Source organism: Microbacterium halotolerans (assembly GCF_003569805.1).
GTDB classification, from domain to species: Bacteria; Actinomycetota; Actinomycetes; order Actinomycetales; family Microbacteriaceae; genus Microbacterium; species Microbacterium halotolerans.
Window position 1 is genome coordinate 1 of the sequence record NZ_KZ984052.1, and the last position, 57,671, is coordinate 57,671.

Below are 57,671 nucleotides of genomic sequence, written 5' to 3' on the forward strand. Positions count from 1 at the left end.
TCGCGGCGTTGTCGTCGGTCAGGGCACATTCGGTGCCCTTTCCTCCTCCGCCTTGCGATAGGCGCACTCAGGCACGGGCGACCGGGTGGGCACGCCTCTCGCGGCGTCGTCATCGGTCAGGGCGCTCTCGGTGCCCGTCTCTCCTCCGCGTCGCGGTAATCGCTCAGGCGCCGACGACCGGGTGGTGCGCCTCGTGGGGCGTGTCAGTCGTCTCCGCCGGAGGTGGTGGGGGCGTCCTCCGGGATCTTCGTCGCTTCGTCGGCCGTGGTGCACTCGCCGGTGCTGGGGAGCTGCTGTGCCGAGGTGGTGACGGCTTGGAGTGCTTCGTTGCTGGAGATCTTGGTGGTGTCGACGTATATCTCGGCGGCAGGCGAACGGCCGTAGGTCGTCATCAGCAGGTTCGGCTGCTCGGATTCGTCGACGATCCAGTCGACGCCGCCGATCGTCACGCACTGCAGCGTCGACGGAGCCGGCGGCTCCTTGCCGCACGCGAAGATGATCGACGTGCCCGAATCATCGCCCCATGCGGCCGTGGCCTGTGCATCCGTCCATCGCCGTGCCTGGTCGCCGATCGTGTCAGGAAGCCGCACAGAGACCTCAGCGCACAGCGGATCGTTCGCCTGAGGCTGGGGCTCGAGAGCCACGGTGTGTGCGCAACCGGCGAGTGCCGTCGCCGCAGCGACGGCGACGAGAACGGCAGCGAAGGCTCGGTGGATCACCGCTCCAGCGTATGCCGCTGTCGGTCGGAGTTGTCTGAGACAGCGCGCCCGTGCCGATGCACGTCCGGCGCCGCCGCAGAATCCAGAAGAACCCGCAGTTCCGCGGGAGCCGGGGCGAGAACCCTCCGAGCCTCTGCGCTTCATCCGAGGTTCCGCCGGCCCGGCCGGGTGGAGCCGAGTGATGCCAGGCTAGGCTCGTGGAGTGAGCGTGACTGTGGGCGAACTCAGCGAGGGCGAGATCCTGGCGCGGATCGTTCGGCGAACGGGACGGGCGACGTCCGCTGTTGTCGGGCCCGGCGACGACGCAGCGGTGCTGCGGACGTCCGGCGACACTGTGGCGACCACCGACACTCTCGTTCACGGCCCCGACTTCCGCCTTGCGTGGTCGAGCGGGTACGACCTCGGCTGGAAGGCCGCGGCTGTGAACCTCGCCGACATCGCGGCGATGGGCGCCCGTCCGACCGCGCTGCTGGCGGCGCTGGCGATGCCGAACGACACCGTCATCGAGTTCGTCGAGCAGCTCGCGGACGGCTTCCGCGACGCATGCGATGCGCTGGCACCCGGCTGCGCCGTCGTCGGCGGCGATCTGACGGTGTCGAACACACTCACGATCGCGGTGACCGCCATCGGCGATCTCGAAGGTCGCGAGCCCGTGCTCCGCTCCGGCGCGAGGCCGGGAGACATCGTGGCGGTGGCGGGCGAGCTCGGACGCAGTGGGCTGGGGCTCGCCATCCTGTTCGACCGATTCAGAGACAAGGCGGGCGAGCCGATCTCCGTCGATCCGGCTCGGCTCGGCGCCGGTGATCGCGCGCTGCTCGACGCCCAGCTGCGCCCGGCACCGCCGCTCGGCCTCGGGACCGTCGCCGCCCGCTCGGGCGCGACCGCGATGATGGACGTATCGGACGGTCTCGCGCTCGATGCCTCCCGGATGGCACACGCATCCGGCGTCGCGATCTCCTTCGACTCCGCGGTTCTCGGTCCCGACGTGCATGCCGCGATGGCCGGAGGAGAGGATCACGCCCTGCTGGCGACGTTCCCCGACGACGCGCTGCCTCCCGGGTTCCGTGCCATCGGTCGTGTGGTGACGGGCGCGGGTGAGGTGACGCTCGACGGCGCGACGTTCCGCGGTCGCCGTGGCTGGGACCCGTACGCGGACTGGGACGCGCAATCGGGGTAGGCGTCTGATGCGACCCCCCTGTTCTTCCGGCTGCACCAGACGTACGCTCGGAAGAAGGAGGCGCGATCATGGCCACCGTCAGACCCACATCGACACCGATTCACCGCACGAGCAGGAGAACCGGCACCAGCGAGTTCTCGGAGCTGGCGAAGCGGATCCGAGACGGCGGGTTCCTGCGCCGCCGCTACGGCTACTACTGGACCAAGCTGATAGGACTGCCGCTCGCCCTGCTCGTCGGGATCGCGGGCTTCGTCTGGATCGGCGACACCTGGTGGCAGCTGTTCACCGCCGCGGTCCTCGCCGTGATCTTCACGCAGATCGCGTTCCTCGGCCATGATGCGGCACACAGGCAGATCTTCGTCTCCGGCAAGTGGAACGACTGGATCAGCCTGATCCTCGGCGACCTGCTGGTCGGCATGAGCTACGGCTGGTGGCAGCACAAGCACACCAGGCACCATGCGAACCCGAATAGGATCGGCTCCGACCCGGACATCGAACTGCCGGTCATCGCCGTCACCGACGAGGAGGCGACAGCGACACGGGGTCCGGTTCGTCGATGGCTGCGAGCGCATCAGGGGCTGTTCTTCTTCCCTATCCTGCTGTTCGAAGGGGTCTCGCTGCACGCATCCGGTGTGCGCCGAATCGCGACGCGCACTCATCTCGATCGCCGTTGGGTGGAGATCGCGTTTCTGAGCGTGCGACTGATCGGATTCGCGACCCTCGTGTTCTTCGTGCTCTCTCCGGGGATCGCGTTCACGTTCCTGGCCGTCCAGCTCGGTGTCTTCGGCTTCTACATGGGCGTGGCATTCGCACCGAACCACAAGGGAATGCCGGTCGTGCCGCGCGATGCGTCGGTGGACTTCCTCACCCGTCAGGCGATGATGAGCCGCAACATCCGCGGCAGCCGACTGCTCGACACCGCAATGGGCGGATTGAACTACCAGATCGAGCACCACCTGTTCCCCTCGATGCCGCGCCCGCACCTGCGCAAGGCAGCGCCGGTGATCGCGGCGTACTGTCGCGAGCACCGTGTGCCGTACGTGCAGACGGGCCTGCTCTCGTCGTACGCGATCGTGGTCAAGTACATCAACCGGGTCGGTCTCAGCGAGCGCGATGTGTTCACCTGTCCTCTTGTGGAGCAGCGCAGCCATCTCGTCGGCACCTGACCACAGCACTGCTGCCGAGATGCGCACATGTCGTCGAGATGCGCAAAAAGTGTGCGCATCTCGGGCAAAGTGTGCGCATCTCGACGGCGGCGCTACTGCGGAAGCTCGCCCCAATACAGCGACGTGTCGCCGAATGACTTCTCGCGCAGCGCGCTCAGACCGGCAGACTCCCAGTCAGGGGGCCCGGATCGCGTGGCGCGCTCGACGATGACCAGCGCATCGTCTACGAGGAGCGGTGCGACCAGCCTCAGATCTTCGGCGAGAGCGGTATCGGCGAGGTCGTAGGGCGGGTCGAGGAACACGAGGTCGAAACGTGAGGTGCACCGGCGCAGAAAGGCATGCGTCGCTGACGGGTGCACGAGAGCTGTGCGCCCCGTGGCTTTGGCGACGCGCTCCGCGTTGCGGCGCGCCACGGCCGCGGCCTTGGGCGCGCGCTCCACGAGATCGGCGCTTGCGACCCCGCGGCTGAGCGCCTCCAGACCGAGGGCGCCGGAGCCGGTGTACAGATCCAGCACTGCGGTGCCGTCGAGCATGCCGGTCGGCTCAAGCGCACCGAACAGCGACTCGCGCACGCGATCGCTCGTCGGCCGCGTCCCGGCATCCGGCACGTCGAGCCGGATGCCGCCGGCGAGTCCCGCGATGATCCTCGTCACGTCGTACAGTCTTCCATCCCGCCCTCGTGCTTCATGCGCGTCCGCGGCTGATCCGGTGCTGGAGCTTCGCTCTGCGACCGTGAATCGCTCGTCCTGAGAACGCAGGCGCTCTCCGTCCTCGCTCGATCCGGTGCTCGAGCTCGGCACTGCGCCCAGAGTGCGTGTCGAGGCGATGTCCGTGCCGGGAAATAGACTCGGTGCATGCCGTACACGCTGGACACTCCGCTGGCGGAGGCGCTGCCGGAGAAACGGGCGGCGTCTCTGAAGCGCGCGTTCGACATGCTCACGGTCGGCGACCTCATCACCCACTACCCGCGGCGCTACCAGATGCGAGGCGAGCTCACCCCGATCACGGGTCTGGTAGAGGGGGAGACGGTCACGATCGTCGCCGAGGTGCGCGCGGCGTCGGTTCGTCCGATGCGCAATCGTCGCGGCAGCATCCTCGAGGTGTCGATCAGCGACGGCCGCGGCGAGGCGAAGCTCACGTTCTTCAACCAGGCGTGGCGACAGCGGGACCTCACCCCGGGTCGCCGCGGCATGTTCTCCGGAAAAGTCGGGTACTTCCAGCGTGCGATGCAGCTCTCGCACCCCGAGTACGAGCTGTTCGACGACGAAGACTCCGGCTCCGATGCCGAGCAGTGGGCGCGCACGCCGATGGCGATCTACCCGGCGACGTCGAAGGAACCGTCGTGGGACATCGCACGCGCGATCGGCCCCGTGCTCGACGGGCTCGGAGACGTCGCCGACCCGTTCTCCGACGAACTGCGCGAACGCGAGAAGCTGCTGCCGTACCGGACAGCCCTCGACCTGATCCACCGCCCCAGCGCCATCGAGGAGGCAGACCAGGCAAAGCACACGCTCCGGATGCACGAGGCGCTGGTGCTGCAGATCGCGCTCGCGCAGCAGAGGCAGTCCGTACACGAGATGGACGGCACATCCCGGCCGGCGGTGCCGGGAGGGCTCCTCGAACGCTTCGACCAGACGCTGCCGTTCGAACGAACTGCCGACCAGCTGACGGTCGGCGACGAGATCGCGGCAGAGCTCGTCGAGGAGCACCCAATGAACCGACTCGTGCAGGGCGAAGTCGGCTCGGGGAAGACGCTGGTGGCTCTGCGCGCCATGCTGCAGGTCGCCGAATCGGGAGGGCAGGCCGCGCTGATCGCCCCCACTGAGGTCCTCGCCGCCCAGCACCTGCGCTCGATAACGAGGATGCTCGGGCCGGAGCTTCAGACGGAGCTGATGCCGACGCTGCTCACCGGGCAGATGGGCGCGGCCGAGCGTCGCAGGGCGGCGCTGCGCGTCGCGAGCGGTCAGGCACGCGTCGTGGTGGGCACGCACGCACTGCTGAGCGACAAGACGACGTTCGCCGATCTCGGCCTCGTCGTGGTCGACGAACAGCATCGCTTCGGCGTGGAGCAGCGGGAGGCGCTGCGTGCGAAGGGGCGCACACCGCACATGCTGGTGCTCACCGCGACGCCCATTCCGCGCACGGTCGCGATGACAGTCTTCGGCGACCTCGACGTGTCGACGATCCGCACGATGCCTGCGGGTCGGGCGGGCATCCAGACGTTCGCCGCGCCGGTCGCCGAACACCCGGGCTGGTGGCCGCGCGTGTGGGAGCGGGCTGCAGAAGAAGTGCGCAAGGGTCACCAGGTGTTCGCGGTGTGCTCGGCGATCGACGTCGACGACAGCGGGAAGGCCGTCGAAGAGGATCCGGATGGCTTCGCCGATGACGCCCCGGAGCCGGAGGAGGGCGAGCGAAAGGGGCCGAAATGGGGCGTCGTGCAGCTGGCGCAGACGATCGCGACCCATCCGGACATCCGGGGGCTGCGCATCGCGATCCTGCACGGCAAGATGTCGTCGGAGGAGAAGGACGCCACCATGCAGGCGTTCTCCCGCGGTGACATCGACATCCTCGTCGCCACGACGGTCATCGAAGTGGGCGTCGACGTACCGAACGCCTCGACGATGATCATCGTGGAGGCTGACCGCTTCGGAGTGTCGCAGCTGCACCAGCTGCGCGGTCGGGTCGGGCGCGGTGCAGTGCCTGGCCTGTGTCTGCTCGTCACCGAGGCGGAGGAGAACACTGATGCGAGAAGGCGCGTCGAGGCGGTCGCGGGAACACTCGACGGATTCGAGCTGGCCGAGAAAGACGTCGAACTGCGCGGCGAGGGCGATGTGCTCGGATCGAACCAGTCCGGTGTGCGCAGCTCGTTGAAACTGCTCCGCGTCGTCAAAGACGTGCGTCTCATCATGAGAGCGCGTCAGCTTGCGGAGGCGATCATCGCAGACGACCCGGTGCTGCAGCGGCACTCCGGGCTTGCCGACGCGCTGCGCCGTCGTGTCACGGACCGCGAGCGCGCCGCGTTGGCGAAGTCGTGACCGCCTGCTGCGCGGAGAGCACTCTGGTCGGCACGTCAGGCCACCCTTCGCGGTCGCACCACCGGTGTCGACTCCGAGCGATCATCGGATTCGGCCCGGAATCACCGCGCGACATGGGGCACGGTTGCCATAGGGTGAATGTATGAGCAGCCGCGTAGCCGTCGTTCCCGGCTCCTTCGACCCGCCGACGCTGGGCCACCTCGACGTGATCCGTCGCGCAGCAGGGCTCTTCGATGAGCTGCATGTGCTGGTGGTCCATAACCCGGACAAGGAGGCCATGCTTCCGATCGCGCAGCGCCTCGAGCTGCTGCAGGAGTCCCTCCGGGAGGAAGGCGTCGAGGGAAATGTCATCGTCGGTTCCTGGAGCGTCGGTCTGCTCGTCGACTACGCCCAGGAGGTCGGCGCTGGCGTGCTCGTGAAGGGCATCAGAGCGCAGGGCGACGTGACGTACGAGACGCCGATGGCGGTCGTCAACAACCACCTCTCGGGCATCGAGACGGTGTTCCTGTTGGCCGATCCCGCCAACTCGGTGGTGTCGAGTTCGCTCGTGCGTCAGGTCGCCGGTCTCGGCGGCGACGTGACGCCCTACGTGCCCGGTCCTGTGGCCAGGTACCTTGCCGAAGCGGGACCCAGCGACTTCTGAACGCAAGAACGGCGTGCGCGTCAACTGCCTGTTCAGCGGGGCACGCGTAGAATCGAGAGTGTGAAACCCAGTCTCTCCGGGCCGTTCGTGCTGCCCGTCCGTGACATCGTCCGCAAGCCGGGCGAGATGCGCGAGCACACCCTGTCGATCCCGGCACCCGATCGCTGGGGCGAGGGCATCGTGTCCGTTTCGAAGGGCCGCGAGCTCGAGCTCGAGGTCCGTCTCGAGTCGGTGCATGAGGGCATTCTCGTCTCGGGAACCGTCGACACCGTGTTCGAGGGGGAGTGCGGAAGATGTCTGCGCGACATCTCCGAGCCCCTCGAAGTCGAGTTCCAGGAGCTTTTCGAGTACTCTGGGGAGGAAGCGGCTGATTTCGAAGTTCAAGACGACCACGTGGATCTTGAAACTCTGATCAGGGACGCCACCGTCCTGTCGCTTCCCTTTCAACCGGTGTGTCAGCCGGATTGTCCTGGCCTCGATGTGGTCACGGGCGAGCCGCTGGCGGAGAACGCCGGGGAGAAGCCCGATCCCATCGATCCTCGTTGGGCAGGGCTCCAGGAGTTCGCCGAGCAGTTCGGGTCAGCACCGGCAGGTGCCGACCCCCGGAAAGAAGAGAGTTAGTCATGGCAGGTAACCCCCCGAAGCGCCGCGTATCCCGTTCGAACACGCGCTCGCGTCGTGCGCAGTGGAAGGCCGAGGCGCCCGCACTGGTCAAGACCGTCGAGAACGGCAAGACCGTGTACAGCCGTCCGCACCAGGCCAAGGTCGTCACCGACTCGCAGGGCACTGAGCTGTTCCTCGAGTACAAGGGCCGCAAGGTCGCCGACGCCTGATCGCCTGTGGCGACGAACGTCGTTTTCGAGACCGACGACATCCGGTCTCTCACCGAGAAGCTCGGCGTCGACATCGACGCCGAGCTTCTCGGTTTGGCACTGACGCATCGCTCGTACGCGTATGAGCACGGCGGCATCCCACACAACGAGCGGCTGGAGTTTCTGGGCGACTCGATTCTGGGCCAGGCCGTCACAGTGATGCTCTACACGACGCTGCCGGATGTCGATGAGGGCGCGCTCGCCAAGCGGCGTGCCAGCGTGGTGTCGACTGTTGCACTCGCAGAGGTCGCGCGCACCATCGGTCTCGGAGCGTACCTGAAGCTCGGGCGCGGTGAGGAGAACACCGGGGGGCGCGACAAGGATTCGCTGCTCGCCGATGCGACAGAGGCGATCATCGGCGCCGCCTACCTCTCGGCCGGCGCCGAGGCGACCACGGCTTTCGTGCTGCGATTGGTCGAGCCGCTGCTGGCGGATCCGGATCGCTACGGGGCCGCGATGGATCCGAAGACCAGCCTGCAGGAACTCGCCTCGCGAATGGGGGCGGAGCCGCCGGAGTACGAGATCGCATCCAGCGGGCCCGACCATCAGCGACGCTTCACAGCGACGGTGACCGTGGCGGACGTCTCGGGGCAGGGCGAGGGCACGAGCAAGAAGAACGCTGAGATGGCGGCCGCGCTCACGCTGTGGCAGAGGCTCAGCGAGCGCGAGGGCGGCGCGGTCACGCGCAGCAAGAAGTAGAGTGGGCGCTCCGACGCCGCTTATGGCTCCGAGTCGTCTCGGGAGGGCGCGACGTTCCCAGATGGATGAGCGTGCCTGAGCTGCCGGAGGTCGAGGTCGTTCGCCACGGCCTGCAGCCCGCGATCGTGGGCGCCCGGATCGAGAGCGTCGAGGTCTTCGACTCCCGTGCGCTCACGCGTCATACCGGGTCGGCGGCCGACTTCGAGGCCCGACTCGTCGGCCGCGGCATGCGTGCTGCGGTGAGGCGGGGCAAGTTCCTGTGGCTGTCGCTCGATGCTCCGGACGGGGCGGTTCCTGCTGGGGGCGCTGCACCCGCGCATGAGGCGATCATGGTGCATCTCGGCATGAGCGGCCAGATGCTGCTGCGTGAGCCCGGTGCACCCGCCGAGCGCCACGAGCGGGTGCGATTCGCCATCCGGAATCCGGAGCACGGCGAGCTGGCGATCGTGTTCGCCGATCAGCGCACATTCGGCTCTCTCGCGGTCGACCCGCTGGTTCCCACGTCGGACAACGCGGCGGGTGGTTTCGGAGACGAGGCACCACTCGTACCGGCGCAGGCGGCGCACATCGGCCGCGACCCGCTTGACACGGCATTCGATGAGCTGGCGTTCCGTTCGAGGCTGGCGCGTTCGTCATCCGGGATCAAACGCGTGATGCTCGACCAGACGGTCGCCAGCGGCATCGGCAACATCTACGCCGACGAGGCGCTCTGGGCGGCGCGTGTGCATCCGGAGACGGCGGCGCGCGATCTCTCCATCCGTGCGGCGAACCGTCTGCTCGCGGAGGTGCGCGCCGTGCTGCAGAAAGCACTCGCGGAGGGCGGCACGAGCTTCGACGCGCAGTATGTGAATGTGAACGGGCAGGCGGGCTACTTCGCGCACTCGCTCAACGCGTACGGGCGTGGGGGAGCGCCGTGCCCGCGCTGCGGCGGCCCGATCCGGCGCGAGGCGTTCGCGAACCGCTCGAGCCACTTCTGTCCGAGGTGCCAGCGGAGGCGCTAGGCAATGCCTGGTGCTTGACGTCGCGCCTCGGTCACGCTTCTGCTCCCGAAGCCTTGAGTACGCTCTTCAGACGAGGCTGGATCGATTCGGCCATCATCGTGATCTCCTGCGTGCGGACGCCGTTCTTCAGCGCAGCGTCGCGCCAGCCGATCAGCGCTGCGGTGACGTTGCGCATCCTCTCCCGGGCCTGCGTTGCGTCGAGGCTGCACTCCTCCGCGAGGGCCAGCAGAGCCTCGGCCTCGTCGGGTTGCGTGTCTGCTCCCATGACCGATGTCGACCTCGCCCGCCACAGATCCGGGCTCGGGTTCACGTCGAAGGTGGGGCTGAGGGTCCAGAAGCCACGGTCGGCGAGGAAGCCGTGGTTGCGCAGATGGTCGTCGGTGTTGCCCAATGCGACGCTCGCGACCACGCGGTCGAAGAGCTCGTGGTGGTCCGCCCGAGGGGAGAGCGAGAGGTCGCGGATCGCCTCGGCGATGTCGGCGTAGTCGCGGTGCTCGCCGTCGGCCCCGCCCAGCGCCGTCATGGCGCTGATGTACCCGATCCTCTGCCCCAGCTCGGTGCGGTCGAACCGGCGCAGGATCAGCACGCTGCGCCCGCCGACGCGGGTGAGCCTTCTGCGGGGCGTCCTGATCCCGGCGGCCTCCATCAGGTCGAGCGCCGTGGCCTCCCAGGCCATGACGTCCCACTGGTCGCTGCCGTGCGGGAACTTCGCGATCGCCAGCGATCCGTCTTCGAGGCGCACCGACGCCTTGGGGCGCGCACCGCCCAGTCCCGTCGTGCCTGTGTCCAGGAGCTGCTTGATCGCCAGGGCGGGATCGTCGTCGGAGGCGACCTCATCGGCCGCGCGCAGCAGCTCGGGCAGCGACACCAGCTGAGGGACGCTCGACGGCTTCCCCAGGAAGGCATCCTCCCCGGGGAGCCTGAAGCGCAGTGCTCCCTGGCGGGTGTCGTCGCTGACCCCGAGCAGGAAGTCGAGGTCGTCCAGCCGGCGCGGTGCCCGGCCCGCCTCGCGGGCGCGTCCGCGCTCGGCCTTCTCGATGAGGTTCCGGCCCCAGCGGTCCGGGGCGCTGTCGGCGAACGCGCGCACGAGCCCTGCCTGATGCTGGGATCCGGACACGAGCGGCAGAGCGGGGTCGATGCTCATGCCGCCGTCGGCGAGATAGCCGGCGTCGTACAGGAACGTCGTGGAGATCTGGCCCCGAGCCCGGGTGAAGTGCGCCCGGCCGACCAGCCTGGCATCGTCGCCCTCGAAGACCTCGACGGTGTTCATCGGGCCCTCTTCTTCGCGAGGCTCCCGGCCCGCAGCCGTCCGATGTCGCTGCTGAGCGGATCGATCGCGTCGACGGCCTGGTCGAGCGCGCCGAGAGCGCGCAGGACCTGCATGACGCTGCCGAAGCGCACGCCAGGATCTCCTGTCTCGATCTTGCGCAGGGTGTCGCGCGTGATGTCGGCGCGCTCTGCGACCTGCTGTGCGGTCAGGCCCAGCACCATGCGCCAGCCGTGCACGTGCTCGCCGAACGTGCTGAGTTGACCGTCGATCTTGTACCCGGCCATCGCGACTCCTTTCACATATGACGACGATACACAACTTTACGCATTTATACGGCGAGTAACATCGTCATTTGAACTGCCATTCAATCGCGAGGCGAGTGGCGAATCGACTGGCGGTACGTGAATGGAGTTCGTACGGCGAGGCGGGTTGCTTCGCGCACTCGCTCAATAATGCCTACGGCCGCGACGGGGCGCCGTGCCCGCGGTGCGGGACGATGCAGAGGCGGCGGAGGCTCTTGGCATCGGAAAGATGCGGGCGGACAGCACCCGATGGAGCCGCCGGGTGCCACGGGTGCTCCGCGTAGGTGAGTTCCCTAAAGGCTGAACGCCACCGCGACGGCGATCACGACGAACACGACCAGTGCGCCGCCACCGCAGCCGATGGCCGCGATCGCGCCGTAGCCGAGACGTGAGACCCGTGCGCCCGAGGCTCGCATCGCTGAGAGGAACTCGCCGCCGCCTCGCGCGCTGAAGGCGTTCGCGGCGGCGACCTGGTTCACACCGCGCCCGACGTCGCTGGCAACGCCGTAGCCGGGGTGGTGATGGGTGATGCCGCCGACGATGCCCATGCTCGTGAAACCGAGGGCGCGGCCCACCGCAGCCGGGTCGGCGAGGATCGGGTAGCTTCGACCACCGACGGCCAGCGTGATGCGCTGCGCGGCGGACTTCACCGTGACCTCTTGTGCAGGCACGCTGAAATGCTGCGTCCAGCCGCCCGCTGCCGATGCGACCCAGAGTGTCACGATCCCTGCGCTCACGACCGCCTGCACGGGATACCAGGCCCCCGTCGTGGTGTCGCCCCAGGCCCCGGAGAACACTGCGTGCGGGTGCTGAAGCGGCATGGTCACCGTACGAGTCTATGACTTCGGCGGATCGGCGATCCGGCCGGAAGCCCGTGCCGTGTCGCCTCAGGCCCGCGGCGCTGCAGCCACCTCCGTATCACCTGCTGAGTGAAGCAGCCAGCTCCAGCGCATCGTTCGCGAGCTGTGCCGACGTGTCGGGGTCGCGCATCCACAGCGGCACGGCGCGAGTCGTGATCCCGGATGCCGTGAGCGGTTGAACAGCGTCGGCGTCGGCGTCGTCGACGAGCCAGCCGTCGAGCAGCGCACCCCGCGAGCGCACGCCGTAGTGCTCGGCGACGGCACGCGCTGAGGTCTCGATGCCCTCGATCGCGAGGCAGGTGTCGGCCATGCCGCGCACCACGGCGCCGCCGATGATGCCCGATACGCCCACGATGGGAGCGGCGGCATCGCCGAGGGCCTCGCGCATGCCTGGCACGGCGAGCACGGGATCGACGGAGACGATCGGGTTCGACGGCGCGATGAGGACGACGTCGGCCAGAGCTATGGAACCGAGCGCGCCCTCCGACGGTGCGGCGCTGTCGATGCCGTGCTGGGAGAAGCCGGTGGCGTCGCCGCCGGCGCGGAGGCGCACCCACCATTCCTGGAAGTGGATGTCGCTGCCGTCGGCGAGGCGCACGTGCGTGTCGATCTCGTCGTCGGTGGCCGGATGCAGTGTGACGCCGAGCTCCCAGCGCGAACCGAGCCGACGGTACACCTCGGACACGGATGCGCCCTCACGCAGCCACGCTGTGCGGGCGATGTGCGTGCCGAGGTCGAGGTCACCCAGCGTGAACCAGTCCGGAGCCGTGCCCCATGCGGCGAGCTCTGCCGCAACACGCTCGGTCTCGCCGGCCCTGCCCCAGCCCCGAGAGGTGTCGTTCACACCGGCGAGCGCATACAGCAGGCTGTCGTGATCGGGCGCGATCCGCAGGCCTGAGACCCACCAGTCGTCCGCCGTGTTGACGACCACGTCGATCCGGTGCTCCTCGTCGGAGCGCGCAGCCCATTCCCGCACCCCCGCGACGAACCGCGCACACCCGACACCGCCACCGACGACAACAATCCTCATCCCTTCACGCTATCCCGCGAAAGCCTGCGCATCTCGCGAGTGCCTATGGAACTTCGAAGATCCGCTTGCACTCAGCTGCCTAAGACACGGTCACGCAACCGAGCTGGCTGCGTGCAGGGTCGGTTCAGCGCGAGCCGACTGGAAGGCCGACCGCGGAGGACGGTTCAGTGTCGTCACCGGAGTGTGGGGTGTAACCGCGTCGTTTCGCTCGCCACCAGATGAGCACGGTGGCTGCGCCCATCGCGACCATCGGCAGGAGCAGCAGCGGCCCAGACGTGGCGGTCAACTCGTCCAACTCGCCGCTGAAGAGGATCGGCAGCGTGAGCGTTACGTTTCCGGTGGCGTGGGCCAGAACGCTCGCCTCCAGGCCGCCTGTCAGATGAGTCAGAAGCGAGAAGCACACGGCCACGAAGAGGTAGTAGGTCAGCGCCCACCCTGTGCTGGGGGCATGAAAGACGGTGAATCCAACGGAGGTGACGGCGATCGCGACGATGACGGCGACACCCTGACGTGAGAACAGGGCACCCACTGCCCGCATCAAGAGCCCGCGGAAAAGATACTCCTCACCAGCGGCCTGGAGGGGAATGGTAACGAGAGCGACCGCTGCGAGAACGAAGCTCGAAGGTGAGAAGACCGGAGACCCCACGGGAGAGAGACTCAGGGAGATCCCACTGAAGATGAGCCAAAGCGGGACGAAGATGAGCGCTACTTCGGCAAGCCATCGCCAACGGAATCGCCCGACCACTGAGGAGAGTCGACCCGGTCGCACACCGAAGGTCACCCACTGCAGGAGCCCGGCCACCGGAATCATCGATGCGATGAGGAGGTTCCCGCCGACCCACAGGCCGAGGGTGATCCGTGGATTCGCGGCGTCAAACGGCTCTTGCCCCAGCGCGGTGTCCGCGAAGGTCGCGACAGGCCCCATGGCGATGTAGGTGATGAAGGCGAAGACAAGAAAGGCGGCTGCAATGGCGACGAGACTGCGCCAGGGCGTCTTTCCTGTCCGAAGTGCTCGAACGTAGGAAGGATCTTTCTTCCGGGGCGGGAGATGTGAATTTCTTTGCATGGGTTCATTGCAGACCATGACGCCGCGTCATGGTCAAGCCCCGGCATCCGGCTGCCCGCGAGTGCCTAGGAAGCTCGCGAGTGCCTACGGAAAAGCGTAGGCACTCGCGAAGAACGCAGGCGCTCGCGGGCATCAGCGGCCCGCGGGCTGCAGGAACACGCCGTGGACCAGCGCGCCCCGTGCGAGGGATTCGTCGGCGGCGTGCCTGGCGTAGAGCGGGGCGCGGGGGTCGTCAGCGAGCACCGAGATGTGCGGTGTGTGTGCGGCATCCGGTCGCGTGCTCCAGATGAGCATGGCGACGCCGATGCGCATGACGAGCCGGTCCACCAGGGTGGTCCGGGGTACACGATGGATGAGCTCGACGGCGCCGACAGCGGTGCTCGATTGTGCGCTGTCGACTGAGCGGGGGCGGACGGGGGCAGAAACGTTCACGATGAACTCCAGGATGGAAGAGATGAGAAAGGGGGAGAGGAGTGGCGGGGCGCGACGCGGTGATGGCGCGCAGATCCGGGGCGCACGGGCGTTCGCCCAGGGGGCTGAACCGGACGGCGGCCGCGCGTGGCACGAGGTGCAGAGCGGCGGGCCGGATGCGGTCAGCGGCGAAAAGGGCGAAGCCCGAGCGGCGCTGGCACGAAGCTCAGCGAGAGCTCAGAAGATGACCCGGTAGAAGGGTCGGAAACGAGACTCTGACTAGCCCAGACGTCGTGAAGAGGTGCCAAAGGCCTGACGTCGGGCGAGACGCGCCGCGGGCAGAGCTGGGGCGGAAACCATGGCTGGATTATTCATCATGGTGTTCTCCTCTCAATACTCTGCGGGCGTGATGCCTGGAACAGACCTGACAGATGGAACACTATGGGGGTTCCTGGTGTGTCGTCAAGCGACGCGCTGGAGGACATCGGAACGCTGGGCGGCGCAATGCTGCGACGATGCTCGCGCTGGAACGGGCCGAGTCGAACTGCCGCGCCACTGCGGGGCTCTCCTCGCGCGAGCAATAGGCTGGAGCGAGATTTCGCGCGCGACCTGCGACGAAGGAGAGGAGGCCGGATGCACCTGAAGTCAGTCACGATCAAGGGATTCAAGTCATTCGCGCAGCCGACCACCTTCGTGCTGGAGCCCGGTGTCACCGCGATCGTCGGGCCGAACGGGTCGGGCAAGTCGAACGTCGTCGATGCGCTCTCGTGGGTGATGGGCGAGCAGGGCGTCAAGAGCCTGCGCGGCGGCAAGATGGAGGACGTCATCTTCGCCGGCACGGCAACGCGCGGTCCGCTCGGCCGCGCGGAAGTGCAGCTGACGATCGACAACTCCGACGGGGCGCTGCCGATCGAGTACAGCGAGGTGACGATCAGCCGCACACTGTTCCGCAGCGGACAGAGCGAGTACTCGATCAACGGCGAGACCTGTCGACTGCTCGATGTGCAGGAGCTGCTCAGCGATTCGGGCCTCGGCCGCGAGATGCACGTGATCGTCGGACAGGGGCGCCTCGACACCGTGCTGCAGGCGACACCGGAGGATCGTCGCGGCTTCATCGAAGAGGCGGCCGGCATCCTCAAGCACCGTCGCCGCAAGGAGAAGACGCTCCGCAAGCTCACGGCGATGGAACAGAATCTCACTCGCCTCAGCGACCTGGCAGGCGAGATCCGGCGCCAGCTGAAGCCCCTCGGCAAGCAGGCGGAGATCGCGCGGGAGGCGCAGACGATCGCTGCCGTGGTGCGTGACGCGAAGGCGCGTCTGTTCGCTGACGAGGTGGTGCAGCTGCGCAAGGCCCTGGCCGACCACGCTCGCAACGAGCACGAGCGTCACACCGAACGCCTCGTGCTGCAGGAGCGCGCAGACGACGTGAAGGCACGCGTCGCGGCGCTGGAGGCGAAGCAGAACTCCGCGGAGGTCGACGAGGCGCGCAGCGTGGCGTTCGAGCTCGAGCAGGTGCAGGAGCGACTGCGAGGGCTGTTCACTCTCGCGAACCAGCGTCTCGCACTGCTCGGCACCGAGGAGGAGGATGCGCCGTCGTCCGTCACGGTCACGCAGGCTGCGGTCGACGAGGCCAAGGCCGAGATCACCGAGATCGGCGACGGACTGGGCGACGCGCAGGACGCGGTCGAACTGGCGGGCCGCGGCGTCGCAGCGGCGAAAGCGGATCTGGACGCCCTCGATGTCGAGATCGCCGCGCAGAGCGCGCTCGTCTCGGAGCACGACATGCGCATCACGACGCTGCGCGGCCAGGGGGAGGCCGCCGAGTCGGCGCTCGAGGCGGTGCGGCAGGCCGTGGTGCGCCAGCAGACACAGCTCGACTCGGCCAGGCAGCGCCGTGAGGAGGCGACCGAGGCGTACGAGGCGCTCGACGACGCCGAGGTCTCAGAGGGAACCGCCGCCCAACTGCAGGCGGCCTATGAGGAGGCTCAGCAGCAGGCGAGCGAGGCGGAGAGCGACGTCGAACAGCTGCGCGAACAGCACCGTTCCGCCGAGCGGGAGACCGATGCGCTCACCGCGAAGGCCGCGGCGCTCGGCAGCGCGCTCGACGTGCGCAATGGTGCAGCCGACATCATCGCGGCAGGCGGCCACGGCATCGTAGGGCTCGTCGGCGACTCCGTTCAGGTCGACAGCGGGTTCGAAGCGGCGATCGCGGCCGCGCTCGGGCCCCTCGCCGAGGGCGTGCTGGTGCGTACGCGTGCCGATGCCCGCGCTGTCGCATCCGGTGCGGACGCTGTCGTCGACATCGTGATCGCCGACGGTCGCCCTGCCGTCGTGCCGATGCCCGACGAGCTCACGCCTGCGCTCGCTGTCGTCGAGGCGCCGGACGGCGTGCGCGCGATCCTGGCGCACGTGGCTATCGCCGACGACCTCGAAGCCGCGCTCGCCGCGGCGCCCGCTCTTCCCGACCGCGGACGGATCATCGTGGTCACGCGCGCGGGCGAGGTCGTCACCGAGCACACACTGCGCGCCGGGTCGGGCGAGGGGCTGTCCCGCCTCGAGCTGCAGGCAGAGCGCGACGATGCGCTGGCGACGCTGGAACGGATGAGGGCGGAGGTCGACGACCTCGCCGTGCGGCGCAAGGAGGCCTCGGAACGGCTGCAGACTGCGCGGGCGCGTTCGAAGGAGACCCTGACCGAGCTGCGTCAGCACGATGCCCAGCTCGCCCAGCATGCGGAGCACCTCAATCGCGTCACCGTTCGCTACGAGTCGGCGGTCGCCGAGTGCGAGCGCCTCGAGGCGGGGCTCTCACAGTCGCAGACAGCGGTGGCGGATGCCGAAGCCAAGGTCGGGGAACAGGCAGCGGCACTCGAAACGGCGCTCGCGGAACCGCGGCCCATTCTCGACGCGTCGGCCAGGGACGGCCTCGTGGCGGCGCTCGATGCGGCGCGCGAGGAGGAGATGGCGCGACGGCTCGAGGTCGAGACCCTGCGCGAGCGGGTGCGGGCGGCGGAGAACAGGGCGGCCAGCCTCGAGAAGCAGCGTGAGCGCGAGAAGGTCGCGGCCGAGCAGGCCGCACGCCGTGCGGTGATCCGCCGTCGTCAGCGCGAGGTGGCGCACGGCGTGGCCGGCGATCTTCCCGTGGTGATGGAGTCGGTGGACGGCTCGGTGTCGGAGGCTCGCCTCGCGCTCGTCGAGGCGGAGAAGCGACGCAGCGAGCAGAACGAGGAACTCAGAGACCTGCGCCGTCAGGAGACGCAGCTGCGCGAGCGCCTGGCAGGTCTCACCGAGAGCGTGCACGGGCTGGAACTGCAGATCCACGAGAAGAAGCTGCACGTGTCGAGCCTGCTCGAACGGGTCGACAGCGAACTCGCCCTCGGCGAAGCCGTTCTCGTCGCGGAGTACGGCCCCGAGCAGCCCGTGCCGAAGGACATCGCCGACATCGCCCCGGCACGCGCGCCGCAGGAGGTCCTTCGTGACGCGGACGAGCACACCGCTCTCGCCGACGAGGACGAACAGAGCGAGCACAGCGCGGCCGAGGCAGTCGAAGCGGAAGCACGCGCGAGCGCAGTGACCGTTCGGGCCGATACGGACAACGCTGATGATCCGGTGCTTTCCGATGCGCCGGTCGCGGACGACGCATCCGGAGCGGTGCCTGTCGACCCGGACGAAGAGATCGAGACGATCCCGTACGACCGGCGCATGCAGGAGCGCCGGCTCCGCGATGCCCAGCGCAAACTCGCCCAGCTCGGCAAAGTCAACCCGTTGGCGCTGGAGGAGTTCGCGGCGCTCGAGCAGCGGCACGCGTTCCTGAAGGAGCAGCTCGACGACCTGGCGCAGACCCGCAAGGATCTGCTCACGATCATCGACGACCTCGACGAGCGCATGCAGACCATCTTCGCCGCGGCGTTCGAAGACACGAAGGCGGCTTTCGGCGAGGTGTTTCCGATCCTCTTCCCCGGTGGCACCGGCAGCATCTCGCTGACGAACCCGGATGACATGCTCACGACCGGCATCGAGGTCGCGGTGCGGCCGGCGGGCAAGAAGATCGAACGGCTGTCGCTGCTGTCGGGCGGCGAGCGCTCACTCGCGGCGGTGGCTCTGCTGACCGCGATCTTCAAAGCGAGGCCGAGCCCGTTCTACATCCTCGACGAGGTCGAGGCAGCGCTCGACGACGCCAACCTGGGTCGGCTCCTCGGCGTGTTCGAGACGCTGCGCGAGAGCAGTCAGCTCATCATCATCACGCACCAGAAGCGCACGATGGAGATCGCCGACGCGCTCTACGGCGTCTCGATGCGGCAGGACGGAGTCTCGGCAGTGGTCGGTCAGCGCATCAGCGAGCGCGCCACCGCATGAGCGCTGCAGACGAGTTCGCGCGGATCGCACCGACGCTGCGTCGACGCCCGGATGTCGAGGCGCACGATCTGGTGGCGGCCGACGCGAGCGATCGGCTGATCCTGGCGTCGGCTGGTCTCGATCATCTGGAATCGGCTCACGAGATGCGCACTTCTGGTACGAAAGGGCGACCAGATCGGCGCATCTCGGCGAAAAGCGCGCAGTTCGCGGGCGTGGTCGTGGTGGGGGACCGGTACGGGGCACTGGCACTGCCGCTGGCTGCGGCGGGATTCCGCGTGCGGGTGCATCAGGACGCGCTGTCGGGAGAGCGAGCGGCGCGGCTGAACGCCGTGGAGATCGGGCTTGCGGGGCCGCCGGGAGATCAGGATGAGCGCGGCTTCTCGAAGGCAGCAGACGCCGATCGGATCGATGTGCCGGGAGTGAGCTGGCACGCGCTCGATGCCGACCTGCTCACCGGTGCGACGCTCGTGCTGGTGCAGCTGCCGCGCTCGTTGGACGCGCTCGATGAGATGGCAGGCCTCATCGCCCGCCACGCCGATCCTGCGGTGCGCGTCGTCGCGGGCGGGCGCGTGAAGCATATGTCGCCCGCGATGAACGAGGTGCTCGCGCGGCACTTCGAGACGGTTGCCGCTGACAGAGGCGTCGGCAAGTCGAGGGTGCTGCGCGCCTCGGTTCCGCGCGCCCGCCTGCAGGGCAGGACCGAGCGACCAGCGGCCGTCGACGAGAGCGGAACGGAGCCCAGCGCCTCTGACTGGCCGCGCGCTGAGCGCGACGACGCAACGGGGCTGACGATCTGCGCGCACGGCGCCGCCTTCGCCGGCACGGGCGTCGACATCGGCACGCGTCTGCTGCTGAGCGTGCTCGACCGGGCGCCTGCTGCGTCGCGGGTGATCGACCTCGGCTGCGGCACCGGTGTCATCGCGGTGTCGTACGCGCTGGCGCACCCCGATGCTCGCGTCATCGCGACCGATCAGTCGGCAGCGGCGGTCGCATCTGCGAGGGCGACAGTCGCAGCCAACTGGATCGCCTCCGAAGAGAGCGCCGCTGTCGATCCGGAGGTGACCGCAGCGACCGGGGACGCGGCCGATGCTGGCGACACCGACTCTCGGCACGACCGTGGTCCGTCCTTTCGTGTCGGCACGACATCCGGTGTCACGGTCATCCGGGACGACGCGCTGGGTGCGCAGCCTGACGCGTCGGCCGACCTGGTCCTGCTGAACCCGCCGTTCCACTCGGGTGCCGCTGTGACGACCGAGGTCGCGCCCCGTCTGTTCGCCCACGCCGCCCGCGTGCTGAGGCCGGGCGGCGAACTGTGGTGCGTGTGGAACTCGCATCTGCGCTATCGGCCGCAGCTCGAGAAGCTCGTCGGGACGACTCGCCAGGTTGCACGCAACTCGAAGTTCACCGTGACCGCCTCGACGCGGTAGCGACTCGGTTTCCGCGACCGGGCGGACGGCCGCGGGCGGGGACGCTCATGAGCGTGACACGCGCGAGATCGCGCACAACGCGAAGTCCACGGTGACGGACTCCCTGCGACAGCTGTCCTGCAGCGGCGGGGAGCTCCGGTCGCCTGCCCGCAGTCTCGGGATTCGCCGTGAAGCAGGCCTGGGCCGATGCGCGGTCGCGCCTGCGCGGAATAGGCTCGCATCATCACCGGAAGGAGCACGTCATGATCCAGCAGGTCGCGATCGTCTGGAACCCGAGCAAGACAACGCGGGACGAGCTCGACGAAGCGCTCGCCGCGGCGCTCTCCTCGTCGAAGAACGAGATTTCGACGGAGTGGATCGAGACCAGCAAGGACGACCCCGGCCGCGGCGCAGCTGAGCAGGCGCTCGCCGCCGGCGCGGAGCTCGTGATCGCGGCCGGCGGGGACGGCACGGTGCGGGCGGTCGCCGAGGTTCTCGCCGAGCAGGGCGGTGCCGAGCTGGGGATCGCGCCGCTCGGTACGGGCAATCTGCTCGCCCGCAACCTCGATGTGCCGATCGACGACCTGGCGGCCGCGATGACCCGCGCCATCACGCGCGAAGCGTCCGTCGTCGACGTCGGCTGGCTCGCGCTCGACGGCGGCGCCGAGAAGCAGGCGTTCGCAGTGATGGCGGGCTTCGGCATCGACGCGCACATGATCACCGAGACCGACGACGAACTCAAGGACAGGGTGGGCTGGCTCGCCTACGTCGAGTCGCTCGGGCGCGCGGTCTCCTCGAGCGAAGTGATCGATGTCACGATCTCGGAGGACGGCGAGGAGCCGGCGAGAACGCAGGCGCATACCCTGATGATCGGCAACTGCGGCACGGTGCAGGGCGGTATCACCCTGCTGCCCGACGCCGACCCGTCCGATGGGGAGCTCGACCTGCTGCTGATCGATGCCGAGGGCGTCGGAGGCTGGCTCGACACCATGCGCAACATGCTGTGGGACAACGGCCTCAAGAAGCTGATCTCCGGAGCATCCGACGACGCGGAGAGCAGCGAGTCGATCGGGCACCGCAGCGCCAGGCGGATCCGGATCGAGCTGGCCGAGCCCCGTGAGATCGAGCTCGACGGCGACGTGATCGGCAAGGCGCGGGTTCTCGATGTCGAGGTGCAGCCCAGCGCGCTGCGCGTGCGCTGAACTCCGCGAGTGCCTACGAATCACGCGGATGCCTGCGCAGTTTCGCAGGCGCTCGTATGGAACGCAGGCGCTCGCGGTCGGCGGCGGCCGATAGGCTGGGGGTATGGCGGAAAAGTGGTCTCTCGGGCGCGCGCTGCGCGGCATGTTCACCCGGCCGCAGATCGACGACACGACGTGGGATGACCTCGAGACAGCGCTGATCACCGCCGATTTCGGCCCGGATGTCACCGAGGCGACCGTCGACGACCTGCGCGAGAAGGTCGCCCGGTTCGGCACGACGGACCCTGCCGACCTCAAGCGCATGCTGCGCGAGTCGCTCGAGGAGCGCTTCGCCGCGTTCGACACGACCCTGAAGCTCACCGAACGGCCGGCCGTTGTGCTGGTCGTCGGCGTCAACGGCGTCGGCAAGACCACCACGATCGGCAAGTTCGCGAACTTCCTCGGCCGCTACGGGCGTTCGATCGTGGTCGGCGCCGCCGACACATTCCGTGCCGCGGCTGTGGAGCAGCTCGCCACCTGGGCGGAGCGCGGGGGAGCGGCGATCGTCCGGCCGGAGAAGGAGGGACAGGACCCTGCGTCCGTCGCCTTCCAGACGATCGACTATGCCAAGCGCAACGGAACCGAGATCGTGCTCGTCGATACAGCCGGCCGCCTGCACACCAAAGCGGGTCTGATGGACGAGCTCACCAAGGTGCGCCGCGTCATCGAGAAGCAGGCACCGATCAGCGAGGTGCTGCTCGTGCTCGACGCGACGACCGGACAGAACGGCGTGATGCAGGCAGAGGCGTTCCTCGAGCACGCGGGTGTGACAGGGCTGGTGATCACCAAGCTCGACGGCTCCGCCAAGGGCGGTTTCGTCCTCGCGGTGCAGGAGCGCACGGGCCTTCCCGTCAAGCTCCTCGGGCAGGGCGAGAGCATCGGCGACCTCACCGGTTTCACCCCCCACGTATTCGTCGAGCAGCTCGTTGACTGAGCCAGCGGCGAATTCACCGGAATCGATCCGGTAAACCTACTGACATCCGGCAACCTGAGGTGGTTTGATAGCGCCATGGCACTCGAACACGACTTCTTCGGACTTCTGGAGTCCGGGCCGGACGGCTCGGTCTTCTGGTCCGAGACGGTGGATCTGGGCGATCAGAGCGTCGCCGTCGATCTGACTGCGCCCGACCAGGAGGACGTCTCGCAGGACGCTCTCGACGCGGCTGCGGCGATCGTGGCGAGCATCGAGGAGATCGACCGCCGCGCACGGATCGCCATGCTCGGAGAGGTCGACAACCGCGCCAGCGAGGTCACCGAGTACATCCTGATGCAGCAGGACCAGCTCGGCGACGAGCTCGAGGACCTCCTCGTCGACGTGTCTGGCGATGTGGCGGTCGACATCATCCGATCGATGCAGCTCACGAGCGTGACGATCCTGGCTGACGAGCACGGCGGAGCCGACCCGTTCGCGGTGTTCGAGTACGCCCTCGACCCCGACTCCACCGACGACGTGCTGCTGGTGAATCTGCTCGGCGACGGCGAGATCCAGTCGGTCACGAGCGCTGACTGACGGCTGTCACTGCGCGGGCGGCTCATACGACAGGATGTCGCCCGGTGCGCACTCGAGCACGCGGCAGATGGCATCGAGCGTGGTGAAGCGCACGGCTTTGGCCCGCCCGCTCTTGAGCACCGACACGTTCGCGGGCGTGATGCCGATCGCCTCCGCGAGCTGAGCGACGGTCATCTTCTTCTTGGCGAGTTCGACGTCGAGGTTGATCACGATCGGCATCACACCACCTCCGACATCTCATCGTTGAGCCGCGTCGCGGTGGCGAGCAGCTCGCGCATCACCACGATTACGAGAGCGGCTGCGATCCCGCCGATGAAGCCTCCGATGAGAACAAAGCCGACCACCCCTGGAAGCATCTGCGCAGCGCTGAGCACAGCGAAGCACGGGATGGTGAGAGCGGCGAACACCAGTGCGCACCAGACCATGACGGTTACGAGCCGCAGCGAGCGGCGGTCGAAGATGCGCCGGCGGGCGACCGTTGACAGCAGCACCCACACGATGACGAGGAAGACCTGCACGCACGCTGCTTCGACGATGAGCCAGACCATGCCGAAGGCCGCGACCACGGAGACGAGCGGGTCGCCGGCGAACTCGCAGCACACCGCCTCGCGCGCGATGAGGGGAGCGAACAGAGCTTGTATCACGAGCAGTGCGAGCAGCATCACGGCGAGCAGTGCCTGAGCGGTTCGGATGATCCAGGGGCGCATTTCGTTTCCTATCGATTAACGATGTCTATACATCGAAAAACGATATACGTCCCTGTGATTCTCGGCAAGCGTGCTCAGGCGATTCCCGGCAGATCGACCGGCGTCAGCTCCCGGTCGCGACCGCCGCTATCAGCTCGGCGGTGATGGGGTGCTCGGGCGACGAGTAGACGCTCTCGGTCGGCCCCTGTTCGACGATGCGACCGTCGCGCATCACGGCAACCCTGTCGCTGACCAGGCGCACCACGGCGAGGTCGTGCGAGATGAACACCATGCCGAGGCGCTGCTCGCGCTGCAGCCGCATGAGCAGATCGAGAATGCCGGCCTGCGTGGTCGTATCGAGTGCTGACACGGGCTCGTCGCAGACCAGGATGTCGGGGCGACCGGCGAGCGCGCGGGCGATCGCCACGCGCTGGCGCTGTCCGCCCGAGAGCGTGGCGGGGCGCCGGGTGAGCAGCGAGGCATCGAGGCCCACGAGTGCGAGCAGCTCGGCCTCATCCGGAGACCCGTCGCGTCGTGACTGTCGCAGGATCTTGTCGACGGTGTGCCGCGGATCGAATGAGCCGAGCGGATCCTGCGGCACGAGCCGGATGCGCGGTGCCGGGTCGCTCATCCCGATCTCACCCTCGTCCGGCCGCTCCGCCCCGATCAGCAGTCGCGCCAGTGTCGATTTGCCCGACCCCGACTCGCCCACGACCCCGAGCACCTCCCCACCGGTCACCTCGACGTCAGCCCCGTGCACGGCCCACAACCGCCCGTACCGGCGCGACGCCCCCGCGGCCGAGATGCGCACTTGTCGCCCAGATGCGCCGCTTTTGACGCTGTTCTGTCGAAACTGTGCGCATCTCGCGGGCTGCGGGGAGGACACGGATGGGGTGGCTGCGTTGGACGGGGCCGGCTTGGGACCGGATGGGACGGCGGCGAGCAGGGCGCGCGTCGTGGGGTGCTCCGGCGCGTCCAACAGGCGGCGCAGCGGAGCGTGCTCGACGATGCGCCCCGACTCGATCACGGCGACGCGGTCGGCGATGCGGGACACGGCATGCAGGTCGTGGCTGATCAGCACCAGCGCCGTTCCGGCATCGCGCATCCGGCCGAGCAGGTCGAGCACGTGCACGGCGGTCGTCGCGTCGAGCGCCGTGGTGGGTTCGTCGGCGATGAGCAGCGGGGCGTCGCCGATCATGGCCGAGGCGATCAGCGCGCGCTGGCGCATACCGCCGGACAGTTCGCCGGAGCGCCGACGGAGCAGCGACTCCGCATCCGGCAGGCCTGCGTCCGTGAGCGCGTCGATCACCCGCTGGCGGCGCAGGCGGCGCGGCGTTCCGCGCACGGCGAGAGACTCGCCGACCTCCGCCTCGATCGTGCGCAGCGGGTCGAGCGACTGCAGCGCGTCCTGCAGCACGAGGGCGACATCGCGCCCTCTCATCCGGCGCCTGGCTCCGCGGCCGGCACGCAGCAGGTCCTGTCCGGCTACGGAGAACCGATCGGCCTGCACCCGCGCGGCGGGGTCGTCCTGCACCAGGCCCAGCAGCGCGCGAGCGAGCACCGACTTGCCGGCGCCGGACTCACCGACGATCGCCAGGCACTCGCCCGGCGCAACCTCCAGGTCGGCTCCGCTCACCACGTCGCCGGAGCGGGGGAGCGTCACCGTGAGATTCCGCACTTCGACCAGCGGCGCCCCCTCGCGTCGGCTTTCCGCGGTGCCGTTCGCGTCGGTGATCATCCCGTTCCCGATGTTCGGTGCGCCTGGGATGGGCAGCGCCGAACCGCCGCCAGCTGAGCCGTCCGGCTGCTCATCGGCGTCGAGGCCACGACGGCCGGCGTTCAACGGCCCGCTCCCGACATCCGGCGCCCCAGCACCGTCAGCGCCGTCGCCGTGGCGACGATGGCGAGCCCCGGGAACACGGTCATCCACCAGCCGGTCGAAATGTACACGCGACCCGCGTTGAGCATCGCGCCCCACTCCGGTGACGGCGGCTCGGTGCCCAGCCCGAGAAAGCTCAGCGCAGACACCCACACGATCGCCTGGCCGACGCCCAGCGTCGCCGTGGCGACCAGCGGCCAGAGTGTGTTCGGTGCGATGTGGCGGACGAACGTGCGCACACGCCCGGTGCCTTCGAGCCGGGCGTGTGCGACGTAGTCGCTGCGAGCGACGGTGCGCACCCGCGAGCGCAGAATGCGCGCGTATCCGGGTGCGGTCGCGAGGCCGATCGCCAGGATGGACGGCACGGTTCCCGCTCCCAGCACGGCGACGAAGAGCAGCGCCATCACCAGCGTCGGCAGCGCGAAGAGCACTTCGATCACGCGGCCCAGCGCCGCGTCGAGCCACGCCGGGCCCAGGCCTGCGGCGAAGCCGAACACCAGCCCGATGCCGATGCCGAGCGCGGTCGCCGCCAGCCCGATGCCCGCGGACCGTGCGGCGCCGTGCACGATGCGGGTGAGGACATCGCGACCGGACTCGTCGGTACCGGCCGGATGGGCGAGAGACGGCGCCTGGAACGCATCTGCCGGGGCGATGCCCAGCGGATCGCCTGGCGCGAGAACGCCGGGCGCCGCGATCGCGACCACGAGCACGAGGAGCAGTGCGAAGGCGACGCTCCCTGACCAGCCAAGGCGGGAGGCGAAGGAGATGATCGTGCGGCGAACGGCGCGCGCTTCCGTCGCGGTGCTCATGCGCCCACCCCCGTCTCCGGTGCGGCAGGCGCCCTGAGCCCGGCACGGCGCAGGCGCGGGTCGACGAACAGCTCGACCGCCTCGGTGACGATGATGACGATGACGTAGAGCACGGCGACGGTTGTGACCGCGCCGACCACGAGGGGCACGTCGCGGGCGAGGGCGCCTTCCTGCAGCAGCCGACCCAGCCCGGGGCGGGCGAACAGCACCTCGACGACGACGGCGCCGCTGAGCAGGTTCCCGAACGCCCAGCCCGACAGCGCCAGGGCAGGCAGCGATGCATGCCGCAGCGTGTGCCGCAGGAACACGCGCCGCTCGCTCGAACCTCGTGCACGCGATGTCGTGGCGAACGGCGCGGCGTCGGCTTCGAGCAGCGCGTCACGCGAGACCTGCGCGAGGAAGCCTGCGATCGGCACCGCCAGGGTCACCACCGGCAGCACCAGCCCGGAGAGGTCGCCCGACTGGCTCGTCGCGGGGAACCAGCCCAGCGCCGATGCGAACACGAGGATCAGCACGGCGCCCAGCCAGAACTGCGGCATCACGGTGGAGACGATCTCGACGCTCCGGATGATCCGGTCGATCATCCGGCCGATCAGACCGCGAGACGAGGTCGCGATCAGCGCGCCGGTGACGGCGAGCACCCACGCCAGCGCCAGGGCCAGCACTGCCAACAGCAGCGTGCCAGGCAGCTGCGCTCCGATCAGATCGGCCACGGGCTGCCTGCGCGCATACGAATCGCCGAGCTGCAGTGTTGCGATGCGGCTGAGCTGCAGCAGGTACTGCCACACCAGCGGACTGTCGAGACCGTACTCCTCGCGCGCCGCAGCCACGGCATCCGTGCCCGCCTGCGATCCCGGCCCGCCCAAGATCGCCTCCAGCGGATCGCCCGTCGACCGCAGCGCGAAGAACACGATGGTCGCCACGAGCCAGATCACCAGCACCGCACGCCCGATTCTGCCGCCGACCCAGCGTGCGGCCACGGCGAACGCACCTCGCTGCGTCGTCGTCGACGTGCTCAGCACGCCTTCCTCGCGGAAAGCGCCGTGCGCGTCATCCGGGTGGGGCTCGTGCGGCACGGCGACTACTCTGCGGTCAGCTGGGCGTTCAGGAGCATCGGCGTCGAGATCGTGTGCAGCGCTTCGATTCCGGTGACCCCCGCGTAGAGGAAGTGGTTCTGCTGGTCGTACAGCGGCAGCACCGTGAAGCTGTCGAGGATGATGCCCTGTGCGTCGGCGTACAGGCCGGCGCGCTCGTCGTCGTCGGTGGTCGCCAGCGCCTCCTCGAGCAGGCCGTCGAGTTCGTCATCGCGCAGCATCGCGTGATTCGCGAAGTATCCGGATGGCGCGGGCACGGTGCCGTCGGAGTGGTACAGGATGCGCAGCACATCGGGACCGACAGTCGTGTACGGGGCCGAGACGGAATCGTACTCGTGCGCGCCGAGCGCGCCGTACCAGCTGGAGAGGTCCATCGGGCTCAGCTGCACGTCGAAGCCGACCCCTGCCGCGTTCGCCTGGATCTGCTCGAACAGCGACTGCTCCGCCTCGGTCGACTGGTTGGTCGACACCGGGAACCGCACCGTCAGCGGCTCACCGTCCTTCATCCGGATGCCGTCGTCGTCCGCGTCGGTCCATCCGGCCTCGTCGAGCAGCTCGTTCGCACGGTCGACGTCGGTGACGAACAGCTCCTCGTCGCTGATGCCCATCGGCTCCACGCTCGACAGCGCGGAGTATGAGCGCTCGGCCGTGCCGTGGAACAGCGACTCGATGCCGGGGCGTGGATCTGCCGCACGGACGAAGGCCTCGCGCACCCGGATGTCGTCGAACGGCGCCTGAGCGGAGTTCAGCTCGATACGGTTCGCCGCTGCGGGGCGCGGCGCGTCGAGGTGTGAGATGTCCTGGCCCTCTGCGGCGACGATGTCGGTAGGGAGGGGGTTGTCGATGACGTGCACCTCGCCCGAGGCCAGCGCCGCCTGGCGGGTGGCCGCATCCGGAATGAAGCGCCACTCGATCGTCTCGACGTGCGCCGCGCCGTCGTGATCGGCCTGCGGGTTCGTCGAGACGTAGTCGTCGTTGCGGGTCAGCACGACGCGATCCTGCGGAGTCCAGCTGTCGACTACGAAGGGGCCGGTGCCGATCGGCGCCTGGCAGTTCTCCTCCTGTCCGCGCTCGATGCCGCTGGGTGCCTGCATCGCGGCCCACTGCTGGCTGAGCACCTCGAGCAGTGCCGATTTCGGCGTCGACAGGTGGAACCGCACGTGCGTGGCATCGACGACCTCGACCTCGTCGACCTGCTCGACGGCGAGGTAGCCGGTGGACGACGCCGTGTCGGGGTTCTGAAGGTGCTCGACGTTGACCTTGACCGCTTCGGCGTCGAACGGCGTGCCGTCGGTGAAGGACACGTCGTCGCGAAGGGTGAAGTCCCAGGTGAGACCGTCCTCGGATGCGTCCCAGTCCTCGGCGAGCCACGGCAGGATCGTGCCGTCCTCGTCGCGGCCGACGAGCGGCTCGAGGTACTGCGTGGAGATGAGCGCCTGCGGGTAGTTGCCGCCGACATGCGGGTCGAGGCAGTCGGGCTCGGCGTCGCCGGTGGCGTACACGAGTGTGCCGCCGTCGACGGGCTCCGCTTCACCGCCTTCCGCGGCGCATCCGGTGGCGATCACGGCCAGTGCGGCGACGGCGACGATAGGGAGGGAACGACGGATGGTGCGCATGGCTCCTCAGAGGGGTCTTGTGGACTCGGTCCAGAAATGGACCGTCTCCCAGCCTACTTCCCTCCGCACCTACTGGCGTCGCCCCTCCGGGCCCGTGAGCACCGCCATCCGGGCTCGCGAGATGCGCACTTCTCCGACGAGATCACGTTGGAATCGGCGCATCTCGACGAGAAGTGCGCATCTCGGCAGCCTGGCGCGGGTCAGACGGCCTGGGCGAACTCGGCGGGCTGGTCGTCGGCGAAGTGGGCGAGGTCGTCGGGCAGGGCACGGCCTTTCTCGCGCATGCTCTGTGCCCACAGGCGCCCGGCGCGGTACGACGAGCGCACCAGGGGGCCGGCGAGCACGCCCAGGAACCCGATCTGCTCGGCGATGCGTTTGAACTCGACGAACTCATCCGGCTTCACCCAGCGGGCGACCGGCATGTGGCGCGGGGTCGGTCGCAGGTACTGCGTGAGCGTGATGATGTCGCACCCCGCATCGCGCAGGTCCTGCAGCGCCCGTTCGACCTCCTCCGGCTCCTCGCCCATGCCGAGGATGAGGTTCGACTTCGTGATCAGTCCCGCGTCGTGGCCCTGCGTGAGCACGCCGAGCGAGCGGTCGTAGTCGAACGCGGGCCGTATCCGCTTGAACACCCGAGGCACCGTCTCGACGTTGTGGGCGAACACCTCGGGGCGGGCGTCGAAGATCTGGCCGAGGAAGGCCGGTTCGCCGTTGTGCTCGTTCGCGAGCAGCTCGACACCGGTGTTCGGGTTCAGCTGGTGGATCTGCCGCACCGTCTCAGCGTTCAGCCATGCGCCGGTGTCGGGAAGGTCGTCGCGGGCCACGCTCGTCACCGTCGCGTACCGCAGCCCCATCGTGCGCACGCTCTCGGCGACGCGACGCGGTTCGTCCGTGTCGTACTCTGCGGGTCTGCCGGTGTCGATCTGGCAGAAGTCGCACCGGCGGGTGCACTGCGATCCGCCGATCAGGAACGTCGCCTCGCGGTCCTCCCAGCACTCGTAGATGTTCGGGCAGCCGGCTTCCTGACACACCGTGTGCAGATCCTCGCCCTTCACGAGCGAGCGTACGTCCTGGTATGCGGGCCCCTGTCTGACCCTCGTCTTGATCCACTCCGGCTTCTTCTCGATCGGGGTCTGCGCGTTGCGCACCTCGAGGCGAAGCATCTTGCGCCCGTTCGGGGCAGTCGTGGTCATGCGGGAATCCTCTCGAAGGTGTTGCGGAATGCGCTCGCCGTGGTTCCGGCGAGATCTGCGGGGGAGATGTCGCCGCCCGTCTCGCGGGCGATGGTGGTCACGCCGGCATCGCGGATGCCGCATGCCACGATCTCGTCGTATGGGGCGAGGGAATGGTTGCAGTTCAGAGCGAAGCCGTGCATCGTCACGCCGCGCGAGACGCGCATGCCGATCGCGGCGATCTTGTCGGCCGCGCCGTTGTCTCGTTCGACCCACACGCCGCTGCGGCCCTCGACGCGCATGCCGGTGACCCCGTACGGCGCGATCAGCTCGATCAGCATCTGCTCGATGCTGCGCACGCACGCCACCGCATCGCCGCGGTCGGCCACGCGCATGATCGGATAGCCGATCAGCTGGCCGGGACCGTGCCAGGTGATCTTTCCGCCGCGGTCGACGTCGATGACGGGAGTTCCGGATGGGCGGGGCCGCTCACCGTCTTCCGTGCGGGAGCCGGCGGTGAACACCGCCTCGTGCTCCAGCAGGATCAGGGTCTCTTCGCGACTGCCCTCGACCACCTCGGCGTGGATGCGGCGCTGCAGCTCCCACCCCTGGCGATACGGCACCGTGTGCGGGGCGAAGCCCGGCTCCAGCACATCGATCATCCGGGTTCTCCTGCTGACTCTCGGGGGGGCCGAATGTTTATGGACCCAGTCCAAGAATGACTGACGATCACCACCCTACGCGCAATAGGCTGTGGGTATGACCAGCGGCACGCGGCGCCCCGGGCGCCCCAGAGCGATCTCGCGAGACATGCTCGCCGAGGCCGCGTGCGAGCTGTTCCTCGAGAACGGCTACGACGCCACCAGCGTCACCGACATCGCCACGCGTGCCGGCATCGGCCGCTCCAGCTTCTTCAACTACGCCGCCACCAAGGCCGAGCTGCTCTGGGGTGGTCTCGATGAGCGACTGGACGGCGCAGAGCGCGCCGTCGACGACGGCCGAGCCCCGGATGCCGCGCTGCGCGCCGTCGCCGAGGGACTCGCCCCAGACGCCCTCGCCCTTGCGATCACCAACGCGGAGGCCATGCGCATCGAGCGGGCACTGGCACACGAAGAGGCACTGCGGTCGTGGCGCGTATCGCGGTTCGTCGCGCGCGGGCTCGCCAGGCAGGGGGAGGACGCACTGGTCGCCGAAGTGCGGGCAGGGGCGTACGGCACGGCGCTGATCGCGGCGATCACGGCATGGGCGGGGTCGGGCGCGGGAGCGGCGCCGCTGGAGTCGTACCTCGAGCGGGCGCTGGACGCGGTGGTCGCACGTTAGAATCGGAGGCACCATGGCTACCTTTGGCACGCTCTCCGACCGACTGACAGAGACCTTCCGCAATCTGCGCACGAAGGGAAAGCTGTCGGCGGCCGACGTCGACGGCACCGTCCGCGAGATCCGGCGCGCGCTTCTCGACGCCGACGTGGCGCTCGAAGTGGTGAAGGCGTTCACCGCCAAGGTGCGCGAGCGCGCCCTCGGCGACGAGGTGAACCGCGCCCTGAACCCGGCGCAGCAGGTCGTGCAGATCGTCAACGAGGAGCTCGTGGCGATCCTCGGCGGCGAGCAGCGCCGACTGCAGTTCGCGAAGACGCCGCCGACCGTGATCATGCTCGCGGGTCTTCAGGGTTCGGGTAAGACCACATTCGCAGGCAAGCTCGCCAAGCAGCTGCAGAAGGAGGGTCACACGCCGCTCCTGGTCGCTGCCGACCTGCAGCGGCCGAACGCCGTGAACCAGCTCCAGGTTGTGGCCGAGCGGGCGGGTGCGGCCGTCTACGCGCCGTTCCCGGGCAACGGCGTCGGCGACCCGGTGAAAGCATCGCGCGACGGCGTCGAGCACGCCAAGCGCCAGCTGCACGACGTGGTCATCATCGACACCGCCGGACGTCTCGGCGTCGACGAAGAGCTGATGAAGCAGGCCGGTGACATTCGGAAGAAGACGCAGCCGGATGAGGTGCTGTTCGTCATCGACGCGATGATCGGTCAGGACGCCGTCAACACGGCGCGCGCCTTCCAGGAGGGCGTCGACTTCACGGGTGTGGTGCTGTCGAAGCTCGACGGCGACGCACGAGGGGGTGCCGCGCTGTCGGTCGCCTCGGTGACGGGGCGACCGATCATCTACGCGTCGACGGGTGAGAACCTCGAGGACCTCGAGGCCTTCCACCCCGACCGCATGGCGAGCCGCATCCTCGACCTCGGCGACATCCTCACCCTCATCGAGCAGGCCCAGGAGGCCTTCGACGAGGAGGAAGCCCAGAAGGTCGCCGAGAAGCTCGCCAAAGAGGCATTCACCCTCGACGACTTCCTGCAGCAGATGCAGCAGATGAAGAAGATGGGGTCGATGAAGAAGATGCTCGGCATGATGCCGGGCATGGGCGGGATGAAGGAGCAGCTCGAGAACTTCGACGAGCGCGAGATCGACCGCACCGAGGCGATCATCCGGTCGATGACTCCGGCCGAGCGCCACAACACGAAGATCCTGAACGGCTCGCGCCGTGCGCGCATCGCGCGAGGCTCGGGCATGACGGTCACCGACGTGAACTCGCTCGTGAACCGCTTCGAGCAGGCGGCGAAGATGATGAAGACCGTCGCCCGCGGCGGCACACCGAACATCCCGGGCATGGGCGCGATGCCGCCTGGCATGGGCAAGCCCGGAGCCAGCGCGAAGCGCGGCAAGAAGGGCAAGAAGGCCAAGGGCGGCTCGCGCTCGGGCAACCCCGCCAAGCGCGCGGCGGAGAACGCCGGCCTGTCCCACGAACCGCAGGCTCCGACTGGCTCAGGCTTCGGCCTGGCCGCCCCACAGGAGCCCAGCGAGAGCGATCTCGCCGAGATCCAGAAGCTGTTCGGCAAGAACTAGCCGGCGGTTCGGAGCGCACCTGGCCGTTCCGGTGCGGTGAAACGCCGCTTTCAAAGAACGATAGCGGCATGTCTTCGAACCTGAGAGGCGAGGCGCGGTGTCATGCTCGCGGCGGTGCGATAGCGTGCCCTCGTGTGATGAAACGATTCAATTGCGGTTCGGCTGACGCCGTGCCGCCGCATGATTCGACTCCGCAGCCGTGCAACGGCACCTGTGGATCATCACGCACGGGGGAACGGCTATCAACGGAGAATCGGCATGACACAGGCGTCATCGACCCACAACGGGTCGTCCCGAAGCAACCACGGTCTGACGAGGAGACAGCTCTTCGGGCTGTCCGCCGCCGGCATCGCGGGGGCCATGCTCGTCGGCCCGCAGCAGGCGTCGGCATTCGGTCCGGCTGCGCATGCGGCCGCGGGCGAGAAGGCGGCGCCCGGGGCGCTGGACGGGTTCACGACACCGGGCACGGCTACCGCGCCGTGCTTCCGCTGGTGGTGGCCCAACGGCGAACTCGAACTCGAGCAGATCGCGCGCGAGGTCGAACAAGCGGCGAACAACGGCTTCCACGGGCTGGAGATCGCCAACGTGCACCACAGTGTTGCCGGGGATCTGCTCGACGTCGAGAACTTCGGCTGGGGCGGTGCGCACTGGGTGGCGGCGGTCGAGACGGCCCTCGAAGCGGGCAAGCGACACAACGTCGAGATCGACATCACGCTCGGGCCGTCCTGGCCTGCGGTGATTCCCGGGATCACGCCGCAGAGCGAGGCCGCACTGGTCGAGCTTGCGCACGGCGCTGTCGACCTGGCGTCGGGGGAGCGATTCTCCGGTCCCCTGCCGGAGCCCGAGACCGAAGCACATCCGGGAGTCGAGGGTCGCACCCTGATCCGGGTTCAGGCCGCTCGCGTGATCGAGCGACCCGAGCGAAACGGCATCATGCTCGAGCACGCGTCACTGGTCGACCTGACCGAACGAGTCGTCGGCGAGTCCGTCGAGTGGACCGCACCCGATGACGGCTACGAATGGACGATGATCGCGTACTGGCAGCGCGGGCTCGGACAGCGGGCCGAAGCCGGCTCGCACACCGGTCCGGAGTCCTACGTCGTCGACCACTTCTCAATGGCGGGCGCGCAGGCGCTGATCGACTTCTGGGAAGAGAACATCCTCACACCTCGCATCGATCAGCTGCTGCGGGAGACGGGCGGAACGTTCTTCGAGGACTCCCTCGAGGTCGAGACGGACGCGACGATCTGGGCCCGCCAGGCGCAGGAGGAGTTCCGTACGCGGATCGGGTACTCGCTCACGCCCTTCCTCGCGGGCATTCTCGAGATCGACGAGAAGTACGTATACCAGTTCTCGGATGAAAAGGTCACACGCATCCGCGACGACTACAACCAGGTGCTGAGCGATCTCTACTCGGAGTACCACCTCGTGCCCCTGCGCGACTGGTCGCACAGCCACGGCGTACAGTATCGCGTGCAGGCCTACGGTTTGGAGCAGGACTCACTCGATCAGGCGGGAATCGTCGACATCCCGGAGACGGAGTCCCTCGGGGCGAAGAATCTCGATGACCACCGCCTCCTCGCGAGCGGCCGCGACATCGGCGGTCGCACGATCCTGTCGAGCGAAACCGCGGCGTACCTGGGTAGGTCGTACGCCGTCACCTGGAACGAGGTGCTCAACACGATCGGTGAGACCTTCGTCGGCGGAGTCAACCAGACGGTGCTGCACGGCTTCTCCTACAAGGATGCGCCCAGTGCGGAGTGGCCCGGCTTCGCTGCCTTCACTCCCTACGCAGGTGGGACCTCCGTCGGCTATTCGGAGGCGTGGGGCCCGCGCATGCCCTCGTGGGGGCACATCGGGTCAGCCGCCGCGTACCTCGCGCGCACGCAGTGGGTGCTGCAGCAGGGAGTCCCGCAGTACGATGTCGCCTACTTTCGGCAGAAGGGGTGGGCCCAGACCGGGATCGGCGCTCCGTGGGGCACGAGCTCCGGCATCCCGACGGGATGGACACACGGCTTCCTCAACGGGACGAGCCTGTTCAAGGAGCGGTCGGTGCTCGACGACGGCGTCTTCGCGCCGGAAGGCGGCGCGTACCGGGCGTTCGTCGTCGACCACGATCGCTTCCGAGGCAATGAAGCGACCATGTCGCTCGACGCCGCGCGCAAGCTGCTCGAACTCGTGCAGGCAGGCCTGCCGGTCGTCTTCTTCGGGGATTGGACCGCTCCGGACGCGATCGGCAGGCGGCCGGACAACATCGACGTCGTCGTGCAGCAGCTGGTCGAGCACATGCTCGAGTTCCCGAACGTGCGCAGCGCGGCAGCGAACGAGGAGATCGGCGAACGGCTCTCGGAGCTCGGCATCAGACCGCGCGTCAGTCATGCTTCGTCATATCTGACGCACGTGCACCGGGTCGCGTCGGACATCGAGTACTACTACATCGCGAATGTACGGCACAATCCGCCCAAGGAGCCGGCGATGAGTCTCGATCAGGACGTCCGTCTGACCAGGACACATCCCGGCGCTGTGCCCTACGTCCTCGATGCGTGGAACGGACGACGCGTCGAGCGACTCGCGGTCTACACCGAGAGCGGGCAGGACGTGACGGTGCGCGTGCGCCTTGAGCCGGGGCAGTCCACGATCATCGCATTCGCACCCGACGGCTGGGCGGGAACAGCCTCGCCGACCGCCGTCAGCGCGTCGACGTCGGTGCTCGGCGCCAGCCTGGGCAAGCGTGGCGAGGTGTACGTGCATGCCGAAGATGCGGGCGCGCTCGAGCTCGCCCTCGCCGGCGGGCAGACGGCGCAGGTGGATGTCCCCGCGGCGCCTGCGCCGATCGAGATCCGCGACTGGAACGTCACGGTGGAGGATTGGAAGCCGGGCGCCGGTCCGCTCGAGACGGTGAAGGAGCGGCATGCCCTGTCGCTCGATGGGCTCCTGCCGTGGACGCAGATCGCCGAGGTGGCGGATGCGTCGGGAATCGGCATATACGACGGCGAGTTCCACATGGGCCGCGAATGGCGCAAGAAGTCCACGGGCGTGAGATTGTCGTTCGGCGAGGTGAACGACACGTTCTCGGTGTGGGTGAACGGCACCTTCGTCGAGACGCGCGACTTGACGGACACGACGCTCGACATCAGCGATCACGTGCACGGAGGACGCAACACCGTCAAAGTCGAGGTGGCGACGCCGCTGAGCAATCGCATGCGCACAGTCAATGCCGATGTGTACGGGGGATGAAGAAGCAAGACTACGGCCTGCTCGGTCCTGTCGTCGTGAGCGCCTACGGGAAGGCGAAGGTGGCATGGCGACGAAGCGCGAGATCGCCCCCGGCGCGGAGAAGAGGCTGGGGGCGATCTGTGTTCGTGCTCCGGGTCAGTACGTCATCACGAGTGAGTTCGATACGGACACGATCGACACGACCACGGCGTTGAGGATGCCTGCGATGTACGGGTTGTTCGTCTCGCGGTAGATCTTGCGCGAGACGACGGCCGTGAACGCCAGGATCACCACGACAGGGAACAGCCAGATGCTGTAGATGCCGCCGAAGCCGGGCACGAGGTCGCCCGTCACCCAGAAGGTGAAGTACTGCAGCAGCACGAGCACGATCGGGCCGAGCGAGTTGAACAGCGCGAGAACTGCGGTGTTGACCCACTCAGCCGAGCCGAGCCGGACGCGGTTGAACACGTTGATCGACACGGAGTTCGCGACGAAGTAGATCAGGAACAGCGGCAGCAAGAACAGGCCGTACCAGATCTTGTCCTGCGGGAACGCCTTCACCGCGATCACCCAGAAGCGGAAGTCGGTCTTGAAGAAGTAGTCAGTCAGGAAGACGAGCATGAACGACGCGCTCGTCGCCACGGCGACCAGCCCGACGCTCTGCAGCAGCCGCTTCCAACCGGGCCACAGACCGAGATCGGTCGGGCGATGGCCCGCCTTGCGGCCGAACAGCAGATACGACAGCGCCATGATCACGACGGCCGTCGCGCCGTTGATCGCGGCCCACAGCGCGATGAAGAACACCGAACCGGTGGGCACCGGATTGGGAACCGCGTTGTGCACGATGCCCGTCACCCAGGCCTGCTGACTGAGCCAGACATAGGACAGCGCCGAGACAGCGGCCGATACGACTAGGCCGCCCCAGAACCAGGCCAGGTCCTTACCCGTCGCGCGTTCGGGAGCGGCGACGTCTGCGCGAAGATCGCGGAAGGCGCGCGTGAAGAGCAGCTCGCGCGTGAAGGTGACCAGGAACATGCCGAAGCCGATCAGCCCGATCGCAGTGAAGATCTCCTTCCACTGCCACACCTGCGAACCCGGTGCGATGTCGACCGGCGCGTCGAGCGTGGCGTCGAAGAAGTCGAGCACCTCGCCCGTCGTGTGCGCCGACTGCGGACCCCACGGGTGCGTCTGCGCCGGCGTGGTCAGGTAGCGCACCGCGTCTTCGCCGTCGACCACCTGCGTGTAGTACTCGTCGGTCACGCGCTCGTCGAGGTCGGCCGGGTCTGTACCGAAGTGCAGGAACGACTGGGCGCTCGGCGTTCCGGCGAACTCGCGCGGCGGCGTGGCCGTCGTGCCGTCAGCGTTGTAGGAGCGGAAGAAGAACTCGTCGTACTGGTCGGCGACCAGGCCCACGTCGCGCGAGCCGTAGATGTTCGTGTAGGCGCCTTCGTCGTCGGTGTAGAACGCCTCGTTGTCGACCAGCATCACCGACGAGATGAGCTGCGTGTCAGCGGCGTTGTCGAGCTGCACCGAGAAGTTCGCCGCGCGGGCGCCGTTCGAGTGGCCTTCGACGCCGATGCGGTCGGTGTCGACGTACGGCAGATCGGCGATGAGCTTCACTGCGTCGTACATTCCGGTGCCGCCGACCTCGAGCTGGTCGTAGGGGAGCGGGTCCGAGTTGCCGTGGCCGTACATGTCGATCGACAGCACGACGAATCCGCGCCGAGCCAGCTCCACGTAGTTCGCGGTCTGCATCTCTCGGTTGTTCCACCAGCCGTGGCTGACCACTACGGCGGGCGCCGGGGAATCGGCGGTGGCGTTCTCAGGGACGAGCAGCAGCGCGTTCATCGAACGCCCCGAACTCGTCTCCCAGCTCAGGTCCTTGACCTCGGTCGATCCGGCACCGGTCTGCACGATCGCGGCGCCGAGCGCCGAGATCAGTGCGAGCAGCAGTGATATGACGACCAGCACGTTGTTGCGCCGGCGTGACGTCGTTGTCATGTGAAGTGACTCCTTGTGTTCTCTTGTGCAGGGACGCAGGCATGTCGGTGCCCGCGCCGAACCGCCCGCTCGAGGCGGGCGGAGGTCGGGTGCGTCAGCCGTTCAGGTGCGGCGGATCTACCGGAGACGTCGCCGGAGAGTCGATTGCCGGCACCGGGACGGTTGCGGGCGCTCTCATGCGCCGAGCTCGGCGACGTCGAGAGCGACGTCGTGCTCATCGCGAAGCAGTTCGATCGTCGCGGCGAGCTCCTGGTCACGACGATCGGTGCTCCAACCGGCTGCGGCGGCCAACGCGTCGGCCACCGTGCGGAGCGTGTCGATGTCGGCGCGGCCGGTGAAGGCGAGCGAGGTGCGGCGCAGGATGACATCAGCAAGGTGCACGACGTGCTCGTCGCGCACCATCCATTCCAGCTCACGGGTGGAGAGTTCGCCGCCGAGGATGAGCTCGTCGTCTCCGGACTGCAGGTGCTCCCACACCTGCACGGCGCGCGTGCCGTAGCGCTCGAACAGCAGCCTGGTGCGTGCGTCGTCTGCGTCCAGCTTCTCCCGCAGCCACACGGTGACGTCTCCCGGTGTCTCGGGGTAGTCGCGGCCGCCGCCGATCGTCAGACCGCGCGTGCTGACCGTGCGCGGCGCCTTCAACATGTAGAGCACCTTGTCGGCCAGCGTCTCGCCGAGGGCGCGGAACGTGGTCCACTTGCCGCCGACCACGCTGATGACCGGGGTGCCGTCGAGTTCGGTCGTGGCGAGGTGGTAGTCGCGCGAGATCTGCCCGGTGCTGGACGCGTCGCTGCGGGGCAGGGGCCTGATGCCGCTGAACTTGTACACGATCTGCTCGCGCGAGACCGCGATGTCGGGGTACACGTCGGAGATCAGATCGAGGAAGTAGTCGACCTCGCTCTCGGTGCACCGGATGGGCTGACTCGGGTCGGCCGGGATGTCGGTCGTGCCGACCATCGCCCTGCTCTTGAGTGGGTAGATGAGCACGACGCGGCCGTCCTCGTGTTCGAAGAAGATCTCGCGCCCGCCGGTGGCGGCGACGAGATCGGGATTGTCGAGCACGATGTGTGAGCCCTTCGTGCCGCCCATGTACGCGGTGGCGCTGCCGAGTGCCTCGTTCGTGAGATCCGTCCACGGGCCGGACGCGTTGACCACGACATCCGGCGCGAAGTCGAACTCGTCGCCCGTAGCGTTGTCGCGCAGGGTGATGCTCCGGCCGTTCCGGCCGACCGCCTCGACGTAGTTGACGGCCCGTCCGCCTGCACGCACGCCGTCGCCGAGCACGTCGAGCGCCAGGCGCTCAGGGTCGTGCATGGACGCATCGAAGTAGGTCGCTGTGTACTTGACGTTCTTGTTCAGCCGGGGCAGCTGCTCCAGTGTGCGCTTGCGCCCATGGAAGCGGTGCCACGGCGTGGAGCGACCAGCCGTGGCGAACAGGTCGTACATGACGAGCCCCGCCTTGATGATCAGCGCCCCGCGCTCGGCAGGCTTGCCCTGTCGCTGGAACAGGAACTTCATCGGGGCGTTGAGCAGACCGGAGAAGAACGAGTACATCGGAATGGTCGTCTTCAGCGGCTTGACGTAGTGGGGAGCGGTCGCGAGCAGATCGTTGCGCTCGCGGACCGACTCCTGCACGAGACGGAACTCACCGTTCTCGAGGTACCGGATGCCGCCGTGCACCATGTGGCTCGACGCGCTGCTCGCGCCGGACGCGAAGTCACCGCGCTCGACGAGCACGACGTCGATGCCCTGCAGCGCGAGATCGCGGAACGTCGCGATGCCGTTGATGCCGCCGCCGATGATGAGCACCTGGGCCTTGCCAGTCTCGCGGATCGAGGCGATGGCCTCATCGCGAACGGCGGAGTGCGACTGCGGCGTGCTCATGGTGCTCCTTCTCAAAGCGCGGATGCGACTGCTCCCAACAGCGGGATCACGACTAGGCTGAAACTACTGGGACGGATGCGCAAATCTCCTGCACGAACGTGCAGCGGGTCGCGGAGAAGGGGACAGGGATGGCATACCGCGACGATTCCGGTGAGAATGCGGCCAAGCGGTCGGAGCAGATGGACACGGGCGGGCACAGCGCGGATGCGAAGCTGGAGCGCGCATTGACAGCTGCTCAGCTCTACTACATGCAGGACCTCACGATGGACGCGATCGCCCGTGAGCTGCGGACCTCGCGCTCATCCGTCTCGCGCCTGATCAGCCACGCACGAGAGACGGGCCTCGTCGACATCCGGATCCGCTCGCCCCTCGAGCACGGTGCAGGGCTCGAACAGGAGCTCCGCGAGCGCTACGGCGTCTCCGCGCACGTCGTGCCGGTCGGCGACGGCGTGAGCCAGGTGGATCGTCTGGAGCGCGTCGCCATGACCGCGGCGAAGCTCATCGCACAGTTCGTCGACTCGAACATGTCGATCGGCGTGGCGTGGGGATCGACCATCGGCGCGATCAGCAGGCACCTGCCGTCGCGCGACACGCACGGCACGAAGGTCGTGCAGCTGAACGGGGCGGGCAACACGCTGACCAGCGGAATCGAATACGCCAGCGAGATCCTCGACCGGTTCGGGCAGGCCTTCCGAGCGGACGTGCAGCAGTTCCCCGTGCCGGCTTTCTTCGATGATCCCGCCACGAAGAACGCCATGTGGCGCGAGCGCAGCACGCGCCGGATGCTCGCAGCGCAGGATCGCATAGACATCGCCATCTTCGGCCTCGGCTCACCCTTCGCCGAGGTGCCGAGTCGCGTGTACATCGGCGGGTACCTCGACAAGCGCGACTACCAGACGCTGCGCGATGACGGCGCCGTCGGCGACGTGGCGACGGTGTTCTTCCGCCGCGACGGCTCATGGCGAGACGTCGCACTGAATGCGCGGGCGACGGGACCGGGCATCGATCGGCTCCGTCGCGTTCCTCGGCGCATCTGCGTCGTGTCCGGCATGCCGAAGCTGCACGCTACGCGCGGCGCGCTCACGGCGAAGGCCGTCACCGATCTCGTGCTCGACGAGGAGCTCGCCCAGGGCCTGCTGGCGGTCTGACGAGCCTTGTCTCGCACGTTCGTGCAGTCGATGTGACCGGGTGTGCTCGCGCGACGTAGCCTGGGGGCACCGCGTGCGGTCGTCGCGGTGGTCATCCGGATGCCGGATGGCGAATGCTCTCCAGGTGACGAAGGAGTTCCCGTGCCGGACCAGCCGAAGTACCTCGTGTCGATCGATCAGGGCACGACATCGACGCGTGCGATCGTGTTCGATCACAGCGCCAGAATCGTGGCGACTGGCCAGCTCGAGCACGAGCAGATCTTCCCCAGGCCCGGATGGGTCGAGCACGATGCGATGGAGATCTGGCGGAACACGCGGGAGGTCATCGGGCAGGCGCTGTCGAAGGCCGAGATCACTCGGCACGACGTGGCGGGGATCGGCATAACGAACCAGCGCGAGACCGTCGTCGTGTGGGATCGCGAGACCGGCGAGCCGATTCACAACGCCATCGTGTGGCAGGACACGCGCACGCAGGCGGCGATCGACGAGCTCTCATCCGACGGGGGAGTGCACCGCTTCGCCGGCATCACCGGCCTGCCGCTGAACGCATACTTCTCGGGATCGAAGCTGGCGTGGATCCTCGACAACGTCGACGGAGCGCGTGAGAGGGCCGAGGCGGGCGGGCTGATGTTCGGCACGATCGACACTTGGCTGGTCTGGAACCTCTCAGGCGGACTCGACGGCGACGGCGTGCACGTCACCGACGTGACCAACGCGAGCCGCACTCTGCTGATGGATCTCATTACGCTCGACTGGTCGGACGAGATGCTCGAGGTCTTCCGCATCCCCAGGGCGATCCTTCCCGAGATCCGGTCGTCATCCGAGGTGTATGCGCATGCGAACCCGCACAGCCTGCTGCGGGAGACGCCGATCGCCGGCATCCTCGGTGATCAGCAGGCGGCGTCCTTTGGACAGGCAGCGTTCTCGCGGGGAGAATCGAAGAACTCGTACGGCACGGGTAACTTCGTGCTGTTCAACACGGGCGAGGACATCGTCTTGTCGGAGCACGGGCTGATCACGACCGTTGCGTATCGGCTCGGCGAAGGCCCGGCGTCGTACGCGCTCGAGGGTTCGATCGCTGTGACGGGGTCGCTGATCCAATGGCTGCGCGACAATCTCGGCATCATCTCGTCCACATCGGAGGTCGAGCAGCTCGCCCGCTCGGTCGATGACAACGGTGACGTGCACATCGTCCCGGCGTTCTCGGGCCTCTTCGCACCGCATTGGCGCTCCGATGCGCGAGGAGTGATCGTAGGGCTGACGCGATTCGCGACGAAGGCGCACTTCGCGCGCGCGGCGCTCGAGGCGGTGGCGTTCCAGTCGCGTGAGGTGATAGACGCGATGAACGCCGACAGCTCGGCAGCGCTGACCGAGCTGCGCGTCGACGGCGGCATGGTGCACAACGAGCTGCTGATGCAGTTCCAGGCCGACGTCCTCGGTGTGCCGGTGGTGCGGCCGGTCGTGTCGGAGACGACCTCGCTGGGCGCCGCGTTCGCTGCAGGGCTCGCCGTCGGCTTCTGGAAGGACTTGGACGAGCTGCGCGAGCTGTGGCAGGAGGACGCCCGCTGGGAGCCGCAGATGCCCGAGGCGGAGCGCGAGCAGCGCCTCGACACCTGGCGCAGAGCGGTAGAGCGCACCCTCGACTGGGCCTGAGCACGCAACCCCGGGTCGTGCGCCCGGGCTACTCGCCCTCGGCGCGGCCGAGGCGCCAGTAGCCCATGAACGCCACGGCGCGGCGGTCGACGCCGACATCGCGCACCAGGTGCCTGCGCAGCTGCTTGATGACGCTCGACTCGCCCGCGATCCACGCGTAGAGGGGCGCGCTCTTCAGCGCTGCGCCTCCCTTGGCGGAGCGCGGCACCTCCCACAGCAGGCCCGCCTCGATGTCGACCTCCTCGACCTCGGCGCCGCGTCCGTTCGGGCACAGCGCCTCCGCGTGCTCCGTGACCGCGCGGACGAGGTGCTCGTGGCGCTCGCCCTCATCGCGGGAACCGACGTGCACACGGAACCCGGGGTGAGCGGGAAGGTACGCGCGGTCGGCGGCCTCGGGAACCTCGAGCACCACGACGCCTCGCGCTGACTGCGGCAGCTGCTCGAGGATCACGGCGATCGCGGGAGCGGCTGTCTCGTCGCCCACCAGGAGCAGCTGCTCGGTCTGCGCGGGTGGAACGAAATCGAGCCCCATGTTGGCACCGCCGTGATGGATCGTCGGCGCCGCGATCAGCACCTCGTCGCCGACGAGCGCGTCCCGTATCCAAGCGGAGGCGGGGCCGGAGACGTCGTGCACAACCATGTCGATGTCGACCTCCCGGACATCGTTGCGCACGGCTCTGGTGGTGTACGTCCGGAACGGATGCCGCTCATCCGGGTGCTGCTCGCGCCACTGGGCGTACCAGTCTTCGCCGGTCGGCATGGCGTCGATGGGCACGCCGGGGCGCGGGAAGACCACCTTGATGCGCTGGTCGAAACCGGGGTTGCCGTACTCATCGAGGTCGGCGCCGGTGAACGTGAATCGGCGGAAGCTCGGTGTGATGTCAGTGATGCGCGAGACCTCCGCGCGGAAGATCCTCATCGGACGGGTGTCGGCAGCGGTGATGGTCATGTGGCGGCTCCTGCCGTGCGGTCGGTGCTCTCGGAGCGAGCGGGGTCGGGCGAGACGCTGTCGGCGTCGCCGTCGGACAGAGAATGATGGCGGCCGCGCGGTACGACCAGCGGGGTGCCGGACACAGGGTCGGCGATGACCTCGGCGGTGAGGCCGAAGACTTCGTCGATCAGCTCGGCTGTGACGACCTCGCTCGGGGCGCCGCTGGCGACCAGTCGCCCGTCGCACATCGCGAACAGATGGTCGGCGTAGCGGGCGGCGAGGTTGACGTCGTGCAGCACCATCGCGATCGTGGTGCCGCGCGTGCGGTTCAGATCGGTGAGCAGATCGAGCACCTCGATCTGGTGCGCGAGGTCGAGGAACGTCGTCGGCTCGTCGAGAAGGAGCACGTCCGTGCCCTGGGCGAGCGCCATCGCGATCCACACCCGCTGACGCTGGCCGCCCGACAGCTCGTCCACAGGACGGTTGGCGAGGTCAGCGGTGCCGGTGATCTCGAGCGCTTCGGTGACGGCGCTCTCATCCGCTGCGGACCACGAGCGGAACAGCTTCTGGTGCGGATGGCGGCCGCGCCCGACGAGATCGGCGACGGCGATGCCCTCTGGCGCAATCGGCTGCTGGGGGAGCAGTCCGAGTGCGCGCGCGAGATGCTTCGTGGGCATCCGGACGATGCTCTCGCCGTCGAGCAGCACAGAACCCGACTGCGCGGGCAGCAGCCGTGAGAGCGTACGCAGCAGGGTGGACTTGCCGCAGGCGTTGGCCCCGACGATGACGCTGATTCCCCCGGGAGGCAGTTCGAGGTCGACGCCGTCGACGATGGTGACCTGCCCGTACCCGGCACGCAGGTCCTCGGCGGTGAGGGAACGATGTTCGGTCACGATGAGCCTCCGAGCCTGCTGGTGCGGATGAGAAGGAAGAGCAGGTAGGGCGCGCCGAGAATGCCCGTGATCACGCCGACGGGGAACTTCGTGCTGAAGGCGAACTGTCCGATCAGATCGGCCGCCAGCACCAGGCACGAACCCACGAGTGCGGCCGGCACGACCAGGGACGAACCCGCGCCGACGATGCGTGCGGCGATCGGCCCCGCGAGGAAGGCGACGAACGCGATCGGCCCTGTTGTGGCCGTCGCGAAGCACGCCAGCGCCACGGCCGAGAGGATGAGCAGCAGGCGCGTTCGGTCGACGCGCACGCCCAGGGCGGTCGCGGATGCGTCGCCCATCTCGAGAGCGCGCAGATCCCGCGAGAGGAAGAGCACCAGCGGCATCAGCGCGGCGACGGCGATGGCCAGCGCCGGGATGTCCTCCATCCGGGAGCCGTTGAGACTGCCGGTCAGCCAGCGCATGGCGACCGCCACATCCCACTCCGCCGCGCGCTGGATCAGATACGACACCACGGCATCCAGCATGGCGCCGATTCCGATGCCGATCAGGATGAGGCGTCCGCCCGTCGACTCACCGCCGCGTGCTGCGAGGTAGATCGCGGCCGCCGTGGCGACGCCCATCAGCAGCGACAGCGTCAGGGTGAGCGGCGCGGCCAGGTGCAGCACGACCAGCGACAGCACAGCGGCGACGCTCGCACCGGACGTGATGCCGATCACGTCCGGGCTGGCGAGGGGATTGCGCAGCAGCGTCTGGAACGTGGTGCCGGCGATGCCGAACGCGATGCCTGCCAGGATGCCCGTCAGGGCACGGGGAATCCGCTGGCGCCCGACCGTGAACGACGCGCCCGGCACATCGTGCCCGGCGATCACGGCGATGATGTCGCTGAGCGGGTAGAACGTCTCGCCGAAGAGCACCGTGGCGATCAGAAGTGCGACGAGCAGCGCTGCGAGCACGGAGACGCCGATCCGTCGTCGCCGCGAGCGGACGCGCCGCCCGACGCGAAGCGCATCGAGGGGCGTCGCCCCTGTCGGCGCGATCCGGATGTCGGTGCCGGCGGTCATCACAGTGCCCGCATCCGGGTGCGGCGGGCGATGATGACGAGCACGGGCGCGCCGATGACGGCCGTGAGAATGCCGGCCTCGACCTCCCCCGGCGAGCCGAGCACGCGCCCCGCGGTGTCGGCGACGGTGAGGAGCACGGCGCCGAGCGGGGCGGACAGCGGCAGGATCCACCGCTGGTCCGGACCGACGATGAGACGGACCACGTGGGGCACCATCAGCCCGACGAACGCGATCGGCCCGCACACGGCTGTGACGCCGGCGCACAGGGCCACGCCCGCGGTGGCGGCGATCGCCCTGGTGCGCCCGATGCGCACGCCGAGGCCGACGGCGACATCGTCGCCCAGTGCGAGCGCGTTGAGCCCCGGAGCGAACACCAGCACGGCCGTCGCCGCGACCGCGAGCAGGGGAGTGACGGCGCCGAGCGCCGCCCAATCGGCGCCGCCGACCCCGCCGACCTGCCAGAACCGGAACTCGTTCATCGCGGCGGTGCTGGGCAGCAGCACGGCGCTGACGAGCGAAGACAGCGCCGCCGTCGTCGCCGCGCCCGCGAGCGCCAGCTTGATCGGGGTGGCACCGCCGGCGCCGATCGACCCGACGACGTAGACGAACACCGCCGCCAGCGCACCGCCCACCAATGCGAGACCGAGATAGGCGAACAGCGTGGTCGCGCCGAAGAAGGCGATCCCGCTCACCACGAACAGCGCGGCACCCGTGTTGACGCCGAGGATGCCGGGGTCGGCGATCGGATTGCGCGTGATCGCCTGCATCACGGCGCCCGACAGCGCCAGCGCGGCTCCGGCGAGCAGTGCGAGCAGAGTGCGCGGGATGCGCTCCTGCACCGCGATCGCCCCGATCCCAGCGGCGGTCTCTCCGTGCAGCCAAGCCGTCAGACCGTCGACGATGTCGATGGGTTCGACAGCGCGTGAGCCGAAGGCCAGTGATGCCGCGGCGGCCGCGGCGACGGCGGCGACGCTGACCGCGACGAGAAAGGCGCGCCGCGTCGCCGGTGCCGCCGCGGGGGCGGAACCGGTCGGACGAGGCGGCGCCTGGGTCACTCGGCCTTCGACGCGGCGTCGTCCAGGAGGGAAACGTAGTCGTCGAGCATCCAGGGGATCGACAGCGCGGTGGGCGTCACAGATCCGCTGAATGCGTCACCGCTTCCGACGGCGACGACCGCGCCGTTCTGCACCGCGGGTACTGTGCTCCACAGCGGGTCGGACTGCAGAGTGTCGAGGAGCGTGTCGTCGCCGTATGCGACGATCACGTCGACGTCGGCGATCTGATCGGCGTTCTCCGCGGAGATGTCTGCGTAGAAGCTGCCGCTCTCAGTGGTCTCCGCAGCGAGATCGGGGAAGTCGAAGCCCAGATCGCCGAGGAACGCCGTCCGCGAGTCCTCCGTCGCGTAGATCGACGCGGTGGACAGGTCAGCGGGCGACATGTAGAAGAACGCCGCCTTCTTGCCTTCGAAGCTCGTCACACCGCTCGTCGCGTCGGCGATCTGCCGGTCCAGATCCTCGACCAGCTGCTCGCCCTCTTCGGCTTGGCCGAGCGCCTCGGCATCGGTCCGGATGACATCGCGCCACGGGGTGTACCACGGCACGTCGGGGTATGCGACGGTCGGCGCGATCTCGGTGAGTGTGTCGTACTCCTCCTGGGTCAGGCCGGAGTACGCCGCGAGGATCAGATCGGGCTGCGCATCCGCGATCGCGGTGAAGTCGACGCCGTCGGTCGTGTCGAAGATGACGGGGTCGTCTGCACCGAGCTCCTCGTATCCGTCGAGGGACCAGTCGTACAGGCCGAGGCCGTCGTCGCTCGTCATGGACCACGTCTGGTCGTCGACGCCGATGGGTGCGACGCCGAGGGCTAGCGCGACGTCCTGGTTGCCCCAGCCGACGGTCGCGACCCGCTCGACGCCATCCGGGACCTCCGTCGTACCCAGCGCGTGCGTGATCTCGATGCCGCTGCCACCGGTCGAGGTCTCGGGTCCCTCCGCGCCGGAGGCGCACGAAGCGAGAAGCAGCGCAGAAGCCGCGAGGGAGGAGACGGCGAGGAGAGGGCGAGAACGCATGGGAAGACCTTTCGAGAGGGGGAGAGTCTTCGGCGGTGAAGAGATGCGCGCGGCGAGATCACGTTCGTCGATCGAGGCGAGCACGCTAGGACAGGCTTACCTAATCTACGCTGAGATGCAACTTCGCGGAACCCATGGATGCGACCAGTTCGGATACTGGGCGAACACAGAGGCGCGCCAATTGGCGGGAGGGGCGCTTTCTCTGGCAGAATGGAGGTTTGGAACGCGGGAACGACCCTCTATCCTTTCCGCGAACCACCCTGAGAGCTTCCGCCGGCGTGCATCACCCCACGCGCGAGGCGATTGGTTCGTTCACTTCGAAAACCACAGGAGAAACGTGGCTGTCAAGATCCGTCTCAAGCGTCTGGGCAAGATCCGTGCGCCGTATTACCGCATCATCGTTGCCGACTCGCGCAAGAAGCGCGACGGTCGTGTGATCGAGGAGATCGGCAAGTACCACCCCACGCAGGAGCCCTCGTTCATCGAGGTCGACTCCGAGCGTGCGCAGTACTGGCTCAGCGTCGGCGCCCAGCCGAGCGACCAGGTGCGCGCCATCCTCAAGCTGACCGGTGACTGGGGCACCTTCAAGGGCGAGAAGGACGCCAAGAACACGGTCAGGGTTGCGGGCGAGAAGGTCGACTTCGAGGTCGACTCGAACAAGAAGTCGGTCATCAAGCCGAAGGCCGAGAAGAAGACCGAGGAGCCCGCAGCGGCTCCCGCTGAGGACGCCGCAGAGGCGCCCGCCGAAGAGACCGCGGAGTAACCGTCGTGTTGGCTGCCGCGCTCGAGCACACTGTGAAGGGCATCGTCGACCGCCCTGAGGATGTGCGCGTCATCTCGTCGACCACACCCCGCGGTGATGTGCTGGAAGTGCACGTCGCCGAGGAGGACCGTGGGCGAGTGATCGGGCGCGGCGGCCGCACCGCGAAGGCACTGCGCACGCTTGTGAACGCCCTCGCCGACGGCAAGCGCGTTCGCGTCGACGTCGCCGACGACTGATCGTGGTCGAGCGCGCAGCGAAACAGCAGCTTCGAGTCGGTCGCCTCCTGAAGGCGCACGGGCTCAAGGGGGCACTCAAGCTCGAGCTGTACACGGACGACCCCGACGGCCGCTTCGTGCCCGGGGCGACATTCACCCTGCAGGTTCCGCAGGACTCGAAGTGGCACGGCAAGACCGTCACCGTTCAAGAGTTCCGCTGGATGAACAACCACCCGGTCGTCTTCCTCGAGGGAATCGAAGACCGCAACGAGGCCGAGAGCATCGTCCGAGCCATCCTGTGGATCGAGCAGGACCAGGCCGAGGCAGAGGCGCAGCCCGAGGACGACGCCTGGTACGACCACCAGCTCGCCGGGCTCGACGTCGTCCGCGACGGGGTCGTCGTCGGCAAGGTCTCCCGCGTCGACCATCTGCCATCGCATGACCTGCTCATCGTACGAATGGACGGCGAGGAGGTCATGGTGCCCTTCGTCTCGGCGATCGTTCCCGAAGTCGACCTCGCGGCCGGACGCGTCACCGTCACGCCTCCCGCAGGTCTGTTCGAGGAGCTCCCCGATGACGCGCCCGCGACACCGGATGCCGAGGGGCCGGCCGACTGAGCCGGCTGAACGGCCGCGCCGACAGGTTCGCCCGGCTCAGGCGTCGTGCATGCGCAGCCCCTAAGCTTGTCTGGTGCGCCTGGATGTCATCACGATCTTTCCGTCGTTCTTCGACGTTCTCGATGTCTCATTGATCGGGAAGGCGCGTGAGCGCGGTCTGATCGACATCGGCGTGCACGATCTGCGCGACTGGACGCACGATCGCCACCGCACGGTGGACGACACCCCCTACGGGGGCGGTGCAGGCATGGTGATGAAGCCCGAACCGTGGGGCGAAGCGCTCGATCACACCCTCACCGACGACGCCGTCCTGATCGTGCCGTCACCCGCGGGAGAGCGATTCACACAGCCACTGGCCCGTGAACTGGCTGACGAGAAGCACCTCGTGTTCGCGTGCGGTCGCTACGAGGGCATCGACCAGCGCGTCATCGATCACTATTCGACGCGCGGGCGCGTGCGTCTGGTAAGTCTCGGCGACTACGTGCTCAACGGCGGCGAGGTCGCGGTGATGGCGATGATCGAGGCCGTGACGCGCCTGCTTCCCGGTATGGTCGGCAACCCGGCCAGCCTCGTTGAGGAGTCGCACGAGGAGGACGGTCTGCTCGAGTACCCGATCTACACGAAGCCGGCCGAGTGGCGCGGCCTCGAGGTGCCCCCCGTGCTGCTGAGCGGCAACCACGGTGCGGTGGACGCCTGGCGCCGCGAGCGGAGCATCGAGCGGACGAAGGCGCACCGCCCCGATCTTCTCCCCGACGACGAGGCGTGACGTCGTCTCACCGTCGCGCTCCGGCCGGCGTGACAGGTTGAACGCGCAGTCGTAACGCCCTGCGTTTGTGCGCGTAATCCGTGGAAGACATGGTGGGAGCGACCACCCATTCCCCTTCCTCCGGAGGCGCCATGTCGTACGTCCCGCCCGCCGACCTCGCGCAGAGCATGATCGCGGCCGGCCAATCGAAGGTCCTGATGTCCACGCGCGACACGCTCATCCGGGGCTACATGGGCGGTGCGATCCTGACTCTCGGCGCCGCCTTCGCCGTGACGGTCGCCACTCAGACCGGGGAACCGCTCCTCGGTGCCGTGCTGTTCCCCGTCGGCTTCATCCTGCTGTACCTGCTCGGATTCGACCTGCTCACCGGTGTGTTCACGCTCGCACCCATGGCGCTGATCGACAAGCGCCCCGGCATCAACTTCGCCGGCGTGCTGCGCAGCTGGGGACTCGTCTTCCTCGGCAACTTCGCCGGCGCGTTCACCGTCGCCGTGTGCATGGCGATCTACTTCACCTACGGGTTCACGACGGAGCCGAGCGCGGTGGGCGAAGCGCTCCGCGAGATCGGGCACGGCCGCACGGTCGGCTACGCGGACCACGGTGCAGGCGGCATGCTCACACTGTTCGTGCGCGGCGTGCTGTGCAACTGGATGGTGTCCACCGGCGTCGTCGCGGCGATGATGGCCAAGGACGTGACGGGCAAGGTGCTCGTGATGTGGATGCCGATCATGCTGTTCTTCTACATGGGCTTCGAGCATTCGGTCGTGAACATGTTCCTGTTTCCGGTGGGCCTGCTGCTGGGCGCCGATTTCACTATCGGCGACTACCTGATCTGGAACGAGATCCCCACCGTCCTGGGCAACCTGGTCGGCGGGCTCACCTTCGTCGGTCTGACGATCTACGTCACCCACGCGCGCACAGCACCGAAGCGCGTGGCGCTGGTGCGGCCGAACGGCAAGCGCTTCGCCGCGAACCCGACGAAGGTGCCCGCAGACGCCCCGGATGCCGACGAGGACTGACACGATGACGAAGGCGCCGCGATCGCTCAGAGGCTGAGCGCCGCGGCGCCTTCGTCGTAGCGCTCCCGGATGATCCGGACGATGCTCGGGTCCGCGCCGTCGTCGCCGACGCCGAGAGGCGCCGTGACGACATCGGCGCCGGCGCGAGAGATGAGATCGGCGAAGTGGCCGGGAGCGAGCACATAGCTGGCCGCGATCACGCGCTCCGCGCCGGCCTCGCGGGCCCGGTGCACCGCTTCGGCGACCGTGGGCTTCGCGCCGTAGGCGAAGCCGCTGGTGACAGGCACGGGGACCCGTGCCTCCAGCGAGGTGCGCATCTCTTCGACGCGCGCCGCCGCTTCGGGGCGCGACGAGCCGGCGGCAGCGAGCACGACGCGGTCGCCGGGCGCGGGGGAGAGCGCAGCGATCCGCCTGGCCAGGGAATCGACCAGCAGGGGATGAGGACCCAGCGTGCCGGTCGCGACGACACCCGCGCGCTGCGCGGCGGCGCGGCCGATGTCGACGGCCGTGTGGAAGCCGGGCGACAGCAGCAGCGGCACGATCACGGCCGGGCCGTCGGTTGAGGAGATGACCTCGTCGACCTGAGGACGCTGCACGTCGACGTACGTCTCGACGGCCGGCGCGCCGACGGCGCACTCCGCGGCTGCGACGAGAGCGCTGATCGTCCGGCGCCCGTCGGCGGAGTCGGTCCCGTGCGAGCAGCACACGAGCGTGGGCGCCGTCACGCGGAGTCCTCCACGTCGAGCCGGTACCCGCGCTTGACGACGGTGGTCACGAGCGACGGTTCGCCGAGCCCCGTGCGCAGCCGGGCGACGGCCATGTCGACGGCGTGAGGGCTCAGCCCGGTGCCGGGCAGCGCACCCTGGATCTCGTCGCGCGTCACAACGGAGCCGCCGGCGTCGAACAGGACGCTGAGCACCGAGGTCGAGGTCGGCGAGAGCGGGAGGTGCGTGCCGTCGAGCACGGCACCGGAGCTGCGCAGCTCGAGACGGCCGCTTCTCGTGGCGAGCGACGGTGCGCCGCCCGCACCGAAATGCGTGACGACGAGGCGCACGAGCGAGCCCAAGCGACCCCGCTCAGCGATGGACGTGACGAGGTCGCGCCGATGCAGCGGGCCGGCGGTGATCGGGCCGACGGAGGCGAGCAGCAGACGGTTGGTCACCGCGCGCTCACGGATCGTGTCGAGCGCGCCCGCCTTCTCTGCGGCGTCGAGCCAGGCGTGCGCCGCCGGAGCAGAGGTGAACAGCACTGCGTCGGCGTCTCCGCCGGCTGCCGCGATCGTCGAGACGCTCACGGCGCCGGCGTCGGCCGGAGGACCCCAGCGGTACACGGTGAGACTGGTGACGTCCGCACCGTGCTCCGTCAGCAGCTCGTCGAGCCCGTCTGCGCCCGATCCGTGATGCTGCACCGCGACGCGGAGGCCGGCGACGCCGCGGGCGACGAGGTACTCGCCGAGCTCCGCGGTGGTCTCCGTCTCGGCGACCCAGTCCGCGGTGAGACCCGCCTGCTGGATCGCCCCGCGTGCCTTGGGTCCTCTGGCGACGATCTGGGCGTCGGCGACGGCGCTGAGCAGCTCATCGGCGAGATCGGCTTCGTGCGCCGCCTCGACCCAGCCGCGGAAGCCGACGCCGGTCGTGGCGACCACGACATCCGGAGGGGACGCGATCAGCTCTCTGGTGACGACCAGGAGCGCTTCGTCATCGGCGTGGGGCACGATCGTGAGCGCGGGCGCGGCGATCACGGCGGCGCCGTGCCTGGCGAGCGCCGCGGCCAGCTCGGACGAGCGACGGTGCGCCGTGCTGATGATCCGGCACCCGTCCAGCGCCGCCGAGAGCTGGCCGCCTGTCGTCATCAGGCGCTTCCCGTCGCGACGGGTGCGGTCGCGCCCGGCTCCGGCAGCAGCAGGCCCGCCTTCGCGACTTCGCCGATCACGATGACGGACGGGTTGTGCACCTGGGCTTCGACGAGATCACGGGCCGCGTCGCCGAGAGTCGAGCGGATCGTGCGCTGGCGCTCGGAATGGCCGTTCTCGACGAAGGCGACCGGCCGCTCGGCCGGTGCTCCCATCCGGATGGCCTGCTGCGACATCGATGCGAACGCGGCGACGCCCATGAGCAGCACGGTGGTGACGGAATCGTCGCGCATCGCCGCGATATCGGCATCGCTCAGGCCGCTCTGCCCGTTGATGATGTGCATGCTCGAGGCGACGCCGCGGTGAGTGACCGGGATACCCGCCGCCTGCGGCACCGCCATCGCGCTGGACGGTGCGGGGACCACCTCGACGGGAACACCGGCCGCGTGGCACGCGGCGACCTCCTCGCCTCCCCGTCCGTACACGAACGGGTCGCCGCCCTTGAGCCGCACGACGCGTCTGCCGGCGCGCGCGAACTCGACGAGCAGTGCGTTGATCTCTGGCTGGGGGACGGGATGGCTGCCAGGTGCCTTCCCGACATGCACCACCTCGACATCCGGAGCGAGCTCGTCGAGAACGGCGACCGGACCGAGACGGTCGGCGACGACGACGTCGGCCTCCGCGAGAAGGCGCCACGCCCTGACCGTCATGAGATCGACCGGACCAGGACCGCCGCCGACGAGCGCGACGCGGCCCGGCGCGGAGCGGTGCCGGCGCAGATCGACGCCGCCGGAGTCGAGCACCTCCCGTATGCTCGCCGACACACGGGCGGAACGACGAGGGTCGACCCCGTCGTCCGAGGTGACAGCGATGACGACGTCGCCGGAGCGCACCTCGCTGGTCATCCTGGCGCTGCCATGGGCGCCGTCGGATGCGTTCACGCAGAGGACGCGCTCGCGTTCGCACCACCCGGCGACGTCTGCGTCGACGCGCCCGTCGCCCGTCGCGGTGTGCACGAACCATGCGCCGTCGACGTCGCCGGAGCGCACCTCGCGCTCGTGCCACTCGATGCTGTGATCGGCGACGATCGCCGAGACGGCGGGGGAGAGCTCGGGAGCGACGATCACGATGTGCGCCTGCTCGTCGACGAAGCGGGGGAGGCGACGCGCGGTCACCGCGCCGCCGCCGACGATGAGGACGCGTCGCCCGGCGAGGCTGATGCCCAGTGTGGTCGTCACCGTGTCTCCGCCTCTCCGATCAGTACGCGTCCGCCGTCGATCTCGACGGCGTGCACGGGCAGGTGCCGCGCCTCCCGGCCGTGCGTCTCCAACACCTCCCCCGTGCGCAGATCCCACACCTGCTTGTGCAGGGGGGAGGCGATCGTGGGCGTCTCGGTGCCGTCGGCGACCAGGCGCGTTCCGACGATACCCCGCGAGAGGACGTTGGCCCCGGCGTAGGGGTCGCAATTCGACACAACTCGGACGGCGCCGTCCGGGAGCAGGAACAGCGCGACCTGGGTGCCGTCCGGGAGAAGCGCCGCCCTGCCGCGCTCTGTTTCGAGGTCGGTGACGGCACAGACATCGACGAGGGCGCCTGCTCGGCTCGACTGCGGCATCGTGGCCGTCTGGACCGTCATCGGCGCACCTCCAGTGTGGTTCCGGCGATTATCACGGCGCCGGACTCGCGCTCCTCGACCGACGCGGGCCGCACCTGATCGCGCTCCGAGACGTAGGCGAGCGACGGGTCGGGGGTGTCGGGCGCGTTCACGAACGAGTGGAATCGGCGCAGCTTGTCCGGATCCTCCAGCGTCGCCGCCCACTCGTCCTGGTAGCCGGCCACGTGGCGCGCCATCGCGGCGTCGAGGTCGTCGCAGATGCCCAGGGAGTCCTCGAAGATCACCTCGCGCAGGCCGTCCAGGCCGCCCTCCAGCTCCTGGACCCATGGCGCCGTGCGCTGCAGCCGGTCGGCGGTGCGGATGTAGTACATGAAGAAGCGGTCGATCGCCCGGATGAGCTCCGCGTTGCTGAGCCCTTCGGAGAGCAGCTCCGCGTGCCGCGGGGTGAAGCCGCCGTTCCCTCCGACGTACATGTTCCAGCCGTTCTCCGCGGCGATCACACCGACGTCCTTGCCGCGCGCCTCGGCGCATTCTCGGGCGCATCCGGAGACGCCGAGCTTGAGCTTGTGCGGGGAGCGCAGGCCGCGGTAGCGCAACTCGAGGTTCACGGCCATGCCGACCGCGTCGAGCACGCCGTAGCGGCACCAGGTCGAGCCGACGCACGACTTCACCGTGCGCAGCGACTTGCCGTACGCCTGCCCCGATTCGAACCCGGCGTCGACGAGTTCGCGCCAGATGAGGGGGAGCTGTTCGAGGCGGGCACCGAACATGTCGATGCGCTGACCGCCGGTGAGCTTCGTGTACAGCCCGTACTTCTTCGCCACGCTGCCGATCACCACAAGGCCCTCCGGGGTCACCTCGCCGCCCGGCATACGCGGGACGACCGAGTAGGAGCCGTCCTTCTGCATGTTCGCCATGACGTGGTCGTTGGTGTCCTGCAGCGTCGCGTTCTCGCCGTCGAGCACATGCTCGCCGACCAGACCGGACAGGATGCTCGCGACCGTCGGCTTGCAGACATCGCAGCCGCGACCGTGCCCGAAGCGCTCGATGATCTGCGTGAACGTGGTCAGCTCCGCCACGCGCACGGCGTCGAACAGCTGGCGGCGCGACATCTCGAAGTGCTCGCACAGCGCGTTCGAGACAGTCTTGCCGAGTGACGTGAGTTCCTTGCCGACGAGCTTCTTCACCATCACGAAGCACGAACCGCACGTGGCGCCAGCGCGGGTGCAGGCCTTGACTTCGTCGGCGTCAGCGCAGCCGTCCTCGTGCACGGCACCGCGGATCCGACCTGCCGTCACGGACGAGCATGAGCACACGATCGCCTCGTCGGGAAGGTCGCCGGTGGGTGCTGCCACGCCGTCGGACGGCATCAGATACGCGGAGGGGTCTCCGCCGAGCGGGCCGCCGACCAGCGGGCGGAGCGAGCCGTACGCGGAGGCGTCGCCGACGAGCACACCGCCGAGCAGCGTCTTCGCGTCGTCGGAGAGGACGAGCTTCTTGTAGGTGCCGCCGACGGGGTCGGAGAAGACGACGTCGAGTGCGTTCGGCGAAGCCGCGAACGCGTCGCCGAAGCTCGCGACATCGACGCCGGAGAGTTTCAGCTTCGTCGACTCGTCGAAACCGGGGAACGTCGACTCACCGCCGCAGAGCCGATCGGCGGCGACCTCTGCCATCGCGTAGCCGGGCGCGACCAATCCGACGCTGCGGCCGCCGTGGCTGGCGACCTCGCCGATCGCGAGCACCGAGGGGTCGTTCGTCGCGCATCCGTCGTCGATGCGGACACCGCCGCGAGGTTCCGCGTCGAGACCGGCGTCGCGGGCGAGGGAGTCGTTGGGGCGCACACCGACGGTGAAGATCACGAGGTCGCTCTCCTCGTAGGAGCCGTCAGGGAACTCGAGCGCAGCCACCGCACCCTCCGGGCCGGGGGCGACGCGCGTCGCCCGCGACTCGGTGCGGATTCGGATGTCGCGCTCGCGGATGAGGCGGCCGAGCACCTCGCCGCCTGCTCGGTCGATCTGCGCCGAGAGGAGGTGGGTTCCGGAATGGATGACGGTGCAGTCGACCTCCAGGCCCTGGAGCGCACCCGCCGCCTCGAGCCCGAGCAGGCCGCCGCCGACGACCGTGCCGCGCAAGGGGCGGCCGAGCTCCGCGGAGCGCTGACGTACGAATGCCGTGATGTCCTCGAGATCATCGATCGTGCGGTACACGAAGGTGCCGGGCAGGTGCGAGCCGTCGATCGCGGGGCGCGCGGCGTATGATCCCGTGGCGAGCACGAGCGTGTCGTATTCGTATCGGCGGCGGGCGGAGGTCGTGACGATCCGGCCGCCGCGGTCGATGAACGTCGCGGCGTCGCCGGTGACGAGCTCGACTCGCGGATCGCTCAGAGAAGCGGCGTCGAGGGCGAGATCTTCTGCTGCACGTCCCTCGAACCAGCTGGTCAGGCCGACCCTGTCGTACGGCGCGCGCGGCTCGTCGCCGATGACGGCGATCCGCCATGGCGCATCGCCGCGCGAGAGCAGGCTCTCGACGAAGCGATGGGCGACCATGCCTGCGCCGATCACGACGATCCGGTGGGCGTCGGTGCTCGGCGAGGGCTCGGCGTGCGATCGGGAGGTCATGGCGCCAGGTTAGGAACTGCGTGTTTCGTCGTAGGTGCGCGTGTGTTTCCTGACGTGAACGGAAAGCTCACGCGCGCAAGCCGGCCGGTGTGAGTCTTTGCGTTCCCGGTCCTCAGCCGCCGTCAGACGGTGGCGTTCGCCGTGTCGCGATCGGCGTCGGTGAAGGCCTCGCGCGGCACGACGAGCAGGGCGGCCGCGGCTACGAGCGCCGTGAGGCCGCACACGAGCCAGACAGTGACGTAGCCCGTGAGCGAGCCGGCCGTCGCGTCGCCTCCGTCGATGGCGGTGGCCGCGCCGTTCAGCAGAGCGATGCCGAACACACACGACGCGATCGCCCCACCGACGGTTTTGACGGAGTTGGTCAGCCCTGTGGCGACTCCGGTCTGCGACGGCGGTGCGGCCGCGGCGGCGGTCGCAGGCAGGGCGGCGACGAGC

The 57,671-nt window shown here is 68.6% G+C and carries 52 protein-coding genes (1 of these 52 running past the window's edge); 23 read left to right on the forward strand and 29 right to left on the reverse strand.

All coding sequences use genetic code 11. The features are described from left to right. Positions 1–203 precede the first annotated feature (203 nt). Complete coding sequence (locus DZG09_RS09285; protein ID WP_240423905.1) at positions 204–719, reverse strand: DUF3515 family protein; 516 nt, start codon at positions 717–719, stop codon at positions 204–206. Between the two features lie 202 nt (positions 720–921). Here DZG09_RS09285 and thiL point away from each other — a divergent pair, with 202 nt between their 5' ends. After that, positions 922–1,896 (forward strand): thiamine-phosphate kinase, encoded by a 975-nt coding sequence (gene thiL, locus DZG09_RS09290; protein ID WP_119697487.1) that lies wholly within the window; start codon positions 922–924, stop codon positions 1,894–1,896. A 68-nt stretch (positions 1,897–1,964) separates the two neighbouring features. Beyond that, on the forward strand, positions 1,965–3,062 hold the full coding sequence (locus DZG09_RS09295) for a fatty acid desaturase family protein (RefSeq protein WP_119697488.1): 1,098 nt from the start codon (positions 1,965–1,967) through the stop codon (positions 3,060–3,062). A gap of 92 nt (positions 3,063–3,154) precedes the next feature. On the opposite strand, the gene rsmD is transcribed toward DZG09_RS09295, so the two are convergent. Further along, entirely contained in the window at positions 3,155–3,715 is a 561-nt protein-coding gene (rsmD, locus tag DZG09_RS09300; RefSeq protein ID WP_119697949.1) for a 16S rRNA (guanine(966)-N(2))-methyltransferase RsmD, read from the reverse strand. A 201-nt stretch (positions 3,716–3,916) separates the two neighbouring features. Between rsmD and DZG09_RS09305 the strand changes: the two genes are divergently transcribed. The 6 genes from DZG09_RS09305 to mutM all read left to right on the forward strand — a co-directional run bounded on the left by DZG09_RS09305 (position 3,917) and on the right by mutM (position 9,312). Beyond that, a complete protein-coding gene (locus tag DZG09_RS09305; RefSeq protein ID WP_119697489.1) occupies positions 3,917–6,097 on the forward strand; it encodes an ATP-dependent DNA helicase RecG in 2,181 nt (726 codons plus the stop codon). Between the two features lie 142 nt (positions 6,098–6,239). Beyond that, positions 6,240–6,740, forward strand: a complete 501-nt coding sequence (coaD, locus tag DZG09_RS09310; RefSeq protein WP_119697490.1) for a pantetheine-phosphate adenylyltransferase — start codon at positions 6,240–6,242, stop codon at positions 6,738–6,740. Between the two features lie 126 nt (positions 6,741–6,866). Beyond that, positions 6,867–7,361, forward strand: a complete 495-nt coding sequence (locus DZG09_RS09315; RefSeq protein WP_119697950.1) for a YceD family protein — start codon at positions 6,867–6,869, stop codon at positions 7,359–7,361. Between the two features lie 2 nt (positions 7,362–7,363). Then, entirely contained in the window at positions 7,364–7,573 is a 210-nt protein-coding gene (gene rpmF, locus DZG09_RS09320; RefSeq protein WP_119697491.1) for a 50S ribosomal protein L32, read from the forward strand. A gap of 6 nt (positions 7,574–7,579) precedes the next feature. Continuing rightward, on the forward strand, positions 7,580–8,311 hold the full coding sequence (gene rnc, locus DZG09_RS09325; protein WP_240423906.1) for a ribonuclease III: 732 nt from the start codon (positions 7,580–7,582) through the stop codon (positions 8,309–8,311). A 71-nt stretch (positions 8,312–8,382) separates the two neighbouring features. After that, positions 8,383–9,312 carry a bifunctional DNA-formamidopyrimidine glycosylase/DNA-(apurinic or apyrimidinic site) lyase gene (mutM, locus tag DZG09_RS09330; RefSeq protein ID WP_119697952.1) on the forward strand — a complete coding sequence of 310 codons (930 nt, stop codon included), beginning with the start codon at positions 8,383–8,385 and terminating at the stop codon, positions 9,310–9,312. Positions 9,313–9,343: 31 nt separating this feature from the next. On the opposite strand, the gene DZG09_RS09335 is transcribed toward mutM, so the two are convergent. The 6 genes from DZG09_RS09335 to DZG09_RS09365 form a co-directional block, all read right to left on the reverse strand. Then, complete coding sequence (locus DZG09_RS09335) at positions 9,344–10,582, reverse strand: type II toxin-antitoxin system HipA family toxin (RefSeq protein WP_119697492.1); 1,239 nt, start codon at positions 10,580–10,582, stop codon at positions 9,344–9,346. Beyond that, positions 10,579–10,866 carry a helix-turn-helix domain-containing protein gene (locus tag DZG09_RS09340; RefSeq protein WP_119697493.1) on the reverse strand — a complete coding sequence of 96 codons (288 nt, stop codon included), beginning with the start codon at positions 10,864–10,866 and terminating at the stop codon, positions 10,579–10,581. The genes DZG09_RS09335 and DZG09_RS09340 overlap by 4 nt, the downstream gene beginning before the upstream one ends. Positions 10,867–11,177: 311 nt before the next feature. Beyond that, entirely contained in the window at positions 11,178–11,711 is a 534-nt protein-coding gene (locus DZG09_RS09350) for a hypothetical protein (protein ID WP_162893249.1), read from the reverse strand. 91 nt (positions 11,712–11,802) lie between these two features. After that, complete coding sequence (gene cofD / locus DZG09_RS09355) at positions 11,803–12,774, reverse strand: 2-phospho-L-lactate transferase (RefSeq protein WP_119697495.1); 972 nt, start codon at positions 12,772–12,774, stop codon at positions 11,803–11,805. Between the two features lie 124 nt (positions 12,775–12,898). Continuing rightward, positions 12,899–13,840 (reverse strand): CPBP family intramembrane glutamic endopeptidase, encoded by a 942-nt coding sequence (locus DZG09_RS09360; RefSeq protein ID WP_162893250.1) that lies wholly within the window; start codon positions 13,838–13,840, stop codon positions 12,899–12,901. 132 nt (positions 13,841–13,972) lie between these two features. After that, positions 13,973–14,272 (reverse strand): hypothetical protein, encoded by a 300-nt coding sequence (locus DZG09_RS09365; protein WP_162893251.1) that lies wholly within the window; start codon positions 14,270–14,272, stop codon positions 13,973–13,975. A gap of 612 nt (positions 14,273–14,884) precedes the next feature. Here DZG09_RS09365 and smc point away from each other — a divergent pair. From smc to DZG09_RS09395, 5 genes are all read left to right on the forward strand, one after another. Continuing rightward, complete coding sequence (gene smc / locus DZG09_RS09375) at positions 14,885–18,604, forward strand: chromosome segregation protein SMC (protein WP_119697499.1); 3,720 nt, start codon at positions 14,885–14,887, stop codon at positions 18,602–18,604. Next, positions 18,601–20,031, forward strand: a complete 1,431-nt coding sequence (locus tag DZG09_RS09380; RefSeq protein ID WP_119697500.1) for a class I SAM-dependent methyltransferase — start codon at positions 18,601–18,603, stop codon at positions 20,029–20,031. The genes smc and DZG09_RS09380 overlap by 4 nt, the downstream gene beginning before the upstream one ends. A gap of 242 nt (positions 20,032–20,273) precedes the next feature. Beyond that, positions 20,274–21,212: a diacylglycerol/lipid kinase family protein gene (locus DZG09_RS09385; protein ID WP_119697501.1), complete on the forward strand. Its 939-nt coding sequence runs from the start codon at positions 20,274–20,276 to the stop codon at positions 21,210–21,212. 103 nt (positions 21,213–21,315) lie between these two features. Then, a complete protein-coding gene (gene ftsY / locus DZG09_RS09390; RefSeq protein ID WP_119697502.1) occupies positions 21,316–22,185 on the forward strand; it encodes a signal recognition particle-docking protein FtsY in 870 nt (289 codons plus the stop codon). A gap of 75 nt (positions 22,186–22,260) precedes the next feature. Then, positions 22,261–22,761 carry a DUF2004 domain-containing protein gene (locus tag DZG09_RS09395; RefSeq protein WP_119697503.1) on the forward strand — a complete coding sequence of 167 codons (501 nt, stop codon included), beginning with the start codon at positions 22,261–22,263 and terminating at the stop codon, positions 22,759–22,761. Between the two features lie 6 nt (positions 22,762–22,767). Here the strand turns inward: DZG09_RS09395 and DZG09_RS09400 are convergent, their stop codons facing one another. The 8 genes from DZG09_RS09400 to lipB form a co-directional block, all read right to left on the reverse strand. Further along, positions 22,768–22,980, reverse strand: a complete 213-nt coding sequence (locus DZG09_RS09400; protein WP_119697504.1) for a helix-turn-helix domain-containing protein — start codon at positions 22,978–22,980, stop codon at positions 22,768–22,770. Next, positions 22,980–23,468, reverse strand: coding sequence for a DUF2975 domain-containing protein (locus DZG09_RS09405; RefSeq protein ID WP_119697505.1), 489 nt, complete (start codon positions 23,466–23,468; stop codon positions 22,980–22,982). The genes DZG09_RS09400 and DZG09_RS09405 overlap by 1 nt, the downstream gene beginning before the upstream one ends. A 103-nt stretch (positions 23,469–23,571) precedes the next feature. Next, positions 23,572–25,290: an ATP-binding cassette domain-containing protein gene (locus DZG09_RS09410; protein WP_240423907.1), complete on the reverse strand. Its 1,719-nt coding sequence runs from the start codon at positions 25,288–25,290 to the stop codon at positions 23,572–23,574. After that, a complete protein-coding gene (locus DZG09_RS09415) occupies positions 25,287–26,135 on the reverse strand; it encodes an ABC transporter permease (protein ID WP_119697506.1) in 849 nt (282 codons plus the stop codon). The genes DZG09_RS09410 and DZG09_RS09415 overlap by 4 nt, the downstream gene beginning before the upstream one ends. Then, a complete protein-coding gene (locus DZG09_RS09420) occupies positions 26,132–27,211 on the reverse strand; it encodes an ABC transporter permease (protein ID WP_240423908.1) in 1,080 nt (359 codons plus the stop codon). Before DZG09_RS09420 ends, DZG09_RS09415 begins: the two co-directional genes overlap by 4 nt. 5 nt (positions 27,212–27,216) lie before the next feature. Then, positions 27,217–28,845: an ABC transporter substrate-binding protein gene (locus tag DZG09_RS09425; protein WP_119697507.1), complete on the reverse strand. Its 1,629-nt coding sequence runs from the start codon at positions 28,843–28,845 to the stop codon at positions 27,217–27,219. A 200-nt stretch (positions 28,846–29,045) separates the two neighbouring features. Next, positions 29,046–30,038: a lipoyl synthase gene (gene lipA / locus DZG09_RS09430; protein ID WP_205529138.1), complete on the reverse strand. Its 993-nt coding sequence runs from the start codon at positions 30,036–30,038 to the stop codon at positions 29,046–29,048. Further along, complete coding sequence (gene lipB / locus DZG09_RS09435; RefSeq protein WP_119697508.1) at positions 30,035–30,679, reverse strand: lipoyl(octanoyl) transferase LipB; 645 nt, start codon at positions 30,677–30,679, stop codon at positions 30,035–30,037. Before lipB ends, lipA begins: the two co-directional genes overlap by 4 nt. A gap of 97 nt (positions 30,680–30,776) precedes the next feature. Here lipB and DZG09_RS09440 point away from each other — a divergent pair, with 97 nt between their 5' ends. The 3 genes from DZG09_RS09440 (at position 30,777) to DZG09_RS09450 (ending at position 36,150) form a co-directional block, all read left to right on the forward strand. After that, positions 30,777–31,337 carry a TetR/AcrR family transcriptional regulator gene (locus DZG09_RS09440; RefSeq protein WP_119697509.1) on the forward strand — a complete coding sequence of 187 codons (561 nt, stop codon included), beginning with the start codon at positions 30,777–30,779 and terminating at the stop codon, positions 31,335–31,337. 13 nt (positions 31,338–31,350) lie between these two features. Further along, positions 31,351–32,913, forward strand: a complete 1,563-nt coding sequence (ffh, locus tag DZG09_RS09445; RefSeq protein ID WP_119697510.1) for a signal recognition particle protein — start codon at positions 31,351–31,353, stop codon at positions 32,911–32,913. 258 nt (positions 32,914–33,171) lie between these two features. After that, a complete protein-coding gene (locus DZG09_RS09450; protein ID WP_162893252.1) occupies positions 33,172–36,150 on the forward strand; it encodes a glycosyl hydrolase in 2,979 nt (992 codons plus the stop codon). Positions 36,151–36,285: 135 nt separating this feature from the next. Here DZG09_RS09450 and DZG09_RS09455 read toward each other — a convergent pair whose 3' ends face one another. Further along, positions 36,286–38,130, reverse strand: a complete 1,845-nt coding sequence (locus DZG09_RS09455; RefSeq protein WP_240423909.1) for an alpha/beta hydrolase family protein — start codon at positions 38,128–38,130, stop codon at positions 36,286–36,288. A 174-nt stretch (positions 38,131–38,304) separates the two neighbouring features. After that, on the reverse strand, positions 38,305–40,014 hold the full coding sequence (locus DZG09_RS09460; protein ID WP_119697512.1) for a glycerol-3-phosphate dehydrogenase/oxidase: 1,710 nt from the start codon (positions 40,012–40,014) through the stop codon (positions 38,305–38,307). A gap of 179 nt (positions 40,015–40,193) precedes the next feature. Here DZG09_RS09460 and DZG09_RS09465 point away from each other — a divergent pair, with 179 nt between their 5' ends. Both DZG09_RS09465 and glpK read left to right on the forward strand, forming a co-directional pair. Continuing rightward, positions 40,194–41,162, forward strand: a complete 969-nt coding sequence (locus tag DZG09_RS09465) for a sugar-binding transcriptional regulator (RefSeq protein WP_119697957.1) — start codon at positions 40,194–40,196, stop codon at positions 41,160–41,162. Positions 41,163–41,303: 141 nt separating this feature from the next. Then, a complete protein-coding gene (gene glpK / locus DZG09_RS09470; protein ID WP_240423910.1) occupies positions 41,304–42,815 on the forward strand; it encodes a glycerol kinase GlpK in 1,512 nt (503 codons plus the stop codon). 28 nt (positions 42,816–42,843) lie between these two features. On the opposite strand, the gene DZG09_RS09475 is transcribed toward glpK, so the two are convergent. From DZG09_RS09475 to DZG09_RS09495, 5 genes are read right to left on the reverse strand one after another with little or no spacing between them, the layout of a single operon-like run. Further along, positions 42,844–43,764 (reverse strand): siderophore-interacting protein, encoded by a 921-nt coding sequence (locus DZG09_RS09475; RefSeq protein WP_119697513.1) that lies wholly within the window; start codon positions 43,762–43,764, stop codon positions 42,844–42,846. After that, on the reverse strand, positions 43,761–44,639 hold the full coding sequence (locus DZG09_RS09480; protein WP_119697514.1) for an ABC transporter ATP-binding protein: 879 nt from the start codon (positions 44,637–44,639) through the stop codon (positions 43,761–43,763). Before DZG09_RS09480 ends, DZG09_RS09475 begins: the two co-directional genes overlap by 4 nt. Next, the gene (locus DZG09_RS09485; RefSeq protein ID WP_119697515.1) at positions 44,636–45,703 is read right to left on the reverse strand and encodes a FecCD family ABC transporter permease; all 1,068 of its coding nucleotides are present in this window, start codon (positions 45,701–45,703) and stop codon (positions 44,636–44,638) included. The genes DZG09_RS09480 and DZG09_RS09485 overlap by 4 nt, the downstream gene beginning before the upstream one ends. Further along, complete coding sequence (locus DZG09_RS09490) at positions 45,703–46,758, reverse strand: FecCD family ABC transporter permease (protein ID WP_119697516.1); 1,056 nt, start codon at positions 46,756–46,758, stop codon at positions 45,703–45,705. Before DZG09_RS09490 ends, DZG09_RS09485 begins: the two co-directional genes overlap by 1 nt. Beyond that, the gene (locus DZG09_RS09495; protein WP_162893253.1) at positions 46,755–47,771 is read right to left on the reverse strand and encodes an iron-siderophore ABC transporter substrate-binding protein; all 1,017 of its coding nucleotides are present in this window, start codon (positions 47,769–47,771) and stop codon (positions 46,755–46,757) included. The genes DZG09_RS09490 and DZG09_RS09495 overlap by 4 nt, the downstream gene beginning before the upstream one ends. A gap of 337 nt (positions 47,772–48,108) precedes the next feature. Between DZG09_RS09495 and rpsP the strand changes: the two genes are divergently transcribed. From rpsP to DZG09_RS09520, 5 genes are all read left to right on the forward strand, one after another. After that, the gene (gene rpsP / locus DZG09_RS09500; RefSeq protein ID WP_119697518.1) at positions 48,109–48,534 is read left to right on the forward strand and encodes a 30S ribosomal protein S16; all 426 of its coding nucleotides are present in this window, start codon (positions 48,109–48,111) and stop codon (positions 48,532–48,534) included. 5 nt (positions 48,535–48,539) lie between these two features. Then, a complete protein-coding gene (locus DZG09_RS09505; protein WP_119697519.1) occupies positions 48,540–48,770 on the forward strand; it encodes a KH domain-containing protein in 231 nt (76 codons plus the stop codon). 2 nt (positions 48,771–48,772) lie between these two features. Beyond that, the gene (gene rimM / locus DZG09_RS09510) at positions 48,773–49,366 is read left to right on the forward strand and encodes a ribosome maturation factor RimM (protein ID WP_119697520.1); all 594 of its coding nucleotides are present in this window, start codon (positions 48,773–48,775) and stop codon (positions 49,364–49,366) included. A 73-nt stretch (positions 49,367–49,439) separates the two neighbouring features. Then, complete coding sequence (trmD, locus tag DZG09_RS09515; RefSeq protein WP_119697521.1) at positions 49,440–50,132, forward strand: tRNA (guanosine(37)-N1)-methyltransferase TrmD; 693 nt, start codon at positions 49,440–49,442, stop codon at positions 50,130–50,132. A 131-nt stretch (positions 50,133–50,263) separates the two neighbouring features. Beyond that, on the forward strand, positions 50,264–51,151 hold the full coding sequence (locus DZG09_RS09520; protein WP_119697522.1) for a formate/nitrite transporter family protein: 888 nt from the start codon (positions 50,264–50,266) through the stop codon (positions 51,149–51,151). Positions 51,152–51,177: 26 nt separating this feature from the next. Here the strand turns inward: DZG09_RS09520 and DZG09_RS09525 are convergent, their stop codons facing one another. The 6 genes from DZG09_RS09525 to DZG09_RS09550 all read right to left on the reverse strand — a co-directional run. Further along, positions 51,178–51,876: a sirohydrochlorin chelatase gene (locus DZG09_RS09525; protein WP_119697523.1), complete on the reverse strand. Its 699-nt coding sequence runs from the start codon at positions 51,874–51,876 to the stop codon at positions 51,178–51,180. Then, positions 51,873–53,003, reverse strand: coding sequence for a uroporphyrinogen-III synthase (locus tag DZG09_RS09530; RefSeq protein ID WP_119697524.1), 1,131 nt, complete (start codon positions 53,001–53,003; stop codon positions 51,873–51,875). The genes DZG09_RS09525 and DZG09_RS09530 overlap by 4 nt, the downstream gene beginning before the upstream one ends. Next, positions 53,003–54,241 (reverse strand): uroporphyrinogen-III C-methyltransferase, encoded by a 1,239-nt coding sequence (gene cobA, locus DZG09_RS09535; RefSeq protein WP_119697525.1) that lies wholly within the window; start codon positions 54,239–54,241, stop codon positions 53,003–53,005. Before cobA ends, DZG09_RS09530 begins: the two co-directional genes overlap by 1 nt. Then, positions 54,238–54,639 carry a nitrite reductase small subunit NirD gene (locus DZG09_RS09540; protein WP_119697526.1) on the reverse strand — a complete coding sequence of 134 codons (402 nt, stop codon included), beginning with the start codon at positions 54,637–54,639 and terminating at the stop codon, positions 54,238–54,240. The genes cobA and DZG09_RS09540 overlap by 4 nt, the downstream gene beginning before the upstream one ends. After that, the gene (gene nirB / locus DZG09_RS09545) at positions 54,636–57,236 is read right to left on the reverse strand and encodes a nitrite reductase large subunit NirB (protein WP_205529139.1); all 2,601 of its coding nucleotides are present in this window, start codon (positions 57,234–57,236) and stop codon (positions 54,636–54,638) included. The genes DZG09_RS09540 and nirB overlap by 4 nt, the downstream gene beginning before the upstream one ends. A gap of 122 nt (positions 57,237–57,358) precedes the next feature. Next, positions 57,359–57,671, reverse strand: the end of a protein-coding gene (locus DZG09_RS09550; protein ID WP_119697527.1) for an MFS transporter. The gene runs 1,166 nt beyond the window's last position; 313 of the gene's 1,479 nt are visible here — the last part of the coding sequence; its start codon lies beyond the right edge, outside the window — the gene reads right to left on this strand; it ends in the stop codon at positions 57,359–57,361.

Excerpts from the sequence above, each read along its gene's own strand:
- DZG09_RS09295 (WP_119697488.1), top strand. The coding sequence starts at position 1,965 with ATGGCCACCGTCAGACCCACATCGACACCGATTCACCGCACGAGCAGG.
- DZG09_RS09305 (WP_119697489.1), top strand. The coding sequence starts at position 3,917 with ATGCCGTACACGCTGGACACTCCGCTGGCGGAGGCGCTGCCGGAGAAA.
- coaD (WP_119697490.1), top strand. The coding sequence starts at position 6,240 with ATGAGCAGCCGCGTAGCCGTCGTTCCCGGCTCCTTCGACCCGCCGACG.
- DZG09_RS09315 (WP_119697950.1), top strand. The coding sequence starts at position 6,867 with ATGCGCGAGCACACCCTGTCGATCCCGGCACCCGATCGCTGGGGCGAG.
- rpmF (WP_119697491.1), top strand. The coding sequence starts at position 7,364 with ATGGCAGGTAACCCCCCGAAGCGCCGCGTATCCCGTTCGAACACGCGC.
- DZG09_RS09335 (WP_119697492.1), bottom strand. The coding sequence starts at position 10,582 with ATGAACACCGTCGAGGTCTTCGAGGGCGACGATGCCAGGCTGGTCGGC.
- DZG09_RS09340 (WP_119697493.1), bottom strand. The coding sequence starts at position 10,866 with ATGGCCGGGTACAAGATCGACGGTCAACTCAGCACGTTCGGCGAGCAC.
- cofD (WP_119697495.1), bottom strand. The coding sequence starts at position 12,774 with ATGAGGATTGTTGTCGTCGGTGGCGGTGTCGGGTGTGCGCGGTTCGTC.
- DZG09_RS09360 (WP_162893250.1), bottom strand. The coding sequence starts at position 13,840 with ATGCAAAGAAATTCACATCTCCCGCCCCGGAAGAAAGATCCTTCCTAC.
- smc (WP_119697499.1), top strand. The coding sequence starts at position 14,885 with ATGCACCTGAAGTCAGTCACGATCAAGGGATTCAAGTCATTCGCGCAG.
- DZG09_RS09380 (WP_119697500.1), top strand. The coding sequence starts at position 18,601 with ATGAGCGCTGCAGACGAGTTCGCGCGGATCGCACCGACGCTGCGTCGA.
- DZG09_RS09385 (WP_119697501.1), top strand. The coding sequence starts at position 20,274 with ATGATCCAGCAGGTCGCGATCGTCTGGAACCCGAGCAAGACAACGCGG.
- ftsY (WP_119697502.1), top strand. The coding sequence starts at position 21,316 with ATGGCGGAAAAGTGGTCTCTCGGGCGCGCGCTGCGCGGCATGTTCACC.
- DZG09_RS09395 (WP_119697503.1), top strand. The coding sequence starts at position 22,261 with ATGGCACTCGAACACGACTTCTTCGGACTTCTGGAGTCCGGGCCGGAC.
- DZG09_RS09400 (WP_119697504.1), bottom strand. The coding sequence starts at position 22,980 with ATGCCGATCGTGATCAACCTCGACGTCGAACTCGCCAAGAAGAAGATG.
- DZG09_RS09405 (WP_119697505.1), bottom strand. The coding sequence starts at position 23,468 with ATGCGCCCCTGGATCATCCGAACCGCTCAGGCACTGCTCGCCGTGATG.
- DZG09_RS09415 (WP_119697506.1), bottom strand. The coding sequence starts at position 26,135 with ATGAGCACCGCGACGGAAGCGCGCGCCGTTCGCCGCACGATCATCTCC.
- DZG09_RS09425 (WP_119697507.1), bottom strand. The coding sequence starts at position 28,845 with ATGCGCACCATCCGTCGTTCCCTCCCTATCGTCGCCGTCGCCGCACTG.
- lipA (WP_205529138.1), bottom strand. The coding sequence starts at position 30,038 with ATGACCACGACTGCCCCGAACGGGCGCAAGATGCTTCGCCTCGAGGTG.
- lipB (WP_119697508.1), bottom strand. The coding sequence starts at position 30,679 with ATGATCGATGTGCTGGAGCCGGGCTTCGCCCCGCACACGGTGCCGTAT.
- DZG09_RS09440 (WP_119697509.1), top strand. The coding sequence starts at position 30,777 with ATGACCAGCGGCACGCGGCGCCCCGGGCGCCCCAGAGCGATCTCGCGA.
- ffh (WP_119697510.1), top strand. The coding sequence starts at position 31,351 with ATGGCTACCTTTGGCACGCTCTCCGACCGACTGACAGAGACCTTCCGC.
- DZG09_RS09450 (WP_162893252.1), top strand. The coding sequence starts at position 33,172 with ATGACACAGGCGTCATCGACCCACAACGGGTCGTCCCGAAGCAACCAC.
- DZG09_RS09455 (WP_240423909.1), bottom strand. The coding sequence starts at position 38,130 with ATGACAACGACGTCACGCCGGCGCAACAACGTGCTGGTCGTCATATCA.
- DZG09_RS09460 (WP_119697512.1), bottom strand. The coding sequence starts at position 40,014 with ATGAGCACGCCGCAGTCGCACTCCGCCGTTCGCGATGAGGCCATCGCC.
- DZG09_RS09465 (WP_119697957.1), top strand. The coding sequence starts at position 40,194 with ATGGACACGGGCGGGCACAGCGCGGATGCGAAGCTGGAGCGCGCATTG.
- DZG09_RS09475 (WP_119697513.1), bottom strand. The coding sequence starts at position 43,764 with ATGACCATCACCGCTGCCGACACCCGTCCGATGAGGATCTTCCGCGCG.
- DZG09_RS09485 (WP_119697515.1), bottom strand. The coding sequence starts at position 45,703 with ATGACCGCCGGCACCGACATCCGGATCGCGCCGACAGGGGCGACGCCC.
- DZG09_RS09495 (WP_162893253.1), bottom strand. The coding sequence starts at position 47,771 with ATGCGTTCTCGCCCTCTCCTCGCCGTCTCCTCCCTCGCGGCTTCTGCG.
- DZG09_RS09520 (WP_119697522.1), top strand. The coding sequence starts at position 50,264 with ATGTCGTACGTCCCGCCCGCCGACCTCGCGCAGAGCATGATCGCGGCC.
- DZG09_RS09530 (WP_119697524.1), bottom strand. The coding sequence starts at position 53,003 with ATGACGACAGGCGGCCAGCTCTCGGCGGCGCTGGACGGGTGCCGGATC.
- DZG09_RS09540 (WP_119697526.1), bottom strand. The coding sequence starts at position 54,639 with ATGACGGTCCAGACGGCCACGATGCCGCAGTCGAGCCGAGCAGGCGCC.
- nirB (WP_205529139.1), bottom strand. The coding sequence starts at position 57,236 with ATGACCTCCCGATCGCACGCCGAGCCCTCGCCGAGCACCGACGCCCAC.